At 66.3% G+C, this 48,021-nt stretch carries 54 protein-coding genes and 2 rRNA genes (2 of these 56 cut by a window edge); 16 read left to right on the forward strand and 40 right to left on the reverse strand.

Annotation, left to right across the window (positions count from 1 at the left end; genetic code table 11):
* From dnaK to hrcA, 3 genes are all read right to left on the reverse strand, one after another.
* A protein-coding gene (dnaK, locus tag D106_RS0109910; protein WP_018879935.1) for a molecular chaperone DnaK crosses the window boundary here: on the reverse strand, window positions 1–361 show its beginning. It extends 1,571 nt beyond the left edge of the window; only the first 361 of its 1,932 coding nucleotides appear in the window; the start codon lies at window positions 359–361; its stop codon lies beyond the left edge, outside the window.
* 137 nt (window positions 362–498) lie between these two features.
* The gene (grpE, locus tag D106_RS0109915; protein ID WP_018865768.1) at window positions 499–1,083 is read right to left on the reverse strand and encodes a nucleotide exchange factor GrpE; all 585 of its coding nucleotides are present in this window, start codon (window positions 1,081–1,083) and stop codon (window positions 499–501) included.
* A 120-nt stretch (window positions 1,084–1,203) separates the two neighbouring features.
* The gene (hrcA, locus tag D106_RS0109920) at window positions 1,204–2,262 is read right to left on the reverse strand and encodes a heat-inducible transcriptional repressor HrcA (protein ID WP_018876094.1); all 1,059 of its coding nucleotides are present in this window, start codon (window positions 2,260–2,262) and stop codon (window positions 1,204–1,206) included.
* A gap of 115 nt (window positions 2,263–2,377) precedes the next feature.
* On the opposite strand from hrcA, the gene D106_RS0109925 reads away from it, so the two are divergent.
* Window positions 2,378–3,256, forward strand: coding sequence for an NAD(+) kinase (locus D106_RS0109925; RefSeq protein ID WP_018865770.1), 879 nt, complete (start codon window positions 2,378–2,380; stop codon window positions 3,254–3,256).
* A gap of 4 nt (window positions 3,257–3,260) precedes the next feature.
* Window positions 3,261–4,922, forward strand: coding sequence for a DNA repair protein RecN (recN, locus tag D106_RS0109930; protein ID WP_018879936.1), 1,662 nt, complete (start codon window positions 3,261–3,263; stop codon window positions 4,920–4,922).
* 98 nt (window positions 4,923–5,020) lie between these two features.
* Here recN and D106_RS0109935 read toward each other — a convergent pair whose 3' ends face one another.
* The 3 genes from D106_RS0109935 to D106_RS0109945 are packed head-to-tail and all read right to left on the reverse strand — an operon-like array spanning window position 5,021 to window position 6,712.
* Window positions 5,021–5,503 (reverse strand): gamma-glutamylcyclotransferase, encoded by a 483-nt coding sequence (locus D106_RS0109935; RefSeq protein WP_018879937.1) that lies wholly within the window; start codon window positions 5,501–5,503, stop codon window positions 5,021–5,023.
* A gap of 2 nt (window positions 5,504–5,505) precedes the next feature.
* A complete protein-coding gene (locus tag D106_RS0109940) occupies window positions 5,506–6,018 on the reverse strand; it encodes a YcgN family cysteine cluster protein (RefSeq protein ID WP_018879938.1) in 513 nt (170 codons plus the stop codon).
* Window positions 6,011–6,712: a hypothetical protein gene (locus tag D106_RS0109945; protein ID WP_018879939.1), complete on the reverse strand. Its 702-nt coding sequence runs from the start codon at window positions 6,710–6,712 to the stop codon at window positions 6,011–6,013. Before D106_RS0109945 ends, D106_RS0109940 begins: the two co-directional genes overlap by 8 nt.
* Before the next feature lie 100 nt (window positions 6,713–6,812).
* Here D106_RS0109945 and D106_RS0109950 point away from each other — a divergent pair, with 100 nt between their 5' ends.
* The 3 genes from D106_RS0109950 (at window position 6,813) to D106_RS0109960 (ending at window position 8,743) form a co-directional block, all read left to right on the forward strand.
* On the forward strand, window positions 6,813–7,946 hold the full coding sequence (locus D106_RS0109950) for a hypothetical protein (RefSeq protein ID WP_018879940.1): 1,134 nt from the start codon (window positions 6,813–6,815) through the stop codon (window positions 7,944–7,946).
* Window positions 7,947–8,036: 90 nt separating this feature from the next.
* The gene (locus tag D106_RS0109955; protein ID WP_018865776.1) at window positions 8,037–8,252 is read left to right on the forward strand and encodes a hypothetical protein; all 216 of its coding nucleotides are present in this window, start codon (window positions 8,037–8,039) and stop codon (window positions 8,250–8,252) included.
* A gap of 53 nt (window positions 8,253–8,305) precedes the next feature.
* Window positions 8,306–8,743, forward strand: a complete 438-nt coding sequence (locus D106_RS0109960; RefSeq protein ID WP_018865777.1) for a hypothetical protein — start codon at window positions 8,306–8,308, stop codon at window positions 8,741–8,743.
* Window positions 8,744–8,992: 249 nt separating this feature from the next.
* Here D106_RS0109960 and D106_RS0109965 read toward each other — a convergent pair whose 3' ends face one another.
* Window positions 8,993–9,670 (reverse strand): tetratricopeptide repeat protein, encoded by a 678-nt coding sequence (locus D106_RS0109965; RefSeq protein ID WP_018865778.1) that lies wholly within the window; start codon window positions 9,668–9,670, stop codon window positions 8,993–8,995.
* Window positions 9,671–9,877: 207 nt separating this feature from the next.
* On the opposite strand from D106_RS0109965, the gene D106_RS0109970 reads away from it, so the two are divergent.
* Window positions 9,878–10,132, forward strand: coding sequence for a hypothetical protein (locus D106_RS0109970; protein ID WP_018865779.1), 255 nt, complete (start codon window positions 9,878–9,880; stop codon window positions 10,130–10,132).
* Between the two features lie 96 nt (window positions 10,133–10,228).
* Here the strand turns inward: D106_RS0109970 and D106_RS0109975 are convergent, their stop codons facing one another.
* From D106_RS0109975 to ffh, 23 genes are all read right to left on the reverse strand, one after another.
* Window positions 10,229–10,420 carry a hypothetical protein gene (locus tag D106_RS0109975; protein WP_018879941.1) on the reverse strand — a complete coding sequence of 64 codons (192 nt, stop codon included), beginning with the start codon at window positions 10,418–10,420 and terminating at the stop codon, window positions 10,229–10,231.
* A gap of 206 nt (window positions 10,421–10,626) precedes the next feature.
* On the reverse strand, window positions 10,627–11,307 hold the full coding sequence (locus D106_RS0109980) for a Fe2+-dependent dioxygenase (protein WP_018879942.1): 681 nt from the start codon (window positions 11,305–11,307) through the stop codon (window positions 10,627–10,629).
* 158 nt (window positions 11,308–11,465) lie between these two features.
* A complete protein-coding gene (locus tag D106_RS0109985; RefSeq protein ID WP_018879943.1) occupies window positions 11,466–13,697 on the reverse strand; it encodes a TonB-dependent siderophore receptor in 2,232 nt (743 codons plus the stop codon).
* A 255-nt stretch (window positions 13,698–13,952) separates the two neighbouring features.
* Window positions 13,953–14,159 (reverse strand): hemin uptake protein HemP, encoded by a 207-nt coding sequence (locus D106_RS0109990; RefSeq protein WP_026280642.1) that lies wholly within the window; start codon window positions 14,157–14,159, stop codon window positions 13,953–13,955.
* A gap of 45 nt (window positions 14,160–14,204) precedes the next feature.
* A complete protein-coding gene (gene bfr / locus D106_RS0109995; RefSeq protein ID WP_018879945.1) occupies window positions 14,205–14,681 on the reverse strand; it encodes a bacterioferritin in 477 nt (158 codons plus the stop codon).
* Between the two features lie 228 nt (window positions 14,682–14,909).
* Window positions 14,910–15,359 carry a hypothetical protein gene (locus tag D106_RS0110000; protein ID WP_018879946.1) on the reverse strand — a complete coding sequence of 150 codons (450 nt, stop codon included), beginning with the start codon at window positions 15,357–15,359 and terminating at the stop codon, window positions 14,910–14,912.
* Between the two features lie 21 nt (window positions 15,360–15,380).
* Window positions 15,381–16,262 (reverse strand): energy transducer TonB, encoded by an 882-nt coding sequence (locus D106_RS0110005; RefSeq protein ID WP_018879947.1) that lies wholly within the window; start codon window positions 16,260–16,262, stop codon window positions 15,381–15,383.
* On the reverse strand, window positions 16,262–16,684 hold the full coding sequence (locus D106_RS0110010) for a biopolymer transporter ExbD (RefSeq protein WP_018879948.1): 423 nt from the start codon (window positions 16,682–16,684) through the stop codon (window positions 16,262–16,264). The genes D106_RS0110005 and D106_RS0110010 overlap by 1 nt, the downstream gene beginning before the upstream one ends.
* A complete protein-coding gene (locus D106_RS0110015; protein ID WP_018879949.1) occupies window positions 16,681–17,079 on the reverse strand; it encodes a biopolymer transporter ExbD in 399 nt (132 codons plus the stop codon). The genes D106_RS0110010 and D106_RS0110015 overlap by 4 nt, the downstream gene beginning before the upstream one ends.
* A complete protein-coding gene (locus D106_RS0110020; protein WP_018879950.1) occupies window positions 17,066–17,815 on the reverse strand; it encodes a MotA/TolQ/ExbB proton channel family protein in 750 nt (249 codons plus the stop codon). Before D106_RS0110020 ends, D106_RS0110015 begins: the two co-directional genes overlap by 14 nt.
* A gap of 166 nt (window positions 17,816–17,981) precedes the next feature.
* A complete protein-coding gene (locus tag D106_RS0110025) occupies window positions 17,982–18,245 on the reverse strand; it encodes a bacterioferritin-associated ferredoxin (protein WP_018879951.1) in 264 nt (87 codons plus the stop codon).
* Between the two features lie 229 nt (window positions 18,246–18,474).
* Window positions 18,475–18,957 (reverse strand): peptidylprolyl isomerase, encoded by a 483-nt coding sequence (locus D106_RS0110030; RefSeq protein WP_018865786.1) that lies wholly within the window; start codon window positions 18,955–18,957, stop codon window positions 18,475–18,477.
* A gap of 105 nt (window positions 18,958–19,062) precedes the next feature.
* Window positions 19,063–20,973 carry a molecular chaperone HtpG gene (gene htpG, locus D106_RS0110035; RefSeq protein WP_018879952.1) on the reverse strand — a complete coding sequence of 637 codons (1,911 nt, stop codon included), beginning with the start codon at window positions 20,971–20,973 and terminating at the stop codon, window positions 19,063–19,065.
* Window positions 20,970–21,878 (reverse strand): 23S rRNA (adenine(2030)-N(6))-methyltransferase RlmJ, encoded by a 909-nt coding sequence (locus tag D106_RS0110040; protein WP_018879953.1) that lies wholly within the window; start codon window positions 21,876–21,878, stop codon window positions 20,970–20,972. The genes htpG and D106_RS0110040 overlap by 4 nt, the downstream gene beginning before the upstream one ends.
* 90 nt (window positions 21,879–21,968) lie before the next feature.
* Window positions 21,969–22,655: a sulfur oxidation c-type cytochrome SoxX gene (gene soxX / locus D106_RS0110045; RefSeq protein WP_018876084.1), complete on the reverse strand. Its 687-nt coding sequence runs from the start codon at window positions 22,653–22,655 to the stop codon at window positions 21,969–21,971.
* Between the two features lie 231 nt (window positions 22,656–22,886).
* Window positions 22,887–23,576 carry a sulfur oxidation c-type cytochrome SoxX gene (gene soxX, locus D106_RS0110050; RefSeq protein ID WP_018879954.1) on the reverse strand — a complete coding sequence of 230 codons (690 nt, stop codon included), beginning with the start codon at window positions 23,574–23,576 and terminating at the stop codon, window positions 22,887–22,889.
* A 28-nt stretch (window positions 23,577–23,604) separates the two neighbouring features.
* On the reverse strand, window positions 23,605–24,414 hold the full coding sequence (gene soxA / locus D106_RS0110055) for a sulfur oxidation c-type cytochrome SoxA (protein WP_018876082.1): 810 nt from the start codon (window positions 24,412–24,414) through the stop codon (window positions 23,605–23,607).
* Window positions 24,415–24,826: 412 nt separating this feature from the next.
* The gene (locus tag D106_RS0110060; RefSeq protein ID WP_026280643.1) at window positions 24,827–25,393 is read right to left on the reverse strand and encodes a methylated-DNA--[protein]-cysteine S-methyltransferase; all 567 of its coding nucleotides are present in this window, start codon (window positions 25,391–25,393) and stop codon (window positions 24,827–24,829) included.
* A 23-nt stretch (window positions 25,394–25,416) separates the two neighbouring features.
* Complete coding sequence (gene rplS / locus D106_RS0110065; RefSeq protein WP_018865793.1) at window positions 25,417–25,773, reverse strand: 50S ribosomal protein L19; 357 nt, start codon at window positions 25,771–25,773, stop codon at window positions 25,417–25,419.
* 9 nt (window positions 25,774–25,782) lie between these two features.
* Window positions 25,783–26,550: a tRNA (guanosine(37)-N1)-methyltransferase TrmD gene (gene trmD / locus D106_RS0110070; RefSeq protein ID WP_018879956.1), complete on the reverse strand. Its 768-nt coding sequence runs from the start codon at window positions 26,548–26,550 to the stop codon at window positions 25,783–25,785.
* Between the two features lie 9 nt (window positions 26,551–26,559).
* Window positions 26,560–27,069: a ribosome maturation factor RimM gene (rimM, locus tag D106_RS0110075; protein ID WP_018865795.1), complete on the reverse strand. Its 510-nt coding sequence runs from the start codon at window positions 27,067–27,069 to the stop codon at window positions 26,560–26,562.
* Window positions 27,070–27,107: 38 nt separating this feature from the next.
* On the reverse strand, window positions 27,108–27,368 hold the full coding sequence (gene rpsP / locus D106_RS0110080; protein WP_018865796.1) for a 30S ribosomal protein S16: 261 nt from the start codon (window positions 27,366–27,368) through the stop codon (window positions 27,108–27,110).
* Between the two features lie 128 nt (window positions 27,369–27,496).
* On the reverse strand, window positions 27,497–28,885 hold the full coding sequence (gene ffh / locus D106_RS0110085) for a signal recognition particle protein (RefSeq protein WP_018879957.1): 1,389 nt from the start codon (window positions 28,883–28,885) through the stop codon (window positions 27,497–27,499).
* A gap of 163 nt (window positions 28,886–29,048) precedes the next feature.
* Between ffh and D106_RS0110090 the strand changes: the two genes are divergently transcribed.
* From D106_RS0110090 to radA, 3 genes are all read left to right on the forward strand, one after another.
* Window positions 29,049–29,849: an inner membrane protein YpjD gene (locus D106_RS0110090; protein ID WP_018876079.1), complete on the forward strand. Its 801-nt coding sequence runs from the start codon at window positions 29,049–29,051 to the stop codon at window positions 29,847–29,849.
* Between the two features lie 97 nt (window positions 29,850–29,946).
* Window positions 29,947–31,233, forward strand: coding sequence for an HlyC/CorC family transporter (locus tag D106_RS0110095; RefSeq protein ID WP_018879958.1), 1,287 nt, complete (start codon window positions 29,947–29,949; stop codon window positions 31,231–31,233).
* Window positions 31,233–32,579 (forward strand): DNA repair protein RadA, encoded by a 1,347-nt coding sequence (gene radA, locus D106_RS0110100; protein WP_018879959.1) that lies wholly within the window; start codon window positions 31,233–31,235, stop codon window positions 32,577–32,579. Before D106_RS0110095 ends, radA begins: the two co-directional genes overlap by 1 nt.
* A gap of 907 nt (window positions 32,580–33,486) precedes the next feature.
* Here the strand turns inward: radA and D106_RS0110105 are convergent.
* From D106_RS0110105 to D106_RS0110120, 4 genes are all read right to left on the reverse strand, one after another.
* The gene (locus D106_RS0110105; protein WP_018876077.1) at window positions 33,487–34,098 is read right to left on the reverse strand and encodes a DUF3501 family protein; all 612 of its coding nucleotides are present in this window, start codon (window positions 34,096–34,098) and stop codon (window positions 33,487–33,489) included.
* Window positions 34,099–34,145: 47 nt separating this feature from the next.
* Window positions 34,146–34,451, reverse strand: a complete 306-nt coding sequence (locus D106_RS0110110; RefSeq protein ID WP_018142071.1) for an encapsulin-associated ferritin-like protein — start codon at window positions 34,449–34,451, stop codon at window positions 34,146–34,148.
* Window positions 34,452–34,513: 62 nt separating this feature from the next.
* Entirely contained in the window at window positions 34,514–35,866 is a 1,353-nt protein-coding gene (locus D106_RS0110115; RefSeq protein WP_018876076.1) for a heterodisulfide reductase-related iron-sulfur binding cluster, read from the reverse strand.
* Between the two features lie 153 nt (window positions 35,867–36,019).
* Window positions 36,020–36,439, reverse strand: coding sequence for a rubrerythrin family protein (locus D106_RS0110120; RefSeq protein ID WP_017940769.1), 420 nt, complete (start codon window positions 36,437–36,439; stop codon window positions 36,020–36,022).
* A 235-nt stretch (window positions 36,440–36,674) separates the two neighbouring features.
* Between D106_RS0110120 and D106_RS0110125 the strand changes: the two genes are divergently transcribed.
* The 4 genes from D106_RS0110125 to queD are packed head-to-tail and all read left to right on the forward strand — an operon-like array spanning window position 36,675 to window position 40,225.
* The gene (locus D106_RS0110125; protein WP_017940770.1) at window positions 36,675–36,980 is read left to right on the forward strand and encodes an exodeoxyribonuclease VII small subunit; all 306 of its coding nucleotides are present in this window, start codon (window positions 36,675–36,677) and stop codon (window positions 36,978–36,980) included.
* A gap of 10 nt (window positions 36,981–36,990) precedes the next feature.
* Complete coding sequence (gene ispA / locus D106_RS0110130; protein ID WP_018879960.1) at window positions 36,991–37,884, forward strand: (2E,6E)-farnesyl diphosphate synthase; 894 nt, start codon at window positions 36,991–36,993, stop codon at window positions 37,882–37,884.
* A gap of 14 nt (window positions 37,885–37,898) precedes the next feature.
* On the forward strand, window positions 37,899–39,800 hold the full coding sequence (dxs, locus tag D106_RS0110135) for a 1-deoxy-D-xylulose-5-phosphate synthase (protein WP_019584089.1): 1,902 nt from the start codon (window positions 37,899–37,901) through the stop codon (window positions 39,798–39,800).
* A 41-nt stretch (window positions 39,801–39,841) separates the two neighbouring features.
* Window positions 39,842–40,225, forward strand: coding sequence for a 6-carboxytetrahydropterin synthase QueD (queD, locus tag D106_RS0110140; protein ID WP_018865805.1), 384 nt, complete (start codon window positions 39,842–39,844; stop codon window positions 40,223–40,225).
* A 322-nt stretch (window positions 40,226–40,547) separates the two neighbouring features.
* Here queD and D106_RS0110145 read toward each other — a convergent pair whose 3' ends face one another.
* From D106_RS0110145 to D106_RS0110155, 3 genes are read right to left on the reverse strand one after another with little or no spacing between them, the layout of a single operon-like run.
* A complete protein-coding gene (locus tag D106_RS0110145) occupies window positions 40,548–41,966 on the reverse strand; it encodes a PhoH family protein (RefSeq protein ID WP_018876072.1) in 1,419 nt (472 codons plus the stop codon).
* A gap of 32 nt (window positions 41,967–41,998) precedes the next feature.
* On the reverse strand, window positions 41,999–42,475 hold the full coding sequence (locus D106_RS0110150) for a peroxiredoxin (protein WP_018876071.1): 477 nt from the start codon (window positions 42,473–42,475) through the stop codon (window positions 41,999–42,001).
* 57 nt (window positions 42,476–42,532) lie between these two features.
* Window positions 42,533–43,087 carry a glycine cleavage system protein R gene (locus D106_RS0110155; RefSeq protein ID WP_018865808.1) on the reverse strand — a complete coding sequence of 185 codons (555 nt, stop codon included), beginning with the start codon at window positions 43,085–43,087 and terminating at the stop codon, window positions 42,533–42,535.
* 228 nt (window positions 43,088–43,315) lie between these two features.
* On the opposite strand from D106_RS0110155, the gene dapA reads away from it, so the two are divergent.
* Genes dapA through D106_RS0110170 form a run of 3 tightly spaced genes read left to right on the forward strand, consistent with a single transcriptional unit; the run spans window position 43,316 to window position 46,161 of the window.
* Window positions 43,316–44,194, forward strand: coding sequence for a 4-hydroxy-tetrahydrodipicolinate synthase (gene dapA, locus D106_RS0110160; protein WP_026280644.1), 879 nt, complete (start codon window positions 43,316–43,318; stop codon window positions 44,192–44,194).
* An 8-nt stretch (window positions 44,195–44,202) separates the two neighbouring features.
* Entirely contained in the window at window positions 44,203–45,369 is a 1,167-nt protein-coding gene (gene bamC, locus D106_RS0110165; protein WP_018879962.1) for an outer membrane protein assembly factor BamC, read from the forward strand.
* 21 nt (window positions 45,370–45,390) lie between these two features.
* Window positions 45,391–46,161 carry an MBL fold metallo-hydrolase gene (locus tag D106_RS0110170; protein ID WP_018879963.1) on the forward strand — a complete coding sequence of 257 codons (771 nt, stop codon included), beginning with the start codon at window positions 45,391–45,393 and terminating at the stop codon, window positions 46,159–46,161.
* A 187-nt stretch (window positions 46,162–46,348) separates the two neighbouring features.
* Here D106_RS0110170 and D106_RS14425 read toward each other — a convergent pair whose 3' ends face one another.
* From D106_RS14425 to D106_RS0110185, 3 genes are all read right to left on the reverse strand, one after another.
* On the reverse strand, window positions 46,349–46,555 hold the full coding sequence (locus tag D106_RS14425) for a hypothetical protein (RefSeq protein WP_017940780.1): 207 nt from the start codon (window positions 46,553–46,555) through the stop codon (window positions 46,349–46,351).
* 136 nt (window positions 46,556–46,691) lie between these two features.
* A 5S ribosomal RNA gene (rrf, locus tag D106_RS0110180) occupies window positions 46,692–46,807 on the reverse strand.
* Between the two features lie 111 nt (window positions 46,808–46,918).
* Window positions 46,919–48,021, reverse strand: a 23S ribosomal RNA gene (locus D106_RS0110185) (it continues 1,776 nt past the right edge of the window).

The raw sequence follows: 48,021 nt of genomic DNA on the forward strand, positions 1-48,021 counted from the left end.
GCAGCACGCGCGCGGAGATCTCCGGCGGGGCCATCTTCTTGCCCTGCACCTCGATCCACGCGTCGCCGTTGTCGGCCTTCACGATGCTGTAGGAGACCAGCTTGATGTCCTTCTGGACCTCGCCTTCGTCAAACTTGCGGCCGATCAGTCGCTTGGCCGCGAACACAGTGTTCTGCGGATTCGTGACCGCCTGGCGCTTCGCGGACTGGCCGACCAGCACCTCGCCGTCGTCACTGAACGCGACGATGGACGGGGTGGTTCGGGTGCCTTCCGCGTTCTCGATGACCTTGGCCTGGTCGCCTTCCATCACGGCGACGCAGGAGTTGGTGGTCCCGAGGTCGATACCGATGATCTTGCCCATGATTGAAATCTCCTGATGCGAAAAAGTGGCGCTGCAGAGCGTCGTTCTCTGCCAACTTGTACGGGAATCTGGGGGCCCGGGCCGGGTTTTCAAGGGGCGATATCCGAGCCGCCCCCTGATCCGCCCGGGTAGCCGAGTCAGGCGCTTTCGTCGATGTTCGGCGAGGTCGGTGCCTTGGAGACCACCACCATGGCCGGGCGCAGTACGCGGTCCTGCAGCATGTAGCCCTTCTGCATGGTCGCCACCACCGTGTTCGGCGGGTGCTCCGGGTCTTCCTGCATGGACATCGCCTGATGGCGCTCCGGGTCGAAGCGCTGGCCGGTCGGGTCCTCGGCCTGGATGCCGAACTTGTCGAAGACCTTGGTCAGGTTCTTCAGGGTCAGCTCGGCCCCCTCGATGATGCGCTCGACATCCTGGGTCTCGCGGGCCGCCTTCAGCCCCATCTCCAGCGAGTCGCCGACCTCCAGCATCTCGGAGGCGAACTTTTCCATCGCGTACTTGTGCGCGTTTTCCAGCTCGCGCTCGAAGCGCCGGCGCTGGTTCTCCAGTTCCGCCTGCGCGCGCAGGGCCTGGTCACGCCGTTCCTCGGCCAGGGCTTCGAGCTCCTGCAGACGTGCTTCGGTATCGCCCTCGCCGGGGTGGTCGCCATCGGCCTCGGGGGCCGCCTCGTTCCCGGTCTCGAGCTCTTCCGGTTGTTCCTGGGGTTCCCGCTGTTCCGACATGCTGGCCTCGCGAATCAATGAAAAGTGGAACCGCCCGCCGGGTCGCCAGCCGGCAGGCGGGGTATTCGGGTTGACTACGGGGACTGTGGGGGCATCCGTTCGGGTTTCAAGGGCGACCCGCTACTTCGGGTCGCCCGGCGGCTGATCGCCCAGGGCCGAGCCGAGCAGACGCGCGGTCACGTCCACGATCGGGATCACCCGGTCGTAGGACATGCGCGTGGGTCCGATGACCCCCAGCACGCCGACCACCTCGCCATCCACACTGTAGGGCGCAGTCACCACCGAGCAGTTCTCGAACCAGTCCAGTCCGGACTCGCGGCCGATGAAGATCTGCACGCGGTCGCTGCGAATGCACTGGTCGAGAATCCCGAGGATCTCCTGCTTTTCGTTGAAGGCCTCGAGCAGCTGCCGCAGGCGCTCCATGTCCGCCAGCTCCTCGTAGCCGAGCAGGTGAGTCTGGCCGGCCACGACCACGTCGTCCGGGTCCTCGTCACCGACCGCCTTCTCGCCCAGATCGATCGCCGCCAGCATCATCGCGTCCAGGTCGTCGCGCACGTCGCGCATCTCGCGCAGCAGCTCGGCTCGCACGGCGTGCAGGCTCTTGCCCGCCAGATGGGCGTTCAGGTAGTTGGCCATGCGCTGCAGCTCGTCCTGGCCGAAGTCGCGCTCCAGCTCCAGCACGCGGTTCTGCACCTCCTTGCCGTCGATGACCAGGATCGCGAGGATGCGTCCCTCGCCCAGGCGCAGAAACTCGATCTGGCTCAGCGCGACGTTGCGATGCCGCGGCAGGCGCACCATCCCGGCCATGCGCGTAACCCGCGACAGCAGATTGCTGGTGGTATCCATCAGATCCTGGGTACTGGCATTCGGGTCGAAGCCGGACTGGATCGCGCGCACCTCCTCCGGCGAGGGGTTGCGCACCTCCAGCAGGCTGTCCACGAACAGCCGGTAGCCGGCCGGCGTCGGGATGCGCCCGGCCGAGGTATGCGGCGAATGGATCAGGCCCATGTCCTCGAGATCCGCCATCACGTTGCGTACAGTGGCCGCGCTCACGCTGAGCCCGGAGGTGCGGGCCAGGGTACGCGAGCCGACGGGCTGGCCGTCCCGGATGTAGCTCTCGATCAGGGTCCGCAACAGGGTACGGGCCCTGGCGTCCAGATTGATGAAAGCGTTTTCCATGGGTCGTCAGCGCTCCACTCGGTCGAGTGCCAGAAGGTACCAGTCTTGGATGGTGCTGGAATCCGGTCAAGAAACCCCGGGTGCAGTCGCGGTCCCTTTTCCGGATAATGCCGGCATGATGCCAGACTTCAACAAGGTCGGACTGGTCGGCAAGACCAGCGACTCGCGCACCGCACCGCTGGTCGCCACGCTGGTCGGTCTGCTGCAGGAGCGCGGCCGCCAGGTCTTCATGGAACAGGAGATCGACGGCTTCGAGCGTCCGGAGCGGGTCGGGCTCCTGCCGCTGGAGGAGCTGGCCAGCGCGGTCGATCTGCTGATCGTCATCGGCGGCGACGGAACCCTGCTGGCCACCGCCCGCAAGGTCGCCGACGCCGACACGCCGCTGCTGGGGATCAACCTGGGTCGCCTGGGATTCCTCGTGGATGTCTCCCCGGACACCGCCCCGGAGGAACTGGGCGAGGTCCTGGACGGGGCCTTCGAGCGCGAGCCGCGGGCGATGCTGGAGGCCGAGCTGATCCGCGACGGGGTCACCATCCACCACGGGATCGCGCTGAACGACGTCGTGGTCCATGTACTGAGCGTGGTGCGCATCATCGAGTTCGACACCGCGATCGACGGCATGGACGTCGGCCGGCTGCGCGCCGATGGCCTGGTGGTGGCCACGCCCACGGGTTCCACCGCCTACGCCCTGTCCGCCGGCGGGCCGATCCTGACCCCGCAGCTGGACGCGATGGTCATGGTCCCGGTGTGCCCGCACAGCCTGAACCACCGCCCGCTGGTGGTCAGCGGCCGCTCCACGGTGGAGATCCGCCTGTCCAGTGGCAGCCGTTCCCCGGCCCAGGTCGCGCTGGATGGCCAGGAGAACGTGGACTTCGCCCCGGGCGACCTGCTGCGCATCCACCGTCGCGAACAGGCCCTGACCCTGATCCATCCCCGCGAACATCACTTCCTGCGCGTGCTGCGAACCAAGCTGCGCTGGGGCGAGCAGCCCTGATCCCATGCTGCGACTGATCAGCATCCGCGACTTCGCCATCATCGACCAGCTGGAACTGGAGCTGGACACGGGCCTGAGCGCCCTGACCGGCGAGACCGGGGCAGGCAAGTCCATCCTGATCGACGTGATCGGCCAGCTGCTGGGCGACCGCGCCGACGCCGGCATGGTGCGCGAGGGGGCCGAACAGGCCGACCTGTCCGCGGAGTTCGCCCTGACCGACACGAGCCCGGCTGGCACGTGGCTGGCGGAACAGGACCTCGCGGACCCCGACGACGACGCGGTGCTGCTGCGGCGGGTCCTGACCCGCCAGGGAAAGAGCCGTGCCTGGATCAACGGCCGACCGGTCGCGGTCGGCCAGCTGCGCACATTGGGCGAGTGGCTGGTGGACATCCACGGCCAGCACGCCCATCAGCAGCTATTGCAGCGCGACACCCAGCGCCTCTGGCTGGACGGCTTCCTCGAAGGCGACCGGGTCTCCCACGTGCGCGAGGCCCACACGGCCTGGCGCGAGGCCGCCCGCGCGCTGGAGCAGGCCCGCGAGAGCCAGGCCGACACCTCCGACCGCCTCGACCTGCTGCGTTTCCAGACCACCGAGTTGGCCGAACTGGCCCCGGTACAGGACGAATACCCGCAACTGCTGGCCGAGCAGAACCAGCTCGCCCACGGCACCGAGGTGCTGAGCGCGCTGCAGACCGCCAGCCAGCAGATCGAGGACGACGCCGGCGTCGATGCCCAGATCGGCCATGTGCTGCACGCGCTGCAGGATGCCGCGCAGCACGACGAACGGGTGAACCCGACGCTGGAGCTGCTGGAGTCCGCGCGCATCCAGATCACTGAGGCCGGCGACACCCTGCGCCGACTGGCCGACGGCATCGAACTGGACCCGGAACGCCTGGCCGAGCTGGACCAGCGCGTCGGCGAGTACCTGCGCCTGGCGCGCAAGCACCGCGTCGACCCCGAGGCCCTGCCGGGGCTGTTCGACGAACTGCAGACCGAGCGGGACGCCCTGGAAAACGGCGACCAGACGCTCGAGGCCCTGGAGGCGCGCGAACAGGAGACCCGCACGGCCTTCGACTCGGCTGCCAAGGCGCTGAGCAAGGCCCGCCAGCAGACCGCCAAGCGCATCGGCCAGGCGGTTACCGACACCATGCAGGAGCTGGGCATGGCCGGCGGCCACTTCGAGATCGCCATCGAGCCCGCCGACAAGCCACAGGCGCACGGTGTGGATCACATCGAGTTCCGCGTCGCCGCGAACCCCGGCTCCGCCCCGCAGCCGATGGCGAAGGTCGCCTCCGGCGGCGAGCTCTCGCGTATCGGGCTCGCGCTACAGGTGCTGGCCAGCCAGCAGCAGACCGTACCCACGCTGATCTTCGACGAGGTCGACAGCGGCATCAGCGGCGCGGTCGCCGAGGTCGTCGGGCGCAAGCTGCGCACCCTGGGCGAGCGCCATCAGGTCCTGTGCGTGACCCATCTGGCCCAGGTCGCCGCCCAGGCCCACCAGCAGCTGGAGGTGCAGAAATCGCACGGCAAGGACGGCACCCGCACTGCCATCCAGCCGCTGGACGACGAGCGCCGCGTCGAGGCCCTGGCCCGCCTGATCGGCGGCACCCAACTCACCGAGACCACCCGCACCCACGCCCGCGAACTCCTGTCCTCCGCCGGTTAGTCCACCACGAAGGCCACAAAGGACAACACGCAGGATGCGATGAGCGCAGCGGATCGTGGAGCGGCCGCTACAGGATCACCACCGCTGAACCATGCAGTTCAGGACCGCGCCGGCCAGATGCCGTCCGCCAGATGGCGCGCACCGGGTGGCAGACGCGGCATCCAGTAGACCCAGAGGGCCGTGGGACCATCCTCGGTCCAGGCGGGCACCAGGGCCCGGCGATACTCCCCGCGGCCGTCCGGGCGCACACCCTCCAGGGCGTCGACGCGCGGCAGGGCCCGCGGCGGGTCGGGCAGGCGAATCCACTCGCCGTGCACAAGCTCCTGCGCCGCATCCGGGGCTGATGGCGCGAGCCCCCGGAAGCGGCGCTGACGCCCCGCGTCACGGAGTGGGTCCTGCCCGGCTTTCAGCAGAATGCTGTCGGCGGCAATCTGCACGGCGGGGTAGCCCACGGGTAAGTCATATAGCGACCCGACAATGGTCGCGGTGCGAATCCGGAGGGCCCGAGCGCAGAACGCGCGGTGGTTGGCGAAGCCCTGTTTCAGCGTCCCGTACACGAACAGATCGACGTATCCCGACATCGCTACTCGCGCGGAAGCCTTACCACCGGGCGCCACAGACGCGCGGACTCCGGCACCTCACCGGGCCAGTCGACGACGTAGTCGATCAGGGGGAGGTCGGGGGCATCGCATTCGCGGATCACCCGCCCGGCCACCGACACCCGGGCGCGCCTCACGCTCTCCGGATCGCCCGTCAGCAGGGGGTGCCAGGTCGGCAGTGGGTGGCCCTCGAAACGCAGGCGATAGGCACAGGTGGGCGGCAACCAGTGATAGTGGGGCAGGTCCTTTCGGGTCAGCTGGATGCAGTCCGGCACGAAGTCCCGGCGGTTGGCGTAGTCCGAGCAGAAACCGGTCTCGCAGTCGAGCAGGTCGCAGGCCAGCCAGGTAAAGGCCAGCTCGCCCGAGTCCTCGTCTTCCAGCTTGTGCAGGCAGCAGCGCCCGCAGCCGTCGCACAGGGCCTCCCACTCTTCGTGGCTCAGGGTCTCGAGCGGGCGCTCCCAGAACGGGCGGGCATCCGGGGCGGCCGATTCACTCATGATCCCCGTAGTCCTCGCCCAGGCGGCGGCGCCCTTCGTCGCGCAGGCGTTCCACGGTCTGTCCCCAGCGCTCCTGGGTCACGTAGTGCATCAGCACACGCCCGCGGCGCGGGACCAGAATGGCCAGCCCGTCCTCGGGGTAGAGCCAGTAGCTGTGATCGGAGTCCATGCGCAGGCGCTCGCGCGGCTCGCCAAAACGCTGGGTAACCAGGTCCTCGGTCCAGTGGGCGCGCGGGATGTAGCTCATCTCGACGATCGGGACGTTGCCCAGCGATGTCAGGGCGTCGTCGCTCAGTCCGTAGCGCCGGGCCCCGCTGGGCATGGGCCGCTCGGACGTCGTCTCGGCCTCGATCCGGTCCAGCGCCGCCTCATCCAGATCCGGGCGCAGGATCAGGTTGGCCTCGAACGGGGGGATGCGCGCGTTCACGTAGTAGGCCTCCACCGAACGCGAACCGTCGGCATCCACGAACAGGCGGATGTCCGGCACCGGCAGGCGGCCCATCAGGTCGGCCATGGTGGTCTCGCCCAGCACGATGCCCAGCACCCGCGTGCGCTGGCGATCCCCTACCTCGATCTGCCACGGAAGGTCGGAGAACTGCTGACTGCGCATGCCACCCGGGTTGGAGTAGACCCACATGGCCAGCGCCAGGATGACTCCCATCGCCACCAGCCCGATGATCCAGCGTACATGCATCGCGCAATTCCCCTTGAAGACACAAAGCCCGGCCGTGGCGGGCGCGCCATGCCGCCTCGTATAATGCGACGCTCGCCCGACCACCGGATACCAGCCCGCCATGTTCGCACGTTTGTCTGCCTGGATCACCGCCCGCTCCGTCCCCGGCGACAGCGGCGGGCGCATCCTGATCCTCGCCCCGCGGGCCACCCTCGAGACGGCCGCCGACTGGCTCGCGGAGCTGGCCGACGCCGTCGGGCCGATCACGCTGGGGGTCACCGACTGCGGCCATGACCGCGAGGCGGCCGGCTTGATGGATGCCACCCCGGCGCTGGCGATGCGCCCGGACCTGGCGGCCCCGCGTCTGGCGCGGCTGCGGCCGCGCGCCGTCGTGGTCATCGGGCCCCTGCGGGCCGGCGAGCACGACCTGGGCCCCGCACTGGCCTCGCTCCATGCACCGCGCATCTGGGTGAATGCCGAGGGCGACACCGGGGGCGTCGAGTGGGATGCCGTGTTCGCGGCGCGCGAAGACGCCCCGGCCCCCGGGATCGCCGAAGTGATCGGCGACCCGATCGCCGGGGCGGTGGAACTGCCGGCCCCGCCGTCCGACTCCAGCGCATTCTGCGAACGCTTTCGCGAATACCACGAAAAGGGCCATCCGATCCTGCTGGCACCCAACACCGGCCCGGGCGAGGAGGCCTTCGCCTTTGCCGTGCTGTTCGCGGTGCTGCGCAAGAGCGCGGCCATCCTGCTGCTGGCGCCCGCGGACCCGGCGCGGCACGAGCCGGTCTATCGCGACGCCATCAAGTACTCGCTGCCGATCATCCGCCACAACCGCTTCATGACCTCCTTCGTGCCGCGCAAGAACCGGGTCTACTACATCGAGGATCCGGAGACGCTGCACGCCGCCTACACCTGCGCCCAGGTGACCCTGCCGGGCGGCACCCTGGCCGCCAGCGAGACCCCGCCCGACCTGGGCCTGCCGCTGGCCTGTGGCAGCGCGGTCATCTGCGGCCCGGCGGAGCATGAACGCCACCCGGATGCCGCCACGCGACTGCGTATCGCCGCCGAGCACACCGGCCTCGTCGCTCGCGGCGAGGACCCCGAGCGGGTGGCCGACGAGGTGCTCGCGCGCCTCGCGGAAGGGATCGACCCGGCGGCACGGCGCGCACGCCTCGCTGAATGGCAGTCCCGCCAGTCCGGCGCACGCGCCGCGGTGCACGCCCGCCTGCAGGCCCTGCTCGCCCCCGCCTGACCCGGCGCGGAGCCGCCGGGCGGTGAAATGCAACTAATTGATCTATAATCGGGTCAACGAGTTACAGGTTTGCCGGACAGGTTCACGCACATGATCGACGCCAGCCACTCCCTCGCGGGCATCCAGAAGGGCATGACCAGCATGCGCCAGCAGGCCCACACGGTGGCCACCGAGAACGCGGGCAGTCGCGAGAGTATGGGTGCCCAGGTGGGCATGATCGCCAGCCAGAATCAGGTCGAGGCCTCGGTGAAGACCCTGCAGGCCGAGGACCGGATGATTGGCTCGTTGCTGGACGTACGCGCCTGAATCCGGGCAACGCCTGAGAACACGACCTACCAGGAGGCTCGCCGAGTTACGCGATGGAAGTCCCGGTCACCAACCCGTCTGCTGCGGTACCGGTCGGCACACGCCCGACCGGCAGCGACCGGCTGGGCCTGGGGCAGCTCTCCACCCCGGCCGATTTCGATCGCCCGCTGAACGACCCCGAGGCCGGCGAGGCCCGCCGCCCGATCGAGGATCGCGCGGAACAGGACGAGAACCGCCGCGGCGATGCCGAACAGGACCAGGGCCTGGCCTTCCCCCCGCGCTCGGAACAGGAGATGGCCTCGCGGGCCCGGGTCGCGGCCCAGATCGAGGCCTTCCGCAGCAGCGGCAATGACGCCGAAGGGGCCGCGGCGCCGGATGGTGGCGTGCTGGGCGGCGTCGGTGTCGAGGCCCTGCGCCGCCGCGTGGAACTCGCGGTCAGCCTGGCCGGGCCGGCCGAGGAGCCACGCCGCGAACTGAACGTGGTGGTCTAGCCCTCCGCGGAGCGCACGAAGAAGGTCCACAGCGCTTCACAGGAAGGCCCGGAAGATCGGAAGAAGCGCGTTGGGGTCATGACGCAGTGCCCTCATTCCCTGCGTGACACGCCACCCCCACGCTCTCGTCATCCCGAACACCAACAGCACCGATCAGCCGTCATCGCGAGGCGCGCAGCGCCGTGGCGAGCGGCTCGCGAGATCCCGGCGCTTCCTTCAGGTTGCATCCCTGACAGGCGGCCGTGCCGGCTACTGCAGGCGCGGCGCTGCCTTGGCCTGTGCCTGGTTCTGCAGCCACTCCTGGGCGCGTTCGCCCGCGTGCAGGCGCTCGTCGGGACTCAGCTCGCGCGCCACACGCTCGCGGTAACGCGCCGCGCTCGCGATCCCCATCTCCGCCGCGATCGCATACCACTTGAATGCCGACACATCGGAGCGTTCCACGCCCTCGCCCATCGCGAACAGCCGCGCGAGATTGGCTGCACCGCGCCCCTCGCCGGCCTCGGCCGCCAGCAGATACCACTGGGCCGCCTGTTCCGCATCCTGCGGCAGGCCCCGGCCCTCGTCGAACTTAAGCCCCAGGTTGAACATCGCCTGGGCATTCCCGCGCTCCGCGGCAATATGGAACCAGCGGGCCGCCTCGTTGGGGTTCGCCTCCAGGCCGTCCCCCTGCTCGAACAGGACGGCCAGGTTGAAGGCGGCATCCGGGAACCCGGCCTCGGCCGAACGCTGATACCACTGCGCGGCCTCGAGGGGATCCCGCGGCAGGTGCTGCCCCTCATCCAGCAGGACCCCCAGGTTGAAGGCGCACTGCGGGTCCCCGGCCTCGGCCCCCTGCCGCCAGAGGGTCATCGCGACGGCGTGTTCGCCGCGGGCCCAGGCATTGCGAGCCTGCTCCAGGAGAGATTCTTGCGAAGAGGATTGCGCCATCACTGCCGTCCGGAATTGCCTTTGTCTCACTCTAGCGACCCCGAGAAGGGCCGTCGACAAACCGCACGAGGATGCGTGACAGAAACCACGCCCCCGGGCGAAACGCAAAGCTGTGATGAATTTCCCGAAACACCGGAGGGGGCTCAAGGGTCAAGAGGTGTGAACGCAGTTGCGCGTTTACATCCACCTCAATGGACAGGAGTTTCCATGAAGCATTCCACCAGGATCCTGGCCGCCGCGGCCATCGCACCCTTTGTACTTCTGATGGGCTGCTCCGACGGCGACATGGGCATGGACGAGTTCGAGGAACAACAGATGCAGGAACAGCCCGAGGGGGGTGAAGGCGGCATGCAGAGCGCCCCGCCACCCGAAGGGAGCATGCAGGAGCCGCCGCAAGAGGGCGAGATGCAGCAACCCCCGTCCGATGGCGGCATGGAACCGGAGGGTGACGGCAACTTCTGACCCCCGGACGCCCTGCAGGGGCGTCCAATCCGGATGAAGCAAAAAAGCCCCGGCACGCCGCGCGTGCCGGGGCTTCTTGTTTCGGCTCAGCCGGGATCAGTCGCTGAAGGTATCCTCCATCTCGTCCCCGGCATCCTCCATCGCGTCGCCAGCATCGTCCATGGCGTCATCGATGTTCTCACCGGCCTCTTCCGCCGGGCCCTGATTGTCACACCCCGCGAGGGTCGCGCTGCCCAGCGCCATCATCAGGGCAAGCAAGAAAATTGTCAGTCGAGACTTTTCGAACATCGGTTCACTCCTTTACGGCAAATTGGATCCTTTGCATAGACAGCCCGACCAGCGAACACGGTCAAAAACCATTGCCTGCTGGACTCGACGGGTGGGACCAGCCACAAACGCGAACGATCGCCGCAACTCATGGCCGGGCTCGGGTTTTGTGATGCGGTTCCAACTCGCCAGGGACCCGGGACGAAGGCGAGAGCTTCAGTGATATTTCAGCATTCGGACCAGCGGCGGAGGAGGTTGTTATAAAGCCCCGTCAGCCGCACCAAGTCCGTGTCCTCCTCGCCATGGCGCCCACGTAAACCCCGCAACGCCGTATCCATTTCGTACAGGTGCCGCCGCTGTTCCGTATCCTTCACCAGGCTTTGCATGAACATGTAACAGGCCAGGCGCTCGCCGCGGGTGACCGGTCGCACTTCGTGAATGGAGCCGGAGGGGTAGACGACCAGGCTACCAGCAGCCAGCTTGATCTGGTGAACGCCGTAGATGTCCTCGATCGTAAGCTCACCTCCTTCGTACTCGTCGGGATCCGACAGGAACAGCGTGGCCGAGATGTCGGTGCGCAGATAACTGCCATCCGGCAGCGGACGCAGCGTGCTGTCCGTGTGCAGGCCGTAACGGTTGGTCTCCCCCGAGTAACGATTGAAATTGGGCGGCAGGATCTTGAATGGAAGCGCAGCACTCAGCAGCGTTTCGCTCCGGTTCAGGGCACGCATCACCGTGGTCCGCATATCCTGCAAACGCGGGTCACCCTCGGGGATCTGCAAGTTTTTCTTCACCGTGCGTGCCTGGGGCCCGGCGCTGACCCCCGTGGCCCAGTCCGCCTGACGCAGGCCCTCGCGTAGCGCATCCAGTTCATCTTCCTGCAGCACGTTGTCGATGGTCACCAGCACATTAGTCCCTCCCCTCGAACGGCAAAAAACGCCGGCGCATTGATAGCGCCGGCATTTGCTGGCCGCTTCCGAATCGAGCGGCCTGATGACAATCCCGGAGCAGTGGCCATAGAGGGTAAACCCCAATCATGGCCACCCTGCCTCCAGCCCCTGCGCCACTAGAAGTCGTAGCGGAAGGTCGCGATGGCCTGGCGGCCGGCGCCGGGGATCCCCTGTGCACCACCCTCGGCCAGCTGCGAGATGTAGTCCTCGTCGGTCAGGTTGTACACGTTCATGCGGATCTGGGCGTTGTTGGTGATGCGATAGGACGCCGAGGCATTAAAGACGGTGTACGAATCGATCTCGACCTGGCGCCTGCGCGACCCCGGCTCGTTGGGCACATTGTTGACCTGACCGGAGACGTACTCCATCCCCCCGCCAACGGTCCAGCGGGGCGTAATGTCATAGGTCGTGTAGAACGCCAGCGAGTTCTTCGGCGTTCCGCCCAGACGTTCGCCCACTTCCCAGGGATTGTTGGAATTCAGCACCTTGGCTTCGCCCAGGTACGTATAGCTGCCGTACAGATTCCATTCCGGCGTGATCCGGCCCACCGCGTTGAGCTCGAACCCGCGGATCCGCTGCCGGCCTTCCAGAACATCCAGCAGATCCCCTCCGCCCTGGGCCGGAGTGCGGGCGTTGGTCTTTTCGGTCTGGAACACCGCCGCATTCACATTCAGGCCGTCCAGCACCTGCCACTTGGTCCCGACCTCGAACGCCCGGGTCTCTTCGGGATCGGTGTCGAAGGCATCGAGATCGACGATGTCCTCGCCGCGCGGCTGACCGGTGCCGCCCCCCGCCAGCTGGACCAGACCACGATCGAAGGTCCCGGTCACGTCGAACGAGTTGCCATAGGAGGCGTAGATCGAGCCCTCCGGAACCGGCTTGTAGACCACCCCGAGGTTGTAGCTCCATTCGCGATCCGTCCGCGAGATCGGACCAATCGGGTCATCCCAGCCGTAGTCGGTGGCCGTGGACTTTACGTGGTCGTAACGCAATCCACCGTGCAGGTCCCATTGCGGCGAAAGCGCAATGGTGTTGAGCGCATACACCGCCGCCTGCTCGGACTCCAGACGATGGCGCGTGCCGTCGTACGGCACCTCCGGACGCGTCCGCAAACTCGGGTTGTACAGATCTGTGCGCGGCCCGTTCACGTCCGGGCGGCGTCGGTTCTCGATATCGACGTAACCAAACTCGGTCCCCAGCACCAGATCATGTGTCAGCGGGCCCGTATCGAAATTCAGCAGCAGATCCGACTGTACAAAGATCGATTCATCCCGCTGGTCACGCGGTTTCAGATCACCCTGAACCTCGGCCGCGCCCCAGTCCCCACTGCCCCAGGCATCCTCCGGGATCTTGATACGCGGAGAGGACGTAACGGAATCGTTGGAGACCCGGCTGTAGCGGACATGGTTACGCCAGCTGACCTGGTCGCTGAAGATGTGATCGACCACGAGTCCCACCTGATCGACATCGATCTTCTGGTAGTCGTCGGTGTGGCCATAGTAGTTGGAGAAGTCCAGGCCGGGGGGCAGCTTGCCAGTGTAGTAGCCGTCACCCGCGCGCTGGCCGCCCGGCGTCCGCGAATTGTTGTTCTCCGTCAGCTCGGATGTATCACCCGTAAAGCCTTCGCGATCCAGCGGAATCCCCTGGTCCGGGGTGTTGTTCTGTCGCGTGTGCAGATAGTTGACCTCCACCATCGTGTCGCTCTGGAAGCCCCAGGTGTAGGCACCGAAGAACCCGTGGCGGCGCTGATCCACGACGTCTCGGCCCGGCACGTCCTGGGAGTGCGTCATCAGGTTGATGCGAAAGGCGCTGTTGTCGTCGATGACCTTGTTGAAATCGCCGGTGGAACGGAAGTAGGAATCCGTGCCCACCGAGGTTTCGATGCGATTTCGGTCCTCCAGCATCGGCTTCTTGGTGACGAAGTTAATCGTCCCACCTGCGGAGCCGCGCCCGGAGAAGGCCGAGTTCGGCCCCTTGATGACCTCGATCTGGTCGACATAGAACGGATCGCGGAAGTAGTTGCCCAGATCCCGGAACCCGTCGACGTTGATGTCGTCACGTGCATTGAAACCACGGATCTTCAACTGGTCGCCACCCGGCGGGTTCCCTTCCCCGGCCTGCAGACTGATCCCGGACACATTGCGCATGGCGTCACGCAGCTCGGTCACGTTCTGTTCTTCCAGCAGATCGCTGGAGAGAATCGTGATGATCCGGGGGGTGTCCTGCAGATCCCGGCTGTATTTCGGGCTGCTCATCCGCTCGCCACGAAAATCGATCAGCACCGGGTCCAGTTCCGCAGCGCCGGTCTCTTCCGGGTCATCGGCATGGGCAACGGATGCGCCCGCCATGCCCAGTATCGCCAGCACAATCGCACGTCTTTGCCATGGCCCCGTACTGCTTGCGTGCCCTTGAGAAACCGTGCCGTTGCATGTCCCAGTATTTTTGCCAGCCATTTCTTTCTCCCTTCAATGTGCACGACAAACACACCGCCACGACCGGTGAGATGCCGTAGTTCGATTGACAACAAAATGGCTGGCTGAGGGAGCAGGTCCCCTGGCTGGCGGGTGCCGTGAAGATACGCACGGCCTCTGTGATATTTGGTGTTACTTGGTCAGGATCAGCTTCTTGCTGGAGGTCACCCGAAGGGTGTAGCACTGCCCTTCATGGCGGATAAACAGGCGGTCGGCATCACGCAGCAACTCACTCGAGGCAACCTCCCGCGGCGTGCCCACAGGACAGTCATGCACTCCAGGGCGCGCCGGAGAAGACTCGGTAGATGCCGGGATGCGCCCGCCTTCGCTGGAATTCATGCTTGCCTCCCCGACCGCCCCGAAGGGCGGTCGCACTCGAAACGATTACGACGCGGAGCTCGCCTGGCTCTGCTCGTAGTTCTGCAAACCGATGCGATCGATGAGCTGCAGCTGGGTCTCCAACCAGTCGATGTGGCTCTCCTCGCTGTCCAGGATCTTCTGCAGCAGATCGCGGGTCACGAAGTCGCGCACCTGTTCGCAATGGGCAATGGCCTCGCGATAGACCGGCGCACCGGCGTGCTCGAGCGCCAGGTCCGCTTCCAGGATCTCGCGGGTGTTCTCGCCAATGCTCAGCGTCCCCAGGTCCTGCAGGTTGGGCAGGCCTTCGAGAAACAGGATGCGGTTGATCAGCTCGTCCGCGTGCTTCATCTCGTCGATCGATTCTTCGTATTCAGCCGCGGCCAGCTTCTCCAGCCCCCAGTCCTTGAACATGCGGGAGTGGAGGAAGTACTGGTTGATCGCGGTCAGTTCACCCTTGAGGGCCTGGTTGAGGTAGCGGATTACGTCCTTATCGCCTTGCATCTCGACTCTCCTGGAATAGGTCCTTGATCGTTTTTTCGGATCAACGGGTTGGTTGACTGTGGCCCCCGTACTCAGGGGGACCCCACTATCCCGCCCGACTCCGCCGGGATGCAAGAACGCCCTCAACGCGAGCAAAACGATATCGGTAATGCGAACGATTTGCAACCCCGTTTGCTATAAATTTCATGGCGACTGCCGAACCGGCCGGGCAATCGGCTGGGGGAGGCACTATCGGATCAGCGGCACATCCGCCAGGCTCTCGACCTGGACCTGATCGGCGCAGCCCTCGATCGCGCCCTCCGGCCCCTCGCAGGCGGCGATGTCGTTGACCAGGATGCGCCCGACGCGATCGCAGGCCGTGTCCGTCATGCGAAAGGCCCGCACCGCGGTACTTCCCGCCCGCAACGGGGCCATCTCGACCACCGTACGCCGATGGATAATGCCGTCCCTGTCGAACACCACCAGATCCAGCTGGAACGACTCCAGGGCCTCGTCCAGACCGTTCTCCAGCACCAGATGTGCGCGACAGTCGTCGCCGTCGGCCTCGAGCTTGTTCAGTTGGACGCCGATCGCGCCGGGATCGTCGGGGGCGGGATCATCCGCACCGGCTACGCCTGGCAGCACCAGCATCAGAAGTAGCACCATCAAGGTGCCGAGAGCCTCGTCCCGCATACGCATGAAACCTCCTTCAATACATCCTTAACGCACGGAAAATGTGACCGGCACTACGAGTTCGAATTCGTCACGGCCGATCGCACTCGGGGCCGGGAACGGATCTGCCCGCTCGACCATGTCCTCGACCGCGCGGTCGAGAATGCGGCTTCCAGAACTGTCTTCGATCCGATACTCGATCACGTTCCCGTCGCGGTCCAGATGCAGCCAGACGGAGGCCGTCCCCTCCAGTCGACGCCGCTGAGCCTGCCGCGGGTAACTCTTGTGGCGCTCTATCCACGCCTGCAATTCGGCCAGGTAGTCCGGATCCACGCCGGGCGTACCGCCACCCGCCGCATCGGAGGGGCTGTCTCCGGCCTCGGCATCGGCTGCACCCCGTTCGTCAGCCGGCGCCTCGGCATCGGCGCTGTCGCCGGGCTCGGCTGCCCTGTCCACCTCGTCCACTGGGTCAACTTCGGACTCGGCCGGCTCCGGCTCCGGCTCGGGCTCGGGCTCGGGCTCGGGCTCGGGCTCGGGCTCGGGCTCGGGCTCGGGTTCGGGCTCGGGTTCGGGCTCGGGTTCGGGCTCGGGTTCGGGTTCGGGTTCGGGTTCGGGTTCGACGACCTCGGCCTCCTCTACCGGCTGGCGCTCCGGTTCCCGGGGCTGGGGGGGTTCCGGTTGCACCGGCTCGGCTTCCACGGCCTCGGGCCGTTCGGGCTCTACGGCGTCGGTGTCCGCGGACTCCGCGGGCTCGGCCGGCACGGCCTGGGGTGCGCCGCCGGCCGCGGCCATGGAGATTTCCAGCCCGCCCACGCCCGCATCCTCGGCGCCGGCGGGTGGCTCGCGCAGCAGCAAGGCCATCGCCACCAGCAGGTGCAGGGCGACCGCCAGGACGAGGGCCACCATCCAGTGTCGAAACGTCGGCTGCATCAGATATCCGGTACCGTCAGCAGGTCGATCCGCTCGACCCCCGCCTCGCGCAGGCGTTCCAGCACCCCGACAACCGCGACCGCTTCCGCGCGCCCGTCTGCTTTCACGCGGACTCTGGCCGCCTCTCCGTGGCGCTCGACGTGCTCGCGTACCAGACCGGTCATGCCGTCGAGATCGACCTCGTCCTGATTGACCGCCAACCGACTCTCGGTACCGATGATCACCATGAACTCGTCCGGCCCGGGCTGGCCGTCCACGGCCGACTCCACCGGTTCGACCTCGAACGGATCGATCGCACTCAACTGCCCGGCCACCATGAAGAAGATCAACAACAGGAAGACGATGTTGATCAGCGGCAGGATGCTCTCGTCGTCGTTGCGCGGGCGATGCGCAACATGAAAGTGGCGTCGTTCGCCGATCATGGCTGCGCCTGCCGAATTACCGAAAGGTTGCGCGCCCCGACGTCGGACAGACCCTCCAGTACGTTGACGGTGTCTTGCATGCTGACACCGGGCGCCGGCATCACCAGTACCCGCGTGTCGGCCTCGTCGCGCACGCGTGCGGCGATGCGCTCGCGCAAGTCGCCCTCCGCGATCGTTTCACCTGCCAACCGCAGCCCGTCCGAGCGGATCTCGACCAGCATGGCGCCCTCCATCGAACCGGCCCCGCCGGCCTCGGCCGGTGCCTCCAGCTGAACCGCCCGCCACTGGAGGAAACTCGAGGCCAGCATGAAGAAGACCAGCAGGATAAAGACGACGTCGATCAGCGGGGTCAGGCTGATCAGATTGCGCCGACGCGGGCGGCTAGTGTCCAGCATCGGCCGTTCGGGGCAAGGCCCCGTCAGTCGAATCCGGATCGGCCGTCGGGCGAGGCGCTGGACGGTCCGGCGACTCGCGAGTCAGCGACACCGCCGCATACTGCCCCCCCGTGAACAAACGGGTCACGGCATCGTCCATCCGGTGTGCCACCCGCTCGACCCGCGTCTCCAGCCAGTTGAGCGCGGCCACAACCGGGATGGCGACCGCCAGTCCCACCGCCGTCGTCAGCAGGGCCTCCCAGATACCACCCGACAGGACCGCTGGATCCACTTGGCTTCCAGCCTGCTCCATCGCCTGGAAGGCCCGAATCATCCCCATCACCGTGCCCAGCAGGCCCAGTAGCGGAGCTAGCGCGCCAATCACTTCGAGCGGCCGCAATCCCTGACGCAGGGACTGGATGGTCGCATTGCCGTAACGCACCACCTCTTCGCGCACGATGGCCTCCGGCGCCCCGCCGTGCAGCCCCCGAATGCCCCGCGCCACGGCCCGGGCGGCGGGGTTCGGGGTCGCCTCGGCACACTCGATTGCACCCTCGACATCCCCGCGGTGGAAGCGGTCCAGCGCCTCGTCAGCGGGGCGCACATCGGTGACCCGCATGCGCCACAACTGCCACAGCTTGACCAGCACGAAGGCCAGCGCCACCACCGAAGCCCCCAGCAGAATCAGGACCACGGGCCCGCCCGCATCCAAAAAACCGGCCAGGCGCTCCGATGGAATCCATTGCTCGAAATTCATCTTCAGCTCCGAGGGTTCTGAGAGTACAGGCCGCATCCGTACCCACCGCGCCCCGACTTGGCATGCGGCAGGACGTCACACACGGACGACAGTTGCAGGGATAACCAGCGAGTGCAGCGCGACCGCCACCGCGCTGCACTACAGTACGACAATCTGGATGGTCGCCCTACAGGGCGACGGCGGGTTCAGGCCGGGAAACCGGCTCGAGCGGCGCGGGGGTACCGCGCCCGCCGGAGACCTGCAGCACATTCGCGGCGGGATCGCGGGAACACCCCTTCAGCAGGCAATTGGCGCGACGCGCGCATTTACCGCATTCGGAACTCACACCCAGCCGATCCCGGAGATCCCGCATGCGCAGGCCTTCCTGACTGGAGTCGATCAGCTCCCGGATATCGCGTTCGCGAACGGATTTGCAGATGCAGACGATCATCGCCTTCCTCGACCTATCCTGAGTACTGAGCGGACGATACGATGATTGAGAATGGTTTGCAACACCATTACCAATACTGCGGGAGTGCCTTCGACAACGTCGAACCAGCCGCCCCCTCCAGCTTGGCTCCCCCCCCCAAACAAAACAGGCCCCGCGTTTGCGGGGCCTGGGGCAGAGCCTGGCGAGCCTGCAGGCGCGATGCTGCCGCGCACAACAGGCCCGGACTCGCTCAGTGCTGGTGACCGCCCTCGCCGTGGGCGTGGCCGTGTTCCAGCTCTTCGGCGGAGGCCTCGCGGACCTCGACGATCTCGACGTCGAAGTTCAGGGTCTCGCCGGCCAGCGGGTGGTTCCCGTCGACCGTGGCGGTATCGCCCTCGACCTTGGTCACGGTGACGGTCAGCGGGCCGTTTTCGGTCTGCGCCTGGAATTGCATGCCCGGCTCGACGGATTCGACGCCCTGGAACGCATCCATCGGGATCTCCTGGACCATGGCATCGATCTTCTCGCCATAGCCTTCTGCCGGGGAGACCTTGGCCTGGACCTTGTCACCGGCGGCCTTGCCTTCCAGCTCCTTCTCCAGGCCCGGGACGATCTGGCCGTTCCCGTGCAGGTAGGCCAGCGGCTCGCGGCCTTCGGAGCTGTCGATCTTCTCGCCAGCGTCGTTGGTCAGGGTGTAGTGGATGGCCACCACGGCGTTCTGCGCGACTTGCATGGGCTTTGCCCTCTTAATACATGAACTTGTAAGGGTAACGCGGAACAGGGCCGCGCGTCAGGTCCACCCGCCGGCGATACGGTTTCCGGCGGGTGGCCAATCGGGTCAGGCGGCCTTCTGCAACAGGAGGCGATTGAGCCGCGCGACGAACCCGGTCGGGTCCTCCAGTTGCCCGCCTTCGGCCAGCAGGGACTGCTCGAACAGCAGCGAGGCGAGGTCGTTGAAGTCGTCTCCTTCGGCGGCCTTCAGACGCTCGACCAGGGGGTGCCCCGGGTTGACCTCCAGTACCGGCTTGCCGGAGAAGGTCTCCTGGCCGGCCTGCTTGAGCAGTTCCTGCAGGTACAGCGCCATCTCGTGCTCGCCGAGCACGATGCAGGCCGGAGACTCCACCAGCCGCCGCGAGGCGCGCACACTGTCGACCCGATCGCCCAGCGCCTGCTGCAGGCGTTCGGGCAGATCGCCCAGATCGTCGTCGCCCGCCGGCTCGTCGCTACCACTCTTCGGGTCTGCCTCCTCGCCGATGATCTTGTCGAGGTCCAGGTCGCCCTTGGCAACATTCTTGATCGCCTTGCCATCGAACTCGCGCAGGTGCGACAGCAGCCATTCGTCGACCCGGTCGGACAGCAGCAGCACCTCGATCCCGTGCTTGCGGAACACCTCCAGATGCGGGCTGTTGCGCGCGGCGGAGGCATTATCGGCGGTGATCACGTAGATCGCCTCCTGACCGTCCTTCATGCGCTCGATGTAGTCCGCCAGCGCCACGTTCTGGGTGTCGTCACTGTTTTGGGTGCTGGCAAAGCGCAGCAGCTTCGCGATGGTCTCCTGATTGGCGAAGTCCTCGCCGGGGCCTTCCTTCAACACCCGCCCGAAGTTCTTCCAGATCTCGGCGTATTTCTCGGGTTCGTTGTCGGCGATGGACTGCAGAAGCCCGAGGATCTTCTTCACCGAGCCGGAGCGGATCGAGTCGACCAGGCGGTTGTCCTGCAGGATCTCGCGCGAGACGTTCAGCGGCAGGTCGGCCGAGTCCACCACACCGCGCACGAAGCGCAGGTAGTTGGGCAGCAGCTTTTCCGCGTCGTCCATGATGAACACGCGCTTCACGTAGAGCTTGACCCCGTGACGGGCATCGCGGTCCCACAGGTCAAACGGGGCCCGCTTCGGGATGTAGAACAGCGTCGTGTACTCCTGGCGCCCCTCGACGTGGTTATGCGTCCAGGCAATCGGGTCCTCGAAGTCGTGCGCGACGTGCTTGTAGAACTCCTGGTACTCCTCGTCGCTGATCTCGCTCTTCGAACGGGTCCACAGCGCGCTGGCGCGGTTGACCGTCTCCCATTCATCGGTCGGGTTGCCCTCGTCATCCGACTTGCGCATGCGGATCGGGAATGCCACATGATCCGAATACCGCCCGATGATGTGGCGCAGGCGCATGGGCTCGAGGAATTCGTCGGCGTCTTCCTTCAGCGTCAACGTAATCTCGGTGCCAGCCTCGGTGCGCTCGCAGGCAGTGATGGTGTATTCGCCGTCGCCCCGTGACTCCCAGCGGGTACCCGCATCCGGCTCACTGCCGGCTCGGCGGGTCTCCAGGCGCACCTCATCGGCCACGATGAACGAGGAATAGAAGCCCACCCCGAACTGGCCGATCAACTGCGAGTCCTTTTTCTGGTCCCCGGTCAGCTTCTCGAGAAACGCCTTGGTGCCGGAACGCGCAATAGTCCCGATATGCTCGACCACCTCGTCCCGGGACATGCCGATGCCGTTGTCGCGCACCGTCACCGTGCGCGCCTCCGGATCCACCTCGACGTCGATCGCCAGTTCCGCCGGCTGCGGAATCGCCTCCGGCTGGGCCAGGGCCTCGAAGCGCAGCTTGTCACAGGCATCGGCGCCATTGGAGATCAGCTCGCGCAGGAAGATCTCGCGGTTGGAGTACAGCGAGTGGATCATCAGCTGCAGGAGCTGACTGACCTCGGTCTCGAAGCGGCGGGTCTCGGGTTGCGGTGCGGTCTGGGTTTCACTCATGGCCTGCTCGTCCCTTGATTGATCTCGACACGTCGCAAGGTTGGGTCACCCGCGCCGTTTTCAAGGACAGCGGCCTGGTAGAGCCCACCGGCACCCTCCGGATCCAGGACCTGCCACACCGGCGCCAGCAGCTCGGGGAGATGCGCCTCCAGTTGCCACGGGGGCCGCAGCACCAGCATCCCGGAACCCGCCAGCCCCATGTGGCGTTCGGGGTCAGGCGCGATGCGCAGCTCGCTGGCCAGCCACGGATCCTCCAGTTCGGCTCTCAAGTGCTCGCGCATCGCGTGATCCGGCCGGCCCGCGAGGATCGGATACCAGATCAGGATGATCCCCGTGTTCCAGCGCCGGCGGATCGTGGTCACCATCTCGGCCACTTCGCGATACTCGGCCCCGCGCTCGTAGGAGGGGTCCAGCAAGGCCAGGCCACGGCGCGGCTCCGGGGGAAACAAGGCCCGCGCGGCCTCGCGCGCGTCGCGTTTGTGCACGTGACAGCGCGGATCCCCCGCCAACCGCGCCCGCAGACGTCCGTATGCCTCGGGATGCAGCTCGCAGGCGATCAGTTGATCGCGTTCGCGCAGCCGCGCCTGGATCAGCAAAGGGGATCCCGGGTACTCCGTCAGACGCGGGGGCCGGGGCTGCATAGACCGCAGCGTGCCGAGAAACTCCCGCACGCCCGAGGGCAAGGGCTGTTCCGTCGCCCACAGGCGGGCGATACCGGCCGCGGCCTCGTCGGTCTTGCGCGCCCGCGCACCGGTCAGGTCGTACCCGCCGGCACCCCCGTGCAGGTCCAGTGCCACGAAGGGCTTGTCGCGACCGCGCAGGGATTCCAGAACCTGCCAGAGGACCAGGTGCTTGTGCACATCGGCGAAATTGCCGGCGTGATAGTCGTGTTGGTAGCTGAGCATGCGTCCCTCAAACAAAAAGCCACCGCGAGCGTACCCGCGGTGGCTCAAGAAGGGCAGCCGATAGCGACCGCCCTCGACCGTGTGACCGGTTTACTGGTTGACCGGAGACTCCGGGTCCAGCAGATACGCCATCACGTGCGCGATCTGCTCTTCGGTCAGGAAGTTGTTGTGGCCAAAGCGCGGCATCTTGGTGCACGGGAAGTACTGGTGGGGGTTGGACACCACCTGATGCACGTAATTCACGACCGAGCTGTCGGTTCCACGGGTGGCCCCGTAACCCGCCAGGCTTGGGCCCAGCGTGCCGTAGAGCTCCTCGGCTGGATCCATCTGGTGGCAGGCATAGCAGTTGCCGCCCGGCTCGCGGGTACCGTGGTCGTCATTGCGATGACCGATCCGATAGCCGTAACCGGAACGCGCCAGCTCGGCACCCCGACGCCAGTTCCCCAGGCGCGGGCCGCCCGGCGGCTCTTCGTAGCTCTCGCGCGCCATCGCGATGACCTCGCCGGCCGTATCGGCATCCGGCTCGCCTTCGAGCGAACAGGCCGCCTGGATGCCATCCTGGACCATACGGTCCCGGGCTGATCCACCCTCCTGTGCCTCCTGCTCGAAGCTGTAGCTGTCCGTCTCCAGCACGAGGTATTCCGCATACTCTTCGGCGGTCATCGCCGTAATATCGACTTCGCCGCCTCGCTCGCCCATCCAGCCGTCGCAGCCTGCAATCAGCGCCGTCGACGCCACGATGGCCAAGCTCGCCCCCACTGTCTTGTTACTGAGCATCCCTGATATCTCCTCTTGCGTCGGCTGTTGCCGCTTCTTGCCCGCGGTGAGACCAGCGCCTCAAGGCATTCAGCCCGGCTGCCCTGATGGCTGGAGCGTCTCGTTCCCGTCCGGGACCCGCGCGCGGACGGGAGGCCGAGCGCGATGGGACCCTTTTCTGAATCCCCGCAACCCTGCGCGGGGACTCAAAAAAGGGCAGTCCTTGCGGACTGCCCCGATCCAGCAAATGGCTTACTGGTTGTTGACCGGCGACTCCGGATCCAGCAGGTAGGCCATGATATGGCTGATCTGCTCGTCGCTCAGGAGCTGGTGACGGTCGGAGTTGAAGCGCGGCATCTGCGTGCACGGGAAGTACTGGTGAGGATTGGAAATCACCTCGTGCACGTAGCGCAGGACGGCTTCGCTGGTGCCACGGTTGGCACCGTAGTTCTGCAGGCTCGGGCCGATCGTGCCCTGCTCGGACACGCGCGGATCGAACACGTGGCAGTTGTAGCAGTTGCCACCCGCCTCGCGCTGGCTGTGGTCATCCGTACGGTGACCCTGGCGGTAGCCGTAGCCGGAGTCGGCCAGTTCGGCACCCTTGCGCCAGTCGCCCAGCTCGATGCTTTCCGGTGCCTCGTAGGACGCACGCGCCATCGCGACCACACGGCCGGCGGTCTCGCCGTCCGGGTCACCTTCCATGGAGCAGGCCTTCTGCAGTTCATCCTGGGTCATGCGATCACGCCAGGTACCGCCTTCCTGCATCTCCTGATCACGGAAGCTGTCCGTCTCGAAGATGAGGTGTTCGGCGAGTTCCTCGGCGCTCATCGCGGTGATGTCGACATCCGAACCCTTGCTCCCGTCGGCGACAGCGCAACCTGCGGTCAGGGCGACGGATGCGAACGCGGCCATGCCGGCCGCAACAGCATTCTTCTTAAACATACTTGGTGTCTCCTATTGCGTCCGTAGGTTACCGCTTCAGGTCGGGCAGGACGGCCGGTTCGCCGCGCGCCGCATCGTTCCAGAACGAGATCAGAGCGGTGTTGACCGGGGTGTCCGCCTTGATACCGGCGTGACGCATCTGCCACACGCAACCGCGGATACGGTGGTTCTGGCTACGCACGTTGTCGTGGCCAGCGCGGTGGGCGGGCCAGGAGACAGCCTTGGTCCATTCTTGGCCATTGCGCATTTCGGGCAGCACGGAGGCGCGGATCTGCTTGCCGGAATCGCCGTGGCAGGAGGCGCAGTTGAAGTCCATCGCACCACCGCGGCGGAAGAAGAGCACCTCACCGGCGTCGCGCATGGCCTGCTCTTCCGGGTGATCCAGCGGCGGGTTCCACGCCATCCCGGAGGACTGGTGGGCGATATAGGTGGTCAGCTGCATGATGTCGGAGCCGTTGCCGTGACGGCGGGCCACCGCGGGATCATCGCTGGTGAAGCCCTGCAGTTCCTTCATGCAGTGCACCAGGCGCATCTCGAAGTCCATCACCTTGCCGGTGTCTTCGAAGTAGCGCGGCAGCTCGACGTAAGCACCCTCAAGCTCGCCCGGGCCCTTGCCGAAGTCGCAGCCTTCCAGGGAGACGTTGTTCGGGCCACGCTCGGCGTAGAACAGTTCTTCGCCTTCGTCGATCAGCCACAGGGCGGGGTTGTCCGGCATCATCATGATGTTCATTTCACTCTGATGCAGGTAGGCGGAATCGGGATTGTTCTGCAGCAGGTTCTGCAGGACATCATTGGGGTCCTGCCACTCGCCGGCCTGAGCTGCAGCCCCAACAGCCATTGCTACGGGCAACGCAAGCAATGCTTTCTTGAACATGGAAACCTCCATCACACGGGTTTTTTTCGATGAAGCCCGGGACTGATCTGGCCCGGACCTGTGTAGCAGAGTGCTGAACCCGAGTCCGTGCTGTCAACACAAAAGACTATATTAGCGTTTCCTAAAAGTCTGTTTTTGAAAGGTTCTTGGGCATCAACACCGAGGGGCAGACGGGGGACCACTCCAATCTATTCCCGGTTTTGGGAAATTTTTTCAGGCGCCGTTCAGCACGGCCCGGGCACGCAAGAAACTGAAAAAAGAGATGAAGATTCCCCGCAGGGGGAACAAAGCACGCAGACCAGCCGCCGCGGAGGCGGGAAGAATCACCGGGAGGACGCAAGGAACGGAGAAAAACCGGCACGCGACGGGCGCCGGATCATTCGTGTTTCAGAACCCCCTCGTGCGCCAGCAACAGGCGCTTGACCTGGGCCAGCTCGCCCACCTGATCGCCTGCGTAGCCGCCCACATCATGAGTACGACGAAAGCGGGAGGACACAACCCGATGGCAGGGGATGAACAACGGCCAGGGATTGGCGCGGCAGGCCTGACCCACGGCCCGTGGTGCGGAGCCGACGCGTGCCGCAATCTCGGAATAGGTGCGGACCTCGCCGACCGGGATCTCCGACAGTGCCGCCCAGACGCGGCGCGCATGGGCACTGCCCGGCGGGACCGCGGGGGTCGGCTGCCAGGCGGACGCATCCCGGCCATAGGCGTCCGGGGCAAACGGTGGCGGGCGACGATCGGCCCCCGGGATGTCGGCCAGCGGGACCAGCTCCCGGGGATCATCCGGGTCCTGCCAGTCGCAGGCGAGGAGCTCGCCGTTCACGGATTCCAGCCACGCAAAAGCCAGCGCGACTCCGGGGAGGAGACAGCGCTGGCTGCGGGTCGTCGATCCAGCCGACATCAAATAGCGAAAAGCCAGGGGTGACGGGGTCACGGCCATTTGCCGCACCCCGCCGGCCGGCGTTACTTCGCCGCCTTGACGTCTTCCTTAATGCGGGCGGCCTTGCCGGTGCGGTCGCGCAGGTAGTACAGCTTGGAGCGACGCACCTTGCCGCGGCGCTTCACCTTGATCTCGGCGATCTGCGGGCTGTGGGTCTGGAACGTGCGCTCCACACCGTTACCGTAGGAGACCTTGCGCAGGGTGAACGCGGAGTTGAGGCCGCGGTTGCGCACGGCAATCACCGCGCCCTCGAAGGCCTGCAGGCGCTCGCGGTCGCCTTCGCGCACCTTCACCTGCACCACCACGGTATCGCCGGGCCCGAAGTCGGGCACATCCGACTTCATCTGCTCGGCTTCCAGTTCCTGAATGACGTTATTCATTGCTCGACCTCAATCATCGCTTTCGGTGCGCGAGCCGCCTGTCCGGCCACTCACACGGTATTCGTCCAACAGGGCCGCATCCTCGGCCCCGAGTTCCAGCCGGGCCAGCAGGTCCGGCCGCCGGCTCCAGGTCCTGCCCAGCGCCTCACGGCGGCGCCAGCGGCGGATGGCGCCATGGTCGCCACCCAGCAGTACCGGCGGTACTGCCCGCCCGGCCACGGTCTCCGGCCGGGTGTAGTGCGGGCAATCCAGCAGCCCGGCACTGAAGGAATCCTGTTCGGCGGAGTCCGCATGCCCCAGGACCCCCGGGAGCAGACGGGCGCAGCCATCGACGACCGCCATGGCCGCGAGCTCCCCGCCCGAGAGCACGAAGTCGCCGAGCGACCATTCCTCATCGACCCGCGCCTCGATGAAGCGCTCGTCGATGCCCTCGTAGCGCCCGCAGACCAGGGCCACCCGGGGGCGCGCCGCCAGCTCGCGCAGCATCGCCTGCCGGATCGGCCGCCCCTGCGGGGTCAGCGCGATCACGTACGGCGCGGCCTCCGCGTCCGCCACCGCCGCATCCAGCGCGGCCGCCAGCGGCGCGTACTGCATCACCATGCCCGGCCCGCCGCCATAGGGACGGTCGTCCACGGCCTGGTGGAAGCCGGCGCCCCAGGCGCGCGGATTCCAGTATTTCAGTTCCAGTCGACCGCGCTCGACGGCCCGCCCGGTCACACCGGCTTCGCCAACCGCCGCGACCAGTTCCGGAAACAGCGTGATGACGTCGAAACGCACCGGCGCCGCTTAAAAATCCGGATCCCAGTCGACCCGCACACAGCGAGCCTCCAGGTCCACGTCCAGCACGTACTGCTCGCGCACCCAGGGGATCAGGCGCTCTCGGTCCCCCTGGACCACCAGCACGTCGTTGGCACCGGTCTCGATAAAACCTGAGATGGTGCCCAGTGCCGTGCCGTCGCGATTCTCGACTGCCATGCCCAGCAGGTCGGCCCAGTAGTAGGCGCCCTCTTCGGCCGGGGGCAGCCAGTCGCGTTCGATCGCCAACTCGGCGCCAATCAACCCGTAGGCGGCGTCGCGATCCGCCGCCTCGCGGAACTTCATCACGACGCCCGCGCCATGCGCGCGGCCGCCTTCGATCTCGACCAGGCGCCAGTCGTTCCCGTAGTGCATCCACAACTGCGGGAACTCGGTAATCGCGGCGCGCGGCTCGGTCTCGGAAAACACCCGAACCCAGCCCTTGACGCCATAGACCCCGGAGACACGCCCGACGCGGATGCGCTCACCCGCCTCGTTCATGACCGCAGCCAAGCGTCAGTACAGCGGACCGGACGACCTCAGGCCGCCGCGGACTGCTGCTTGCGGTAGCCCTTGACCAGGTGGTTCACGCGCTCGGACATGCCGGCGCCGTGACCCAGCCAGTAGTCCACGCGCTCGAGATCGATGCGCAGCGGCTCTTCCTGACCGCGGGCCACCGGATTGAAGAACCCGATCTGCTCCTTGTAGCCACTATCGCGACGAGCGCGGGAATCGGTAACCACGATCGAATAAAACGGGCGCTTCTTGGCGCCGCGGCGTAGCAGGCGAATCGTAACCATGTAGTGTTGAACCCCGTGAGTCCGTTTTCTCGAGAAAACGCGCGATTATAACGAATCCGGCCAGCAACACAAGGGAAGCGGCAGGGCTCCCCACGGCTGCAGGCGGTCGTTCGCGCGAACCTTGACCATCAGCGGAACGGCATCCCGCCGCCGGGGCCACCCATACCCCCCATGCCGCCCATCTTGCCCCCCAGGGCGCGCATCATCTTCGACGCGCCGCCCTTGGAGAACTTCTTCATCGCCTTGCTCATCTGGGTGTGCTGCTTGAGCAGGCGGTTCACGTCCTGGATCTGGGTGCCGGACCCGGCCGCGATGCGCCGCTTGCGCGAGCCCTTGATCACGTCCGGATGGCGGCGTTCGTGCTCGGTCATGGACGAGATCACCGCCATCATGCGACCGATCTCCTTGTCGCTGGCCTGGTTCTTGACGGCGTCCGGCAGCTTGCCGCCACCGGGGAGCTTCTCGAGCATGGAGCTCATGCCCCCCATCTTCTGCATCTGGCCGAGCTGATCGCGCAGGTCGTTCAGGTCGAAACCACGCCCCTTCTTCAGCTTGCGGGTCAGCTTCGCGGCCTGGTCCTGGTCGACCTGGCGGCTGGCCTCCTCGACCAGCGACAGGACATCGCCCTTGCCCAGGATGCGCGAGGCGATACGCTCGGGATGGAACGGCTCCAGCGCATCCGGGCGCTCGCCCATGCCGATGAACTTGATCGGCACCCCGGTGATCTGGCGCACCGACAGCGCCGCACCGCCGCGGGCGTCGCCGTCCGCCTTGGTCAGCACCACGCCGGTCAACGGCAGGGCCTCGCCAAAAGCGCGCGCGGTATTCGCGGCGTCCTGGCCGGTCATGGAATCGACCACAAACAGGGTCTCGATCGGGTCGATCGCCTGATGCAGCGCCCGGACCTCGGCCATCATGTCCTCGTCGACATGCAGCCGGCCGGCGGTGTCTACCAGCAGGACCTCGACCCCCTCGCGGCGGGCGCGGGCCACCGCGTCATCAGCGATCGCCTCGGGCTTCTGGCTGGTGTCGCTGGGATAGAACGTGACACCCACCTGCCCCGCCAGCGTCTCGAGCTGCTGGATCGCCGCCGGGCGGTAGACGTCGCAGCTCACGACCGCGACCTTTTTCTTCTCGCGCTCACGCAACAGGCGCGCGAGCTTGCCAATGCTGGTGGTCTTGCCCGCGCCCTGAAGACCGGCCACCAGCACCACCGCGGGCGGCTGATGGGCGAGGTTCAGGGAGGCATTCTCGCCCCCCATGGTCGCGATCAGTTCGTCATGGACGACCTTGATCAGGGCCTGGCCCGGCGTCAGGCTGCCGATGACCTCCTTGCCCAGCGCCTTTTCCTTGACGTCCTTGATGAACTCGCGCACCACGGGCAGGGCCACATCGGCCTCCAGCAGTGCCATGCGCACCTCGCGCAGGGCGTCCTGGATGTTGTCCTCGGTGAGCCGCGCCTGACCTTTCAGGCGCTTCATGGTCTCCTGCAGGCGGCTGGAAAGGCCGTCGAACATCGCGTGTCCTCTTCTGATCCGTGCGCGGGCGGCGGGCTTGGGCCGACCGCTGGACCGGACAGTATACCGGTCTCGCGGCCTTGCATGCAGGCCCGCCGCGGGGCGACCCGCAACCGCCGCCGGCATGTGCAATCCACCGGCATTGCAGCGATAATCCGGCGTCATGATCATTGCCACCGGACTCCTCGCCGTCGCGCTGTATCTCGTCACCGCGGGCTACCTGGCCATCACCGCCCGACGCCAGCCGCTGACGCCCGGCCAGCCACGAGCGGCCCTGGCCCTGTGGGGGCTGGCCCTGCTGGCCCATCTGGGCGCGCTGCTGCCGATGGTGCTGACCGAGACCGGGCTCAATCTGTGCCTCGGCAACGCCCTGTCGGCGTCGCTGTGGCTGGTGGCCGCGCTGCTGTGGCTGACGAGCTGGCGCCACCCGCTGGCCATCCTCGGCGTGGTGATCCTGCCGTTGACGGCGCTCGCCGCCATGACCGCGCTGCTGTGCGACGGTGATACCCGCTATGCCACCTCCGCGGGGATCGATCTGCACATCCTGTTTTCCGCGCTGGGCTGGGCCTTCCTCGCGCTGTCGACCGCCCAGGCCGCGGTGATGGCCGCCCAGCATCGCGCGCTGCACAACCACCATGCCTCGGGTTTCGTGCGCGCCCTGCCGCCCCTTTTCTCGATGGAGGTGTGGCTGTTCCGGATGATCTTCATCGGCTGGCTGTTCCTCGGGCTCAGCCTGCTGTCCGGCCTGGTGTTCGTGGACAACCTGTTTGCCCAGCATCTGGTGCACAAGACCACGCTGTCGATCCTGGCCTGGCTGATCTTCTCCACCCTGCTGCTGGGGCGCTGGCGCCTGGGCTGGCGCGGCACCCGCGCGCTGGCCTGGACCACCGGCGGGTTTGTCGTACTGGTGCTGGCCTATTTCGGCTCCAAGCTGGTGCTGGAGGTCATCCTCGGGCGGATCTGAATGCCCCCGAGGCGGCTTGACACCCCGGCGCCCCTTGCCTGAAATGACCCCGACGACGCCACCGCGTCCGCCCCAACCCTGACCGCAGGCCGCGCCCTTGCAAGAGATCCCGCTGTCCGTCCTGTTCGGCGCCCTGGTGGTGCTGTTCCTGCTGTCCGCGTTTTTCTCCGGCTCGGAGACGGCGCTGATGGCGCTGAACCGCTACCGGATGCGCCACCGCGCGCAGACCGGCCACCGCGGCGCGCAACTGGCCGCACGGCTGCTGGACAAACCGGACCGGCTGATCGGCCTGATCCTGCTGGGCAACAACTTCGTCAACATCCTGATCGCGCAGATCGCCACCTTCATCGGCTGGCGCCTGTTCGGGGATACCGGGGTCGCCATCGCCACGGGCGTGCTGACCCTGACCCTCCTGATCTTCGCCGAGACCGCCCCGAAGACCCTCGCGGCCCTGCACAGTGAGCGCATCGCCTACCCCGCCGCCTGGATCTACTCCGGCCTGATCAAGGTGATGTGGCCGGTGGTGTGGCTGATCAACCTGATGGCCAACGGGGTGCTGCGCCTGTTCGGCGTGCACATGAACGCCGGCCAGCGCGCCGCGCTGAATACCGATGAACTGCGCAGCGTGGTCTCGGAGGCCGGCGCACTGATCCCGGCCAATCACCAGCGCATGCTGCTGAACCTGCTGGACCTCGAGCGCACCACGGTCGAGGACATCATGATCCCGCGCAACGAGATCGTGGTGATCGACCTGAACGAGCCATGGAACGAAGTCGAAGACCAGCTGATCCACGGGAGCTTCACGCGCCTGCCCGTGGTGGAAGGCGAGCTGGACCGTATCGTCGGCTTCATCCACCGCCGTGACGTGCTGCCCCTGGTCGAGCGCGACGAATTCGGCCCCGACGACCTGCGCCAGGTGGTGACGCCCCCGTATTTCATCCCCGAGGGCACGGCACTCAACCGCCAGCTGATCAACTTCCAGCAACAGAAGAAACGGATTGGCCTGGTCGTGGACGAGTACGGCGATATCGAGGGGCTAATCACCCTGGAAGACCTGCTGGAGGAGATCGTCGGGGAGTTCACCACCGATTCGCCGGCGATGAGCGACGATGTGCTGCGCCAGGAAGACGGCTCCGCCATGGTCGACGGCGGCATCCACCTGCGCGAACTCAACCGCGCCCTCGGTCTGGACCTGCCGCAGGACGGCCCCAAGACCCTGAGCGGCCTGATCGTCGAACACCTGGAGAGCATCCCCGAGGCACCGGTGAGCGTGAAGATCAACGGCGTGGTGATGGATATCGCCCAGATCAAGAACAACACGATCCGCACCGTGCGCGTGGTCGCACCGGACCTGCCCGCCACGCCCGACAACAAGGAAGCCTGATGGCGAAGGCAAAGACCCAGTACGTCTGCCGGGATTGCGGCGCGGTCAGCCCGAAATGGGCCGGCCAGTGCGGCGACTGCGGCGCCTGGAACACCCTCGAGGAGGCCACCCCGGCGGCCAGCGCCGGCCCGCGCGGCGGCTACGCCGGCGAGGCCGCCGGCATCACCCGGCTGGGCGAGGTCGAGCTGGCCGAGGTCCCGCGCACCGGCACCGGGCTGTCGGAGCTGGACCGCGCGCTCGGTGGCGGGCTGGTCCACGGCTCGGTGGTGCTGCTGGGGGGCGACCCGGGGATCGGCAAGTCCACCCTGCTGCTGCAGACCCTGGCGATGATGCCGGTCGGCGACACGCTCTACGTGACCGGCGAGGAGTCGGCCCAGCAGATCGGCATGCGGGCCCGGCGCCTTGGTCTGGAGGTCGACGGGCTGCGCCTGCTCACCGAGACCCAGGTGGAGAACGTGATCGCCACCTGCGAGCGCGAACGCCCGCGAGTGCTGGTGATCGACTCCATCCAGACGCTCTACACCGCCGCGCTGCAATCCGCGCCGGGCTCGGTCGGCCAGGTGCGCGAGAGTGCCGCCGCCCTGGTGCGGCTGGCCAAGCAGCGCGGCATCACCGTGATTCTGGTGGGTCATGTGACCAAGGACGGCCAGCTCGCGGGGCCGCGCGTCCTCGAACATATGGTCGACACCGTGCTGTATTTCGAGGGCGACCCGGACGGGCGCTACCGCATGCTGCGCGCGGTAAAGAACCGTTTCGGCGCCGTCAACGAACTGGGTGTGTTCGCGATGCTGGAGAACGGCCTGAAGGCCGTCTCCAACCCTTCCGCAATCTTCCTCTCCCGCCACCAGGGCCCGGTGCCCGGCAGCGTCGTGATGGTCACTCGCGAGGGCACGCGGCCGCTGCTGGTCGAGGTTCAGGCCCTGGTCGCCGAGAGCCATGCCTCGCAACCGCGGCGCATCACCGTGGGGCTGGAGCAGAACCGCCTGACCATGCTGCTGGCCGTGCTTCACCGGCACGGGGGCGTCGCCCTGTTCGACCAGGATGTCTTCATCAATGTGGTCGGCGGCGTGCGCGTGACCGAGACGGCCGCCGACCTGCCGATGCTCGCGGCCGCCCTATCCAGCTTTCGCGACCGGCCACTGCCGCAGGAGATGCTGGCCTTTGGCGAGGTCGGGCTGGCCGGCGAGATCCGGCCGGTGCCGAATGGGGAGGAGCGCCTGCGCGAGGCGGCCAAGCATGGCTATACCCGGGCGATCGCGCCGGCGGCCAACGCGCCGCGCAAGCCCATCAAGGGCATGGAAGTCGTCGCAGTCTCGCGCCTCTCCGAAGTCCTCGACGCCCTTTAGCGGCCAGCCCCGCCCCTTCCCGGCTGGTCCGCCGGTCACGTTTACGGTGCCTTCGGCTCACCGCCTGCCTCGTGGTGGCTGGTCCTGGTTCGGCCTCGGGTGTTTACGTGCCTTCGGTCCGCCGCCTGCCCGGCGCTGACTCGCCAGCGCGCCCCGAGGCACTTTCTTGCTTGCCCAAGAAAGTACCCAAAGAAGGGCACCCGGATTTCGCCCGGGAACCTCGCTCCGGACGTGCTGGGCCGGCGGCGCTGAACTCGCTGCGCCTCCGCCTCCGCTCAGACATCCAGCGCCTTCTCCCGGCCCATCACGCCCTCCACGAGGGGCTCCATACGGGAGGCGAAGGTCAAGACAGAAGGATTTCCGACCCCACGACACAACAACGGCCTTGCCGTCCGACAGCCCCCGGCGCCCGCTAGCGGGCGCGGCACGCAACGGCCGAAGGCCGAGCGTGCCCAAGATGTCCGAAGACCTCGCCTTCATCCACTGGCAAGACCGTCGGGATGGCCGTTGTTTGGACCTGCCTCCCCGTTGTCGTCGCGCCGAGCGGAGAGGGTTTTCGCGGGATCAGAGGCGCTGGATGTCTGAGCGGAGCCGAAGGCGCAGCGAGTTCAGCGCCGCCCGCGAAAACCCTCGGAGCGAGGGAAACCCCGGCCCGCACAGCGGGCCGGGGTCGCGGCAGTCGGGCGTGTTTCTTGGTTACTTCTTTGCACGAGCAAAGAAGTCACTCGGGGCGCGCTGGCGAGTCAGCGCCGGGCAGTATGTGGACCGGAACCACCGTAAACACCAAGCGACGATCCAGGGCCAGCCACCACGAGGCAGGCGGCCAGACGAAGCCACAGTCCGGCATGCGCCGGAAACGAAAAAGGCGCCCGGAGGCGCCTTTCGTGAAGCGGCCATAGGGTCCGCGTCAGTTGACGGCGTCGAGGTCGGCCGCGAGCGACTCGCGCGTGCCCTCGGCGACGGCGTCCAGCCGATGACTGTAGTTCTCGTGCTCCACCCCCACGGCAATGGCCGCACCGGACTTGGCCGCGGAGACCATCTCCGGCGTCAGCTCGAAGCGGAGGAAGTGCACCGAGGAGGTCTTGTCATCGGTCTCGCGATCCAGGTCCTCGTTCGCGATCGGGTAGACCTTGTCGTGGCCTTCGACCTGCACGTAGGTCTTGCGCTCGATCCCGATCAGCTTGGACAGCTGCACCTTGCGCTCGTCCACGTCCGGATACTCGACCATCATGGTCGCCTTCCAGTTGGAACCGTCCGGGATCAGCGGATTGTAGGCGTCGAGCTCGTCCTGGATGCCCTCGGCGTCGAAGATCTTCTCGACCCGCAGCATCTCCTGGATCTGGTACTGCATGGTCTTGCGATCCTCGAAATGCAGGGTCACGGCCGGACCCACCTGCACCACGCGATCCCGCTTGTGCTGCATCACTTCGCTGCGGAACTGGGGGCGTACCTCGTGGTACTTCTCCAGCGAATACAGGTCTTCACGACTCAGCTTGTCCACACTTGCCTCCATCTGCATCTCGATACCTCCGTCTCGTCGGACTGGCCCGCCAGGACCGGCACCCCTCAGTGATCGTGGTGGTGCCCCGTCTTCGTGTAGTCCTTGTCGGACCAGAGGTTGTCTTTCAGTTCGTGGTCGAATACCGGGTTATGGCGCCGGATCCACTCCAGCACCATCGCCGCGTGTTCGATCTCCTCATCCCGGTTGTGCGCGAGGATCGCCTTGAGCTCCTCGTCCTTGCAGCCGTCGATGCGCTGCTGATACCAGTCCACCGCCTCGAGTTCCTCCATCAGCGAGACGATCGCACGGTGCATTTCGCGCGACTCGTCGCTCAGTTCCTCGACGGGTTCGTGGTAGCTGTCACTGGCCATGTCTTTTCTCCATTCCCGGGCGCGTCTTCCGCCCGTGTCGCGTCCTGTGGGTCGATCGGCGGCTACAGGCCGTAGGCCTGGCGCAGCAGGGTCAGCGGGTGCTCGGGCGCCTTGTCCTCGCCCTTGCCCTGCAACCCGTTTTCGATCATGTGGCCGGCCATCGGGCAGTCGCTCGAGTAATGATCCGACTCGGCCTTCTGCACGCGGCTGACCACCGGGCGGCAGATCTTGCTGGCCGTTTCATAGAATTCGCTCTTCACGCCATAGGTACCGTCGTGCCCGGAGCAGCGTTCGATGACGTCGATCTCGGTATCCGGCACCAGCTTCAGCAGGTCACGGGTCTTGAGCCCCATGTTCTGCACCCGCAGGTGGCAGGCGGCGTGGTAGGCAATCTTGCCGAGCTTCTCGGGGAAATCGGTGTTGAGCTTGCCGTCCTTGTGCCGCTCCATCAGGTACTCGAACGGGTCGAAGATGCGGTCGCGCACCGCGATCACATCGGCGTCGTCCGGGAACATCAGCGGCAGTTCCTGCTTGAACATCAGCACGCAGGACGGCACCGGGGCGACGATGTCGTAGCCCTGGTCGATCATGCGCTTCATCGCCGGGATGTTGGCGTCCTTGGAGGCCTCCACCGACTTCAGGTCGCCCAGCTCCAGCTTGGGCATGCCGCAGCACTGTTCCTTGTCGACCAGGGTGACTTCGATGCCGTTGTGCTCGAAGACCTTGACCAGGTCCTCGACCAGGTGCGGCTCGTTGTAGTTGCCGTAGCAGGTCGCATAGAGGGCGACCTTGCCCTGGGTGGCGCCGGCTGGCTCGGGGTTGCTGACTCCCTTCGCGGCCTTCGCGAGGCGCGAACGCCCCTTTTTCGAGTGGTATTCGGGGACCGGGGCGTCCGGGTGCACGCCCATGGTCTTGTCGAGCATCTTGCGCACGGCACCGTTCTTGTTCGCGGCGTTGACCGCGCCGGCGACCACCGGAATGCCCGCCAGCTTGCCGACGGTGTCGGTGCTGGACATCAGCTTGTGCGCGGTCTTCGCGCCCTCGTTCTGGAAACGAAAGGCCTTGGCCCGAAGCATCAGGTGCGGGAAGTCCACATTCCATTCGTGCGGGGGCACGTAGGGGCACTTGGTCAGGTAGCACAGATCACACAGATAGCAGTGATCGACGACCTGCCAGTAATCCTTCTTGTCGACCCCGTCGACCTCCAGGGTCTCGGATTCGTCGACCAGGTCGAACAGGGTGGGAAAGGAGTTGCACAGGCTTACGCAGCGACGGCAGCCGTGACAGATATCAAAGACCCGCTCGAGTTCGCTGAACAGCGATTCCTCGTTGTAGAACTCGGGGTTCTTCCAGTCCAGCGGATGACGGGTCGGGGCTTCGAGACTTCCTTCACGTTGGTGCGTCGGCGCAGACATGCATCCCTCCGGTGTCCGTATCAGTACGATGCTTCGGGGGAAACACGGAACAACATGCGGGCCCGGCCGTCAGGCACCGCCCACAGGCTGTTCCGTGTCTCCCGGAAAACGGGGCCGGTAACCGGCCCCGCATACTTCCCAGGCAGGAGACGATCAGTCGTCCAGCTGGTCCAGAGCCTTCTGGAAGCGGTTGGCGTGGGAACGCTCCGCCTTGGCCAGGGTTTCGAACCAGTCGGCGACTTCGTCGAAGCCTTCGTCGCGCGCGGTCTTGGCCATGCCCGGGTACATGTCGGTGTACTCGTGGGTCTCGCCAGCCACGGCGGTCTTCAGGTTCGCGGAGGTGGAACCGAATTCCAGGCCGGTGGCCGGGTCGCCGCAGCTCTCGAGGTATTCGAGGTGGCCGTGGGCGTGGCCGGTTTCGCCTTCCGCGGTGGAACGGAACACGGTGGCCACGTCGTTGTAGCCTTCGACGTCCGCCTTGGAAGCGAAGTACAGGTAACGGCGATTGGCCATCGATTCGCCGGCAAAGGCCTCTTTCAGGGCTTCTTCGGTCTTGCTGCCTTTCAGATCCATGGTGCTCTCCTTCTCTCTATGGGTTCTACACAACCACAGGAATGCCTGTGCAGACGGCGGTTTAGACTGGGTCTAAACTGTACGAAAACTCTAGTCCGCGCCCGGTTCAGTGTCAACCGGAAGCCCTCCGCATCATGGGGGCGTCTGTCCCATAATCAAGGGCGGACCGGCGGTACGTCTTTCCTCGCCGCAGCGGATCGGATACTTTCTCACCTTTTCGACCCGGTGATCCATCATGACCGACCCTTCCAGCGCCGACAGCCCGGCGGAATTCGAAGCCAGCCTGGAAGCCCTGGAGGCCCTGGTTGCCCGGATGGAGTCCGGGGAGCTGGGCCTGGAGCAGTCGCTGGGCGAATTCCAGCGCGGCATGGAACTCGTCAACCGCTGTCAGCGCGCCCTCGACGATGCTCAGCGCCGCATCGAGGCCCTGGCACAAGAAACACCGGCGGACGCCTCTGCCCAGAATGACCACGGCGGGAACACGAACGTTCCCCGGACAGCGGAGCCGAACGACAGCACGGATCCCGATGTCCCGTTCTAGCGAAACGCCGTTGACCGCCATCGATGCCGAACAGGCCCTGTCCCACTACCAGCAGCGCATCGAGGCCGTTCTCGACCGCCACCTGGCCGTAGACGGCGCGCCGGACACGCGCCTGATCGAGGCCATGCGCTACGCCACACTGTCTGGGGGCAAACGCCTGCGCCCGGTACTGGTGTACGCGGCCGGACGGACCACCGCCGCCCCGGACGCGGCCCTGGACGCAATGGCCGCGGCCGTGGAGATGATCCACGTCTACTCCCTGATCCACGACGACCTGCCGGCGATGGACGATGACGACCTGCGCCGCGGCCGCCCCACCTGCCACAAGGCCTTCGACGAGGCCACGGCCATTCTGGCCGGGGACGCCCTGCAGGCGCTGGCCTTCGACGTGCTGACCGGCGGCGTGGCGGAACTGCCCGGGGCGACGGGGCTGCACGCCGTGCGCGAACTGGCGGGGGCGGCCGGCCTGCACGGCATGGCCGGCGGTCAGGCGATCGACCTCGGCGCCTGCGGCCAGCCCATCGACCTGCCGGAGCTGGAGCGCATGCACCGGCTCAAGACGGGTGCCCTGATCCGCGCCTCGGTCCGGCTGGGCGCCCTGGCGGGCACACCGGACCCCGAGGCGCTGGGGCGACTGACGCGCTATGCCGAATGCATCGGCCTGGCGTTCCAGATCCGCGACGACGTACTCGACGTCGAGGGCGACCCCGAGGTCCTGGGCAAGGCCTGCGGCGCGGACGCCCGGCTGCACAAGCCCACCTTCCCCTCGCTGCAGGGCCTGGAGGCCTCGCGCGAACGCGCAGTGGCCCTGGTCGACGAGGCCCTCGCGGAGCTGCAACCCTTCGGCCAGGAGGCGGACTTGCTTCGCTTCCTCGCGCGCTACATCGTCGACCGCATGAACTGAACCGGCCCGCACCGATGACCCCAACCCCCTTGCTGGATGCAATCCAATGGCCCGCCGACCTGCGGGAGCGCCCGGCCTCGGAACTCGCCGGGGTCGCCGGCGAGCTGCGCCAGTTCCTGATCGAGAGCGTCTCGCGCACCGGTGGGCACCTGGCCGCCAACCTGGGGACCGTGGAGCTCGCGATCGCGTTGCACTACGCCTTCGACACCCCCGACGACCGCATCGTCTGGGACGTGGGGCATCAGGCCTACGCCCACAAGATCCTGACCGGGCGCCGGGAAGGGATGGCCGGTCTGCGCCAGTATGGCGGCCTGGCCGGCTTCCCCAAGCGCTCGGAGAGCGAATACGACGCCTTCGGGGCCGGCCACTCCAGCACCTCCATCAGTGCCGCGGCCGGCATGGCCCTGGCCGCGAAGCACGCCGGGCTGGACCGCCGCCACGTGGCGGTGATCGGCGACGGCGCGATGACCGCCGGGATGGCCTTCGAGGCGCTCAACCACATCGGCGACCTCGACTGCAATCTGCTGGTCATCCTGAACGACAACGACATGTCGATCTCGCCCAACGTCGGCGCGCTCAATCAGTACTTCACGCGGTTGCTGTCGGGCCCGCTGTACAGCTCGGTACGCGAGGGTTCCAAGCGCATGCTGGAATTCGTCCCGCCGATGAAGGCCTTCGCCCAGCGCGCCGAGGAACACATGAAGGGCATGTTCGTGCCCGGCACCCTGTTCGAGGAGCTGGGTTTTCGCTACTTCGGCCCGGTGGACGGACACGACGTCAACGGTCTGGTCTCGATCCTGAAGAACCTGCGCACCACCCAGGGCCCGCAACTGCTGCATGTGGTCACCCGCAAGGGCCAGGGCTACGCACCGGCCGAGGAAGACCCCTGCCGCTACCACGGCGTGTCCAAGTTCGAGCCGGCCAATGGCCTGGCCCCCGCGGCCCCGAAGGCTCCCACCTACACCGACATCTTCAGCCAGTGGCTGTGCGATCAGGCGGCGGCCGACGAGCGCCTGCTGGGTATTACGCCGGCGATGCGCGAGGGCTCCGGCCTGGTCGCCTTCTCGGAGCAGTTTCCGCAACGCTATTTCGATGTCGGAATCGCCGAACAGCACGCGGTGACCCTGGCCGCCGGCATGGCCTGCGAGGGCCAGAAGCCCGTGGTCGCGATCTATTCGACGTTCCTGCAGCGGGCCATGGACCAGGTGATCCATGATGTCGCCCTGCAGAATCTCCCGGTGCTGTTCGCGGTGGACCGTGCCGGGATCGTGGGCGCCGACGGCCCGACCCATGCCGGCACCTTCGACACCGCACTGCTGCGCACGGTCCCCAACATGCTGCTGATGGCTCCCGCGAACGAACGGGAGTGCCGCCAGATGCTGTCCACCGGCTACGCCCACGAGGGTCCGGCGGCGGTGCGCTACCCGCGCGGCGGCGGGCCCGGCGAGCTGCCGGACGGTGGCCCCGAAGACCTGGAGACCCTGCCGGTCGGCCGAGCCGAGGTCGTGCGCGAAGGCCGGAGCCTGGCGATCCTCAACTTCGGCACCCTGCTGGACACCGCCCTGGCCGCCGGCGAGGCGCTGGACGCCACCGTGGTGAACATGCGTTTCATCAAGCCGCTGGATACCGACGTGCTCGCGCGACTGGCCGCCAGCCACGACGGCTTCGTGACCCTCGAGGACCACGCCCGTGCCGGAGGCGCCGGCAGCGCGGTGCTGGAATGGCTTTCCGCCGAGGGCCTGACCCTGCCCTGCCAGGTCCTGGGCATCCCGGACGTCTTCACCGAACACGGCTCGCGCGAGCAGATCCTGGCCGACTGCGGTCTCGACACCGCCGGCGTGCTGGCCGCGATTCGCCACGCATCCGGGCAGGAGAATTGCGCGGAAGACGGCGGCCGGCTAGGCTTCGCGGGCTGACACAACCCCGGCCGGCGACGGCCGCTCGCCCGGAAAAGATCATGAGTGCCCGCTACACCCTCCGCGTCCTGACCGACTTTGCCTCCGCGCATACCCTGCGCGATTACCCGGGGCAGTGCGCGAACATGCACGGGCACAACTGGAAGGTGGAGGCCGAGGTCCAGGCCGAGACCCTGGACGACGCCGGCATGGCGGTGGACTTCAAGGTGGTCAAGACCGCAGCGCGCGAGATCGCCGGGCAGCTGGATCATCGCTATCTGAACGATGTCCCGCCGTTCGACACGGTCAACCCGACCGCCGAGAACATCGCGCAGTGGTTCTTCCGCCAGATGGCGGAACGCCTGAACCGCCCGGGCCTGCGCATGCATGCCCTGACCCTGTGGGAGACCGACCGCGCCTGCGTACGCTACAGCGAGGACGGCTGAGCCGACCCATCGGCGCCAGCACAGGCACCGTCATTGCGAGGAGCCGAAGGCGACGCGGCAACCTCCGTCCGAAACCAGCAGATCCCGTCACCGCGCCAGCCACCAGAGAGTGCCGCAGCGCCTGTCACGGCCTCGCAACGACACGGACTCGTATCGTCATCGCGGGGAGCGAAGCGACGTGGCGAACTCCGTCCGGAACCATCTGCTTCCATAGCTGGCTCACCACCAGCCTCCGGAGGTTGCCGCGGCCCCTGCGGGGCCTCGCAATGACGGTGCCCGTTTCCCGCTCCGTTGCCGCCCCCGGGCGTGCCTTACCCACCGTCTACAGATGATTCGAGGCGTAGTCCGCCAGCCGCGAGCGCTCGCCGCGGGTCAGTGTGATATGCCCGCTGTGGGTCCAGTTGCGGAAGCGGTCCACCACGTAGGTCAGGCCGGACGAGGTCTCGGTCAGGTACGGGGTGTCGATCTGCGCGATGTTGCCCAGCGCCACCACCTTGGTCCCCGGTCCGGCGCGGGTGATCAGGGTCTTCATCTGCTTCGAGGTCAGGTTCTGCGCCTCGTCCAGGATGATGTAGCGATTGAGGAAGGTGCGTCCGCGCATGAAATTCAGCGAGCGGATCTTGATGCGGCTGGTCAGCACGTCGTTGGTCGCCGCACGGCCCCATTCCCCGGCGCCCTCGGACTTGGACAACACCTCCAGGTTGTCCATCAGCGCCCCCATCCAGGGTGTCATCTTCTCTTCCTCGGTCCCGGGCAGGAATCCGATGTCCTCGCCCACCGGGACCGTGACCCGGGTCATGATGATCTCCTTGTAGGTGTTGTCCTCCAGCGTCTGCGCGAGGCCGGCGGCCAGGGTCAGCAGGGTCTTGCCGGTACCGGCGGCGCCCAGCAGGGAGACGAAATCCACCTCGGGATCCATCAGCAGGTTGAGTGCGTAGTTCTGTTCGCGATTGCGGGCATTGATGCCCCAGACGCTGTGACGCGGGGTCATGTAGTCGTCAACCAGCTCGATCACCGCGGACTCGTTCGGCTGGTCGATCTCCAGCACGATCGCGGATAGCGGGTTCTCCCCCTCGCGGTAGACGAACTGGTTGGGCTGCCACTCGCTGACCAGCGGCCCGGTCACGCGATAGTAGGTACGCCCGGATTCCTGCCAGGAGTCCATCCTGGTGCCGTGCGTCTCCCAGAAATCCGCCGGCAGCTCGGTCATGCCCGAGAACAGCAGGCTGACATCGTCCAGCACCTGGTCGTTGTAATAGTCCTCCGCGTGCAGGCCGATCACCGCGGCCTTGATGCGCAGGTTGATGTCCTTGGATACCAGCGTGACCGGGGTATCGGGGTATTCCGACTTCAGCGCCTGGGCGGTGGCGAGGATGTCGTTGTCGGCCGAGGACCCCGGCAGGGAGGCCGGCAGGCTGGCGTTGAGATTGCGGGTCTGGAAGAACAGGCGGCCGCTGGGTGCGAACGTCGATTCGCTGAGGGAGTCGGCCTGCAGGGGCAGCCCGGCGGCGATCTGTTCGTGCTGCGCGCCGGTGGTGAGTTCGTCGATGAAGCGCGAGACCTGGCGCACGTTGCGCGCGACCTCGGAAACCCCCTTCTTGCCGCGATCCAGCTCCTCGAGCACGACCATGGGCAGGAAGATGTCGTGTTCCTTGAACCGGAACAGCGCCGTGGGGTCGTGCATCAGGACATTGGTGTCCAGGACAAACAGGCGTTTCGGATCCTGGTCGGTCGCGTTCATGGCACCTCCGGAACGGGGGTAGGGTAAGGGGGTCAGCTCCCCGCGAGTTCGCGCACCGCCGCGAGGACCTCGTCCACGTGGCCCGGCACTTTCACCTTGCGCCACTCCTTGCGCAGCACGCCGTCGGCATCGATCAGGAAGGTGGAGCGCTCGATGCCGCGCACCTGCTTGCCATACATGTTTTTCATCTTGATGACATCGAAGGCATTGCACAGCGTCTCGTCGCCATCGCTCAACAAGTCGAACGGCAGTTCCTGCTTGGTGCGGAAGTTCTCGTGGCTCTTCACGCTGTCGCGCGACACGCCCAGGATTACGGCGCCGGCCTCCTGGAAGGCATCCAGGCTGGCGGCAAAGTCGCGGCTCTCGTTGGTGCAGCCCGGCGTGTTGTCCTTGGGGTAGAAGTAGAGGACCACGATCCGGCCCTGGAAGTCGGCCGGGCCCAGGGTCTGGTCGCCGGTCGCCGGGACGCGCAGGTCAGCGGGGACGGGTTGGTTGATTGCGATGCTCATCAGGCGTTGCTCCTTGATTCGTGGGTCTCGAAGCGGAAGGCCGCGTGCCCGGCGGCTTCAGGCCTTGATCGGGTCCAGCACGCCATCCACGTTCAGTTCGTCACAGAAATCCATGAATTCGCCGCGCAGACTGGCGAGGTGCTGCCCGGCGGGGATATCCACCACCATGTTGGCCGCAAACATGCGCGCCCCGGTCTGCTGGGCAATGTAGACACGGGTCTGAACGTCGCGCAGATTGACCCCGCGGCTGGTGAAGAAATCGGCGAGGGCATTCAGCAGGCCCGGCGCATCCAGGGCTACCGCATCCACGGCATACGGCATGGCGGCCTCGGCGCGCTCCTCCAGTGGCCCGCGGCGGGCCACCACCACCAGCCCCATCTCGGCTTCGAGCCGTTCCAGACGCGATTCCAGCGTGCCAAGGGTCTTCCAGTTGCCGCTGGCACTCAGCGCCATGCAGCAGTACCCGCCCACGACCGTGATTCGGCTCGATTCGAGATTGCAACCGGTATCCACGATCACGCGGGTCACGCTGGAGACCAGACCCGGCTGGTCGGGCCCGATCAGGTTAAGGATCAGGTGGGTATGGGCACCCGTGCCGACCACTTCAGCCATGCGGCACCCGCCGGCGGCGTGCGGGAACGGGGGCGCGCCATTCCCGGGAGGGACTCGGCATGAAAGCGGCAACAGGCATGATGGCTCGCAACATACCACCTTGCCCGGGCGGCGCCAACGGCGTCGCGCCGCGCAAAACCGGGCATCGGTGGCATGCCGGCCGCGGGAATCTTGAATGCCGTGTCACCCGCCCGTTAGACTGCACCATTCCCGATGTTGGAGGAGTCGATGTTTCAAGGCAGCATGGTCGCACTGGCGACCCCGATGCACGCGGACGGCAGCCTCGACTGGCCGGCGCTGGATCGGCTCCTGGAATTCCACATCGAGGCCGGCACCGATGCCATTGTCGCGGTCGGCACCACCGGCGAATCCGCGACCCTCGATTTCGACGAACACTGCGAGGCGATTGCCCACACGGTGAAGACCGTGGCCGGGCGCCTCCCGGTGATCGCGGGCACCGGCGCGAATTCCACGCGCGAAGCCATCGCGCTGACCCGTTGCGCGAAAGAAGGTGGCGCGGACGCCTGCCTGCTGGTGTCCCCGTACTACAACAAGCCGACTCAGGAAGGCCTCTACCTGCATCACAAGGCCATCGCCGAGGCCGTCGACATCCCGCAGATCCTGTACAACGTCCCCGGCCGGACCGCGGTGGATCTGCTGCCCGAAACCGTGGAGCGCCTGGCCGAAATCCCGAACATCATCGGGATCAAGGAGGCCACGGCGAGTAACGAGCGGACCGCCGAACTGGTCGCGCGGGTCGGCAACCGCATGGACCTGTACAGCGGCGATGACGGCAACGGACTCGCCTTCCTGCTGGCGGGTGGCCACGGGATCATCTCGGTCACCGCGAATGTCGCCCCCCGTCTGATGGCGGCCATGTGCCGCGCCGTCCGCGAGGGCCGACCGGACGAGGCGCGCGCGATCAACCGCCAGCTGGACGGCCTGCATTCCGCGCTGTTCCTCGAGGCCAACCCGATTCCGGTCAAGTGGGCACTGCATCGCATGGGACTCATGGAGGACGGTATCCGTCTCCCCCTGACTCCGCTGTCCGAACCCTTCCATGCGCCGGTCCTGGACGCCATGCGCCAGGCCGGCATAGAGGTCTGAACCCCGACATGAAACACTCCGCCCCGCTCCGCCGCCGCGCGACGCGCACCGCCCTTGCCCTGGCCACGAGCCTCGCCATCGCCGGGTGTTCCACCTCGGGCGACCGCCAGACCGGTCCCCAGTACGAAATGAGCCGGCAGATGGACAATCTCGAAGTCCCGCCGGACCTCATCGCCCCCGACAGCGAGCGCGCCTACCGCATCCCGGATGCGCCGGGCGAGCGCGTCAGCGCCCGCGAGATGCAGCAGGACTCCCAGGCCCGTCAGCAGCAGCGCCAGCCGGCCGACACCACCGCACCGGTGCAGACCGATGCCCGCGTCCTCCCCGAGTCCGCCGAGGTCCAGCTGATGCGCGAAGGCAGCGTCCGCTGGCTCAGCGTCGAGGTGCCCCCGGAGGAACTGTGGGATCGCCTTGCCGCCTTCTGGGACAGCCAGAATCTGCGCCTGGAACGCAACGAACCCCAGGTCGGCATCATGGAGACGGAATGGGCCGAGGACCGTGCCGGCATCCCGCTCCGGGGCAGTCAGAACATCTTCGCGCGGGCCCTTGGGAACGTATACGACGCCAACACCCGGGACAAGTACCGGCTTCGCGTCGAACGCGACAACGGGCACTCCGCGATCTACATATCCCACCGGGGCGCGTCCGAGGAGCCCGAGGGCGAAACCTGGCGCTGGGCCATGCGGCCCTCTGACCCGGAACTGGAAGCCGAGATGCTCAATCGCCTTCGCGTCTTCCTTGCCACCGGCGAAATGCCGGAAGGCAGCGCCCGGGTCGCCGAGACCATCGGGGACCGCCCGACCGAACTGCACCAGACGGAACACGAAGGCCAGCCCGTGCTGGTCATCGGCAGCGCCTTCGACCGGATGTGGGCGCAAATGGGGACGCTCCTGGATCGCGCCGGGCTGCTGGTGGACGAGCAGGATCGTGACACCGGGACCTTCGAGGTGACCTATCGCCCCGACGTGGTCGGCGAAGGCGAAAGCGGCGGGTTCTTCAGTCGCATCTTCGGTCGCGGCGGAGACCGTCGCGAGAACGAACGCTACCAGGTCCGCCTGACCGACGTGGGCGACGGCGACCTCCGCATCGAGGCCCGTGATATCGACGGGGACCCCCTCCGGCGTCGCGATGCGGAATTCGTGCTGCAGCGCATCGAACAGCAGATTCTCCGTTAATCGCTCCGCGGTGCCGACGCGATGATCCGCTTCTGTTCCCTCGGCAGCGGCAGCGCGGGAAATGCCCTGGTCGTGGAGATCGGGGCGACCCGTCTCCTTGTCGACTGCGGCTTCTCGGTCCAGGAACTCGAACGTCGCCTGGCTCGGGTCGATCTTGCACCCCGCGACCTGACCGCCGTCCTGATCACCCACGAGCATGCGGATCACATCGGCGCCGCGGGCCCGCTGTCCCGGCGGTACGACCTCACCGTATTCACCAGCCCGGGCACCCGCCTGGCGGCCCGCGACGATGGCTTCGCACACGTCCAGGAGATCCAGGCCGACGCCCCGCTGGACATCGACGACGCCTGGGTGTGCCCCTTCACCGTGCCCCACGACTCGCGCGAGCCCACTCAGTTCGCCTTCTCCGACGGAGACCACCGACTGGTGCTGATGACCGATGCCGGGCATATCTCGCCCCATATGGTCGCGATGGCGAGTGGCGCGGATGCCCTCTTGCTGGAGTGCAACCACGACCCAGCCATGCTCGCCGCCGGGCGTTATCCCGCGTCCCTGAAGCGGCGCATTGGCGGGGGCTACGGGCACCTACCCAATCATGCCGCCAGCGAGCTGCTGCGCAACATCGACCAGTCCCGCCTCCGGCACGTCATCGGGATGCACCTCTCCACCGACAACAACGATGAGGCGCTTGCCCGAGCGGCCCTCGCAGACGGGCTCGGCTGCACCCCCTCCGACGTCGACGTCGCAACCCAGGACCAGGGCTTCGGCTGGCGCACCACCGCACCCGCCTGACACGCGACCTGGCCTGACGCACCTGGGCTGGACTGGCCGAACCTCCCTCCCGCGGCATCACGCCCGCAGTCGCCTGACCGCGGCGCATCGACTGAGGACACAGCGCACTCTTACCCGGCGCCAGGCCAAATCGACTACACCGCCCGTATCCGCCGCGCTCTGTCGGCAACCTCTGAACAGACCGTTTTTAGCGCCGCGATTCTCGCAGGAAATAGAGCCCGCCAATAACGAACGCCACCCCGATAATCGTTGCCAGCGGTCCGCCGAATCCCGCGCCTTCCCTTGGCGCAATCGGCGTAAACGCCAGCTGGCCGCCAAAAATTGCGTAGAGCCCGATCCCGAGCAGTACAAGCCCTACAATCACCAGCCCACCATCGGTCCTTTTTCCTCGCACAATACCTCCCCGCTTGCTGTGGCCAAGTGCCGCACCCGCCACAACGAGCATCGCGTTACCTTGTATCCAGCCTGCCTCGAAAGCGCCCATAAAAAAAGCCCGACCCCCATGACTGGGAATCGGGCTTCGGATTAATGCCTGGCGGTGACCTACTCTCACATGGGGAGGCCCCACACTACCATCGGCGCAGAGCAGTTTCACTTCCGAGTTCGGGATGGGATCGGGTGGTTCCTACTCGCTATTGCCGCCAGACAAACTGGCCAGATGACACGGCTTATGCCGAGTCGTCTGAATTCGGAATGCAATCTAGGCGTGTGTACTTGGTGATGTGTCAGACGAGACCACCAACACTTTGGGTGTTATATGGTCAAGCCGCACGGGCAATTAGTACTGGTTAGCTACACGCGTTACCGCGCTTCAACACCCAGCCTATCAACGTTGTAGTCTTCAACGGCCCTACAGGGACCTCAAGGGTCCAGGGAGATCTCATCTTCAGGTGGGTTTCCCGCTTAGATGCTTTCAGCGGTTATCCCTTCCGCACTTAGCTACCCGGCAGTGCCACTGGCGTGACAACCGGAACACCAGAGGTGCGTCCATCCCGGTCCTCTCGTACTAAGGACAGATCCTGTCAAATCTCCGACGCCCACGGCAGATAGGGACCGAACTGTCTCACGACGTTCTAAACCCAGCTCGCGTACCACTTTAAATGGCGAACAGCCATACCCTTGGGACCTGCTTCAGCCCCAGGATGTGATGAGCCGACATCGAGGTGCCAAACACTGCCGTCGATATGGACTCTTGGGCAGTATCAGCCTGTTATCCCCGGAGTACCTTTTATCCGTTGAGCGATGGCCCTTCCATACAGAACCACCGGATCACTAAGACCTGCTTTCGCACCTGCTCGACGTGTCTGTCTCGCAGTTAAGCACCCTTATGCCTTTGCACTCGTCGCGCGATTTCCGACCGCGCTGAGGGTACCTTCGCACTCCTCCGTTACTCTTTGGGAGGAGACCGCCCCAGTCAAACTACCCACCACACACGGTCCCCGACCTGGATTACAGGCCTGGGTTAGAACTCCAAACTTGCCAGGGTGGTATTTCAAGGGTGGCTCCACCGAGACTGGCGTCCCGGCTTCAAAGCCTCCCACCTATCCTACACAAACAAGCTCAAAGTTCAGTGTGAAGCTGTAGTAAAGGTTCACGGGGTCTTTCCGTCTAGCCGCGGGTACACAGCATCTTCACTGCGATTTCAATTTCACTGAGTCTCGGGTGGAGACAGCGCCGCCATCGTTACGCCATTCGTGCAGGTCGGAACTTACCCGACAAGGAATTTCGCTACCTTAGGACCGTTATAGTTACGGCCGCCGTTTACCGGGGCTTCGATCAAGGGCTTCGCCGAAGCTAACCCCATCAATTAACCTTCCGGCACCGGGCAGGCGTCACACCCTATACGTCCTCTTTCGAGTT

Source organism: Thioalkalivibrio sp. ALE9 (assembly GCF_000377445.1).
In the GTDB taxonomy this organism is placed as follows: domain Bacteria; phylum Pseudomonadota; class Gammaproteobacteria; order Ectothiorhodospirales; family Ectothiorhodospiraceae; genus Thioalkalivibrio.

What these genes read in the sequence shown, in the direction of transcription:
- grpE (WP_018865768.1), bottom strand. Translation starts at nt 1,083, where the DNA reads ATGTCGGAACAGCGGGAACCCCAGGAACAACCGGAAGAGCTCGAGACC.
- hrcA (WP_018876094.1), bottom strand. Translation starts at nt 2,262, where the DNA reads ATGGAAAACGCTTTCATCAATCTGGACGCCAGGGCCCGTACCCTGTTG.
- D106_RS0109925 (WP_018865770.1), top strand. Translation starts at nt 2,378, where the DNA reads ATGATGCCAGACTTCAACAAGGTCGGACTGGTCGGCAAGACCAGCGAC.
- recN (WP_018879936.1), top strand. Translation starts at nt 3,261, where the DNA reads ATGCTGCGACTGATCAGCATCCGCGACTTCGCCATCATCGACCAGCTG.
- D106_RS0109935 (WP_018879937.1), bottom strand. Translation starts at nt 5,503, where the DNA reads ATGTCGGGATACGTCGATCTGTTCGTGTACGGGACGCTGAAACAGGGC.
- D106_RS0109940 (WP_018879938.1), bottom strand. Translation starts at nt 6,018, where the DNA reads ATGAGTGAATCGGCCGCCCCGGATGCCCGCCCGTTCTGGGAGCGCCCG.
- D106_RS0109945 (WP_018879939.1), bottom strand. Translation starts at nt 6,712, where the DNA reads ATGCATGTACGCTGGATCATCGGGCTGGTGGCGATGGGAGTCATCCTG.
- D106_RS0109950 (WP_018879940.1), top strand. Translation starts at nt 6,813, where the DNA reads ATGTTCGCACGTTTGTCTGCCTGGATCACCGCCCGCTCCGTCCCCGGC.
- D106_RS0109955 (WP_018865776.1), top strand. Translation starts at nt 8,037, where the DNA reads ATGATCGACGCCAGCCACTCCCTCGCGGGCATCCAGAAGGGCATGACC.
- D106_RS0109960 (WP_018865777.1), top strand. Translation starts at nt 8,306, where the DNA reads ATGGAAGTCCCGGTCACCAACCCGTCTGCTGCGGTACCGGTCGGCACA.
- D106_RS0109965 (WP_018865778.1), bottom strand. Translation starts at nt 9,670, where the DNA reads ATGGCGCAATCCTCTTCGCAAGAATCTCTCCTGGAGCAGGCTCGCAAT.
- D106_RS0109970 (WP_018865779.1), top strand. Translation starts at nt 9,878, where the DNA reads ATGAAGCATTCCACCAGGATCCTGGCCGCCGCGGCCATCGCACCCTTT.
- D106_RS0109975 (WP_018879941.1), bottom strand. Translation starts at nt 10,420, where the DNA reads ATGTTCGAAAAGTCTCGACTGACAATTTTCTTGCTTGCCCTGATGATG.
- D106_RS0109985 (WP_018879943.1), bottom strand. Translation starts at nt 13,697, where the DNA reads ATGGCGGGCGCATCCGTTGCCCATGCCGATGACCCGGAAGAGACCGGC.
- D106_RS0109990 (WP_026280642.1), bottom strand. Translation starts at nt 14,159, where the DNA reads ATGAATTCCAGCGAAGGCGGGCGCATCCCGGCATCTACCGAGTCTTCT.
- bfr (WP_018879945.1), bottom strand. Translation starts at nt 14,681, where the DNA reads ATGCAAGGCGATAAGGACGTAATCCGCTACCTCAACCAGGCCCTCAAG.
- D106_RS0110000 (WP_018879946.1), bottom strand. Translation starts at nt 15,359, where the DNA reads ATGCGTATGCGGGACGAGGCTCTCGGCACCTTGATGGTGCTACTTCTG.
- D106_RS0110005 (WP_018879947.1), bottom strand. Translation starts at nt 16,262, where the DNA reads ATGCAGCCGACGTTTCGACACTGGATGGTGGCCCTCGTCCTGGCGGTC.
- D106_RS0110010 (WP_018879948.1), bottom strand. Translation starts at nt 16,684, where the DNA reads ATGATCGGCGAACGACGCCACTTTCATGTTGCGCATCGCCCGCGCAAC.
- D106_RS0110015 (WP_018879949.1), bottom strand. Translation starts at nt 17,079, where the DNA reads ATGCTGGACACTAGCCGCCCGCGTCGGCGCAATCTGATCAGCCTGACC.
- D106_RS0110020 (WP_018879950.1), bottom strand. Translation starts at nt 17,815, where the DNA reads ATGAATTTCGAGCAATGGATTCCATCGGAGCGCCTGGCCGGTTTTTTG.
- D106_RS0110025 (WP_018879951.1), bottom strand. Translation starts at nt 18,245, where the DNA reads ATGATCGTCTGCATCTGCAAATCCGTTCGCGAACGCGATATCCGGGAG.
- D106_RS0110030 (WP_018865786.1), bottom strand. Translation starts at nt 18,957, where the DNA reads ATGCAAGTCGCGCAGAACGCCGTGGTGGCCATCCACTACACCCTGACC.
- htpG (WP_018879952.1), bottom strand. Translation starts at nt 20,973, where the DNA reads ATGAGTGAAACCCAGACCGCACCGCAACCCGAGACCCGCCGCTTCGAG.
- D106_RS0110040 (WP_018879953.1), bottom strand. Translation starts at nt 21,878, where the DNA reads ATGCTCAGCTACCAACACGACTATCACGCCGGCAATTTCGCCGATGTG.
- soxX (WP_018876084.1), bottom strand. Translation starts at nt 22,655, where the DNA reads ATGCTCAGTAACAAGACAGTGGGGGCGAGCTTGGCCATCGTGGCGTCG.
- soxX (WP_018879954.1), bottom strand. Translation starts at nt 23,576, where the DNA reads ATGTTTAAGAAGAATGCTGTTGCGGCCGGCATGGCCGCGTTCGCATCC.
- soxA (WP_018876082.1), bottom strand. Translation starts at nt 24,414, where the DNA reads ATGGCTGTTGGGGCTGCAGCTCAGGCCGGCGAGTGGCAGGACCCCAAT.
- D106_RS0110060 (WP_026280643.1), bottom strand. Translation starts at nt 25,393, where the DNA reads ATGGCCGTGACCCCGTCACCCCTGGCTTTTCGCTATTTGATGTCGGCT.
- rplS (WP_018865793.1), bottom strand. Translation starts at nt 25,773, where the DNA reads ATGAATAACGTCATTCAGGAACTGGAAGCCGAGCAGATGAAGTCGGAT.
- rimM (WP_018865795.1), bottom strand. Translation starts at nt 27,069, where the DNA reads ATGAACGAGGCGGGTGAGCGCATCCGCGTCGGGCGTGTCTCCGGGGTC.
- rpsP (WP_018865796.1), bottom strand. Translation starts at nt 27,368, where the DNA reads ATGGTTACGATTCGCCTGCTACGCCGCGGCGCCAAGAAGCGCCCGTTT.
- ffh (WP_018879957.1), bottom strand. Translation starts at nt 28,885, where the DNA reads ATGTTCGACGGCCTTTCCAGCCGCCTGCAGGAGACCATGAAGCGCCTG.
- D106_RS0110090 (WP_018876079.1), top strand. Translation starts at nt 29,049, where the DNA reads ATGATCATTGCCACCGGACTCCTCGCCGTCGCGCTGTATCTCGTCACC.
- radA (WP_018879959.1), top strand. Translation starts at nt 31,233, where the DNA reads ATGGCGAAGGCAAAGACCCAGTACGTCTGCCGGGATTGCGGCGCGGTC.
- D106_RS0110105 (WP_018876077.1), bottom strand. Translation starts at nt 34,098, where the DNA reads ATGCAGATGGAGGCAAGTGTGGACAAGCTGAGTCGTGAAGACCTGTAT.
- D106_RS0110110 (WP_018142071.1), bottom strand. Translation starts at nt 34,451, where the DNA reads ATGGCCAGTGACAGCTACCACGAACCCGTCGAGGAACTGAGCGACGAG.
- D106_RS0110115 (WP_018876076.1), bottom strand. Translation starts at nt 35,866, where the DNA reads ATGTCTGCGCCGACGCACCAACGTGAAGGAAGTCTCGAAGCCCCGACC.
- D106_RS0110120 (WP_017940769.1), bottom strand. Translation starts at nt 36,439, where the DNA reads ATGGATCTGAAAGGCAGCAAGACCGAAGAAGCCCTGAAAGAGGCCTTT.
- D106_RS0110125 (WP_017940770.1), top strand. Translation starts at nt 36,675, where the DNA reads ATGACCGACCCTTCCAGCGCCGACAGCCCGGCGGAATTCGAAGCCAGC.
- dxs (WP_019584089.1), top strand. Translation starts at nt 37,899, where the DNA reads ATGACCCCAACCCCCTTGCTGGATGCAATCCAATGGCCCGCCGACCTG.
- queD (WP_018865805.1), top strand. Translation starts at nt 39,842, where the DNA reads ATGAGTGCCCGCTACACCCTCCGCGTCCTGACCGACTTTGCCTCCGCG.
- D106_RS0110145 (WP_018876072.1), bottom strand. Translation starts at nt 41,966, where the DNA reads ATGAACGCGACCGACCAGGATCCGAAACGCCTGTTTGTCCTGGACACC.
- D106_RS0110150 (WP_018876071.1), bottom strand. Translation starts at nt 42,475, where the DNA reads ATGAGCATCGCAATCAACCAACCCGTCCCCGCTGACCTGCGCGTCCCG.
- D106_RS0110155 (WP_018865808.1), bottom strand. Translation starts at nt 43,087, where the DNA reads ATGGCTGAAGTGGTCGGCACGGGTGCCCATACCCACCTGATCCTTAAC.
- dapA (WP_026280644.1), top strand. Translation starts at nt 43,316, where the DNA reads ATGTTTCAAGGCAGCATGGTCGCACTGGCGACCCCGATGCACGCGGAC.
- bamC (WP_018879962.1), top strand. Translation starts at nt 44,203, where the DNA reads ATGAAACACTCCGCCCCGCTCCGCCGCCGCGCGACGCGCACCGCCCTT.
- D106_RS0110170 (WP_018879963.1), top strand. Translation starts at nt 45,391, where the DNA reads ATGATCCGCTTCTGTTCCCTCGGCAGCGGCAGCGCGGGAAATGCCCTG.